This window comes from Rhizobium sp. FG96 (assembly GCF_057808655.1).
This window is the reverse complement of the sequence record NZ_JBMDIL010000012.1, coordinates 170,729-226,533: the sequence shown is the minus strand read 5'-3', so window position 1 is coordinate 226,533 and position 55,805 is coordinate 170,729. Positions and strand designations below refer to the sequence as shown.

At 58.8% G+C, this 55,805-nt stretch carries 53 protein-coding genes and 6 pseudogenes (2 of these 59 running past the window's edge); 30 read left to right on the top strand and 29 right to left on the bottom strand.

Annotated elements, in window-relative coordinates; genetic code table 11:
* From ACODR6_RS23350 to ACODR6_RS23325, 6 genes are all read left to right on the top strand, one after another.
* Positions 1–477 carry the final stretch of a FecR family protein gene (locus tag ACODR6_RS23350; protein ID WP_449100011.1) on the top strand. 540 nt of this gene lie to the left of the window's left edge, so 477 of the gene's 1,017 nt are visible here — the last part of the coding sequence; its start codon lies beyond the left edge, outside the window; the stop codon is at positions 475–477.
* Between the two features lie 1,126 nt (positions 478–1,603).
* Positions 1,604–2,431 carry a transporter substrate-binding domain-containing protein gene (locus tag ACODR6_RS23345; RefSeq protein WP_203431299.1) on the top strand — a complete coding sequence of 276 codons (828 nt, stop codon included), beginning with the start codon at positions 1,604–1,606 and terminating at the stop codon, positions 2,429–2,431.
* Between the two features lie 69 nt (positions 2,432–2,500).
* A complete protein-coding gene (locus ACODR6_RS23340) occupies positions 2,501–3,781 on the top strand; it encodes an NAD(P)/FAD-dependent oxidoreductase (protein ID WP_112720126.1) in 1,281 nt (426 codons plus the stop codon).
* A gap of 26 nt (positions 3,782–3,807) precedes the next feature.
* Entirely contained in the window at positions 3,808–4,779 is a 972-nt protein-coding gene (locus ACODR6_RS23335) for an amino acid ABC transporter permease (protein WP_112720125.1), read from the top strand.
* Complete coding sequence (locus tag ACODR6_RS23330; RefSeq protein WP_203431298.1) at positions 4,769–5,653, top strand: DMT family transporter; 885 nt, start codon at positions 4,769–4,771, stop codon at positions 5,651–5,653. The genes ACODR6_RS23335 and ACODR6_RS23330 overlap by 11 nt, the downstream gene beginning before the upstream one ends.
* Positions 5,654–5,670: 17 nt before the next feature.
* Entirely contained in the window at positions 5,671–6,417 is a 747-nt protein-coding gene (locus ACODR6_RS23325; protein ID WP_130279657.1) for an amino acid ABC transporter ATP-binding protein, read from the top strand.
* A 66-nt stretch (positions 6,418–6,483) separates the two neighbouring features.
* Here ACODR6_RS23325 and ACODR6_RS23320 read toward each other — a convergent pair whose 3' ends face one another.
* Positions 6,484–7,296, bottom strand: a complete 813-nt coding sequence (locus ACODR6_RS23320; protein ID WP_203431297.1) for a PfkB family carbohydrate kinase — start codon at positions 7,294–7,296, stop codon at positions 6,484–6,486.
* 84 nt (positions 7,297–7,380) lie between these two features.
* The gene (locus ACODR6_RS23315) at positions 7,381–8,394 is read right to left on the bottom strand and encodes an SIS domain-containing protein (protein WP_203431296.1); all 1,014 of its coding nucleotides are present in this window, start codon (positions 8,392–8,394) and stop codon (positions 7,381–7,383) included.
* A 225-nt stretch (positions 8,395–8,619) separates the two neighbouring features.
* Between ACODR6_RS23315 and ACODR6_RS23310 the strand changes: the two genes are divergently transcribed.
* Positions 8,620–9,351: a GntR family transcriptional regulator gene (locus ACODR6_RS23310; RefSeq protein ID WP_112720120.1), complete on the top strand. Its 732-nt coding sequence runs from the start codon at positions 8,620–8,622 to the stop codon at positions 9,349–9,351.
* A 102-nt stretch (positions 9,352–9,453) separates the two neighbouring features.
* On the opposite strand, the gene ACODR6_RS23305 is transcribed toward ACODR6_RS23310, so the two are convergent.
* Positions 9,454–9,789 (bottom strand): hypothetical protein, encoded by a 336-nt coding sequence (locus ACODR6_RS23305; protein ID WP_112720119.1) that lies wholly within the window; start codon positions 9,787–9,789, stop codon positions 9,454–9,456.
* Positions 9,786–10,145, bottom strand: coding sequence for a hypothetical protein (locus ACODR6_RS23300; protein ID WP_203431295.1), 360 nt, complete (start codon positions 10,143–10,145; stop codon positions 9,786–9,788). The genes ACODR6_RS23305 and ACODR6_RS23300 overlap by 4 nt, the downstream gene beginning before the upstream one ends.
* Positions 10,146–10,645: 500 nt before the next feature.
* Between ACODR6_RS23300 and ACODR6_RS23295 the strand changes: the two genes are divergently transcribed.
* The 3 genes and pseudogenes from ACODR6_RS23295 to ACODR6_RS23285 all read left to right on the top strand — a co-directional run bounded on the left by ACODR6_RS23295 (position 10,646) and on the right by ACODR6_RS23285 (position 12,639).
* Positions 10,646–11,437, top strand: a complete 792-nt coding sequence (locus ACODR6_RS23295; protein WP_449100008.1) for a type IV toxin-antitoxin system AbiEi family antitoxin domain-containing protein — start codon at positions 10,646–10,648, stop codon at positions 11,435–11,437.
* A pseudogene (locus ACODR6_RS23290) lies at positions 11,424–12,290 on the top strand (nucleotidyl transferase AbiEii/AbiGii toxin family protein). The gene ACODR6_RS23295 and the pseudogene ACODR6_RS23290 overlap by 14 nt, the downstream one beginning before the upstream one ends.
* Before the next feature lie 157 nt (positions 12,291–12,447).
* The gene (locus ACODR6_RS23285; protein WP_199629809.1) at positions 12,448–12,639 is read left to right on the top strand and encodes a hypothetical protein; all 192 of its coding nucleotides are present in this window, start codon (positions 12,448–12,450) and stop codon (positions 12,637–12,639) included.
* Between the two features lie 416 nt (positions 12,640–13,055).
* Here ACODR6_RS23285 and ACODR6_RS23280 read toward each other — a convergent pair whose 3' ends face one another.
* The 4 genes from ACODR6_RS23280 to ACODR6_RS23265 form a co-directional block, all read right to left on the bottom strand.
* Entirely contained in the window at positions 13,056–14,579 is a 1,524-nt protein-coding gene (locus tag ACODR6_RS23280) for an aldehyde dehydrogenase (NADP(+)) (RefSeq protein ID WP_203431294.1), read from the bottom strand.
* Positions 14,580–14,709: 130 nt separating this feature from the next.
* Complete coding sequence (locus tag ACODR6_RS23275) at positions 14,710–15,261, bottom strand: 3'-5' exonuclease (RefSeq protein ID WP_413708720.1); 552 nt, start codon at positions 15,259–15,261, stop codon at positions 14,710–14,712.
* A 251-nt stretch (positions 15,262–15,512) separates the two neighbouring features.
* Entirely contained in the window at positions 15,513–15,725 is a 213-nt protein-coding gene (locus ACODR6_RS23270) for a hypothetical protein (RefSeq protein ID WP_203431293.1), read from the bottom strand.
* A gap of 158 nt (positions 15,726–15,883) precedes the next feature.
* Positions 15,884–16,114: a hypothetical protein gene (locus ACODR6_RS23265; protein WP_203431292.1), complete on the bottom strand. Its 231-nt coding sequence runs from the start codon at positions 16,112–16,114 to the stop codon at positions 15,884–15,886.
* A 267-nt stretch (positions 16,115–16,381) separates the two neighbouring features.
* Between ACODR6_RS23265 and ACODR6_RS23260 the strand changes: the two genes are divergently transcribed.
* The gene (locus tag ACODR6_RS23260; RefSeq protein ID WP_348652533.1) at positions 16,382–16,576 is read left to right on the top strand and encodes a type IV toxin-antitoxin system AbiEi family antitoxin domain-containing protein; all 195 of its coding nucleotides are present in this window, start codon (positions 16,382–16,384) and stop codon (positions 16,574–16,576) included.
* A 726-nt stretch (positions 16,577–17,302) separates the two neighbouring features.
* Positions 17,303–17,578 carry a hypothetical protein gene (locus ACODR6_RS23255; protein ID WP_130279647.1) on the top strand — a complete coding sequence of 92 codons (276 nt, stop codon included), beginning with the start codon at positions 17,303–17,305 and terminating at the stop codon, positions 17,576–17,578.
* A 455-nt stretch (positions 17,579–18,033) separates the two neighbouring features.
* On the opposite strand, the gene ACODR6_RS23250 is transcribed toward ACODR6_RS23255, so the two are convergent.
* On the bottom strand, positions 18,034–18,960 hold the full coding sequence (locus ACODR6_RS23250) for a LysR family transcriptional regulator (RefSeq protein WP_203431291.1): 927 nt from the start codon (positions 18,958–18,960) through the stop codon (positions 18,034–18,036).
* A gap of 114 nt (positions 18,961–19,074) precedes the next feature.
* On the opposite strand from ACODR6_RS23250, the gene ACODR6_RS23245 reads away from it, so the two are divergent.
* The 4 genes and pseudogenes from ACODR6_RS23245 to ACODR6_RS23230 all read left to right on the top strand — a co-directional run.
* Positions 19,075–19,896 carry an alpha/beta fold hydrolase gene (locus ACODR6_RS23245; protein WP_130279645.1) on the top strand — a complete coding sequence of 274 codons (822 nt, stop codon included), beginning with the start codon at positions 19,075–19,077 and terminating at the stop codon, positions 19,894–19,896.
* Positions 19,897–19,939: 43 nt separating this feature from the next.
* Positions 19,940–20,065 (top strand): annotated as a pseudogene (locus ACODR6_RS23240) (AraC family transcriptional regulator); the annotation flags it as partial.
* 185 nt (positions 20,066–20,250) lie between these two features.
* On the top strand, positions 20,251–20,391 hold the full coding sequence (locus ACODR6_RS23235) for a hypothetical protein (RefSeq protein ID WP_489024683.1): 141 nt from the start codon (positions 20,251–20,253) through the stop codon (positions 20,389–20,391).
* Positions 20,381–20,659: pseudogene (locus ACODR6_RS23230) on the top strand (type II toxin-antitoxin system TacA family antitoxin); the annotation flags it as partial. The gene ACODR6_RS23235 and the pseudogene ACODR6_RS23230, both read left to right, overlap by 11 nt.
* Before the next feature lie 647 nt (positions 20,660–21,306).
* Here the strand turns inward: ACODR6_RS23230 and ACODR6_RS23225 are convergent.
* From ACODR6_RS23225 to ACODR6_RS23210, 4 genes are all read right to left on the bottom strand, one after another.
* On the bottom strand, positions 21,307–22,875 hold the full coding sequence (locus ACODR6_RS23225; RefSeq protein ID WP_203431639.1) for a DHA2 family efflux MFS transporter permease subunit: 1,569 nt from the start codon (positions 22,873–22,875) through the stop codon (positions 21,307–21,309).
* Positions 22,865–23,371 carry an isoprenylcysteine carboxyl methyltransferase family protein gene (locus tag ACODR6_RS23220; RefSeq protein ID WP_489024653.1) on the bottom strand — a complete coding sequence of 169 codons (507 nt, stop codon included), beginning with the start codon at positions 23,369–23,371 and terminating at the stop codon, positions 22,865–22,867. Before ACODR6_RS23220 ends, ACODR6_RS23225 begins: the two co-directional genes overlap by 11 nt.
* Positions 23,368–24,420, bottom strand: a complete 1,053-nt coding sequence (locus ACODR6_RS23215) for a type III polyketide synthase (protein WP_203431289.1) — start codon at positions 24,418–24,420, stop codon at positions 23,368–23,370. The genes ACODR6_RS23220 and ACODR6_RS23215 overlap by 4 nt, the downstream gene beginning before the upstream one ends.
* A 187-nt stretch (positions 24,421–24,607) precedes the next feature.
* Complete coding sequence (locus tag ACODR6_RS23210; protein ID WP_148195277.1) at positions 24,608–24,952, bottom strand: DUF2147 domain-containing protein; 345 nt, start codon at positions 24,950–24,952, stop codon at positions 24,608–24,610.
* 596 nt (positions 24,953–25,548) lie between these two features.
* Here ACODR6_RS23210 and ACODR6_RS23205 point away from each other — a divergent pair.
* Together ACODR6_RS23205 and ACODR6_RS23200 are read left to right on the top strand one after the other, a co-directional pair.
* Positions 25,549–27,723, top strand: a complete 2,175-nt coding sequence (locus ACODR6_RS23205; RefSeq protein ID WP_203431288.1) for a putative bifunctional diguanylate cyclase/phosphodiesterase — start codon at positions 25,549–25,551, stop codon at positions 27,721–27,723.
* 216 nt (positions 27,724–27,939) lie between these two features.
* Positions 27,940–28,359 (top strand): annotated as a pseudogene (locus ACODR6_RS23200) (type II toxin-antitoxin system HipA family toxin); the annotation flags it as partial.
* Here ACODR6_RS23200 and ACODR6_RS23195 read toward each other — a convergent pair.
* The 6 genes from ACODR6_RS23195 to ACODR6_RS23170 all read right to left on the bottom strand — a co-directional run bounded on the left by ACODR6_RS23195 (position 28,330) and on the right by ACODR6_RS23170 (position 33,694).
* Positions 28,330–28,515 (bottom strand): DUF3008 family protein, encoded by a 186-nt coding sequence (locus ACODR6_RS23195; protein WP_203431287.1) that lies wholly within the window; start codon positions 28,513–28,515, stop codon positions 28,330–28,332. The pseudogene ACODR6_RS23200 and the gene ACODR6_RS23195 overlap by 30 nt on opposite strands.
* A gap of 324 nt (positions 28,516–28,839) precedes the next feature.
* Positions 28,840–30,300 (bottom strand): aldo/keto reductase, encoded by a 1,461-nt coding sequence (locus ACODR6_RS23190; protein ID WP_203431286.1) that lies wholly within the window; start codon positions 30,298–30,300, stop codon positions 28,840–28,842.
* A 4-nt stretch (positions 30,301–30,304) separates the two neighbouring features.
* Entirely contained in the window at positions 30,305–31,276 is a 972-nt protein-coding gene (locus ACODR6_RS23185; protein WP_199629780.1) for a branched-chain amino acid ABC transporter permease, read from the bottom strand.
* Positions 31,273–32,184 carry a branched-chain amino acid ABC transporter permease gene (locus ACODR6_RS23180; protein ID WP_199629779.1) on the bottom strand — a complete coding sequence of 304 codons (912 nt, stop codon included), beginning with the start codon at positions 32,182–32,184 and terminating at the stop codon, positions 31,273–31,275. Before ACODR6_RS23180 ends, ACODR6_RS23185 begins: the two co-directional genes overlap by 4 nt.
* Positions 32,181–32,921 carry an ABC transporter ATP-binding protein gene (locus ACODR6_RS23175; protein WP_148195235.1) on the bottom strand — a complete coding sequence of 247 codons (741 nt, stop codon included), beginning with the start codon at positions 32,919–32,921 and terminating at the stop codon, positions 32,181–32,183. Before ACODR6_RS23175 ends, ACODR6_RS23180 begins: the two co-directional genes overlap by 4 nt.
* The gene (locus tag ACODR6_RS23170; protein ID WP_246777687.1) at positions 32,918–33,694 is read right to left on the bottom strand and encodes an ABC transporter ATP-binding protein; all 777 of its coding nucleotides are present in this window, start codon (positions 33,692–33,694) and stop codon (positions 32,918–32,920) included. Before ACODR6_RS23170 ends, ACODR6_RS23175 begins: the two co-directional genes overlap by 4 nt.
* A 133-nt stretch (positions 33,695–33,827) precedes the next feature.
* Here ACODR6_RS23170 and ACODR6_RS23165 point away from each other — a divergent pair, with 133 nt between their 5' ends.
* From ACODR6_RS23165 to ACODR6_RS23150, 4 genes are read left to right on the top strand one after another with little or no spacing between them, the layout of a single operon-like run.
* Entirely contained in the window at positions 33,828–34,598 is a 771-nt protein-coding gene (locus tag ACODR6_RS23165) for a GntR family transcriptional regulator (RefSeq protein ID WP_449100015.1), read from the top strand.
* On the top strand, positions 34,591–34,941 hold the full coding sequence (locus ACODR6_RS23160; protein WP_130279634.1) for a TIGR04076 family protein: 351 nt from the start codon (positions 34,591–34,593) through the stop codon (positions 34,939–34,941). The genes ACODR6_RS23165 and ACODR6_RS23160 overlap by 8 nt, the downstream gene beginning before the upstream one ends.
* A gap of 10 nt (positions 34,942–34,951) precedes the next feature.
* Positions 34,952–36,004 carry an aldo/keto reductase gene (locus tag ACODR6_RS23155; RefSeq protein WP_203431284.1) on the top strand — a complete coding sequence of 351 codons (1,053 nt, stop codon included), beginning with the start codon at positions 34,952–34,954 and terminating at the stop codon, positions 36,002–36,004.
* A 23-nt stretch (positions 36,005–36,027) separates the two neighbouring features.
* Complete coding sequence (locus ACODR6_RS23150; RefSeq protein ID WP_449100014.1) at positions 36,028–37,260, top strand: ABC transporter substrate-binding protein; 1,233 nt, start codon at positions 36,028–36,030, stop codon at positions 37,258–37,260.
* 303 nt (positions 37,261–37,563) lie between these two features.
* On the opposite strand, the gene serA is transcribed toward ACODR6_RS23150, so the two are convergent.
* Positions 37,564–38,802 carry a phosphoglycerate dehydrogenase gene (serA, locus tag ACODR6_RS23145; protein WP_203431282.1) on the bottom strand — a complete coding sequence of 413 codons (1,239 nt, stop codon included), beginning with the start codon at positions 38,800–38,802 and terminating at the stop codon, positions 37,564–37,566.
* A 2,102-nt stretch (positions 38,803–40,904) separates the two neighbouring features.
* On the opposite strand from serA, the gene ACODR6_RS23140 reads away from it, so the two are divergent.
* The 4 genes from ACODR6_RS23140 to ACODR6_RS23125 all read left to right on the top strand — a co-directional run bounded on the left by ACODR6_RS23140 (position 40,905) and on the right by ACODR6_RS23125 (position 44,087).
* Positions 40,905–41,252: a hypothetical protein gene (locus ACODR6_RS23140; RefSeq protein ID WP_246777685.1), complete on the top strand. Its 348-nt coding sequence runs from the start codon at positions 40,905–40,907 to the stop codon at positions 41,250–41,252.
* A gap of 294 nt (positions 41,253–41,546) precedes the next feature.
* The gene (locus ACODR6_RS23135) at positions 41,547–41,834 is read left to right on the top strand and encodes a hypothetical protein (protein ID WP_199629773.1); all 288 of its coding nucleotides are present in this window, start codon (positions 41,547–41,549) and stop codon (positions 41,832–41,834) included.
* A 741-nt stretch (positions 41,835–42,575) separates the two neighbouring features.
* Complete coding sequence (locus ACODR6_RS23130) at positions 42,576–43,514, top strand: CDP-diacylglycerol diphosphatase (RefSeq protein WP_203431281.1); 939 nt, start codon at positions 42,576–42,578, stop codon at positions 43,512–43,514.
* Between the two features lie 438 nt (positions 43,515–43,952).
* Positions 43,953–44,087, top strand: coding sequence for a hypothetical protein (locus ACODR6_RS23125; protein WP_489024646.1), 135 nt, complete (start codon positions 43,953–43,955; stop codon positions 44,085–44,087).
* 1,291 nt (positions 44,088–45,378) lie between these two features.
* Here ACODR6_RS23125 and ACODR6_RS23120 read toward each other — a convergent pair.
* The 7 genes from ACODR6_RS23120 to ACODR6_RS23090 all read right to left on the bottom strand — a co-directional run bounded on the left by ACODR6_RS23120 (position 45,379) and on the right by ACODR6_RS23090 (position 52,391).
* Entirely contained in the window at positions 45,379–46,713 is a 1,335-nt protein-coding gene (locus ACODR6_RS23120) for a PQQ-dependent sugar dehydrogenase (RefSeq protein ID WP_199629802.1), read from the bottom strand.
* A 7-nt stretch (positions 46,714–46,720) separates the two neighbouring features.
* Positions 46,721–47,164, bottom strand: a complete 444-nt coding sequence (locus ACODR6_RS23115; RefSeq protein WP_199629772.1) for a DUF2231 domain-containing protein — start codon at positions 47,162–47,164, stop codon at positions 46,721–46,723.
* A gap of 450 nt (positions 47,165–47,614) precedes the next feature.
* Entirely contained in the window at positions 47,615–47,767 is a 153-nt protein-coding gene (locus ACODR6_RS23110) for a hypothetical protein (protein ID WP_199629771.1), read from the bottom strand.
* Positions 47,768–48,044: 277 nt separating this feature from the next.
* Positions 48,045–49,532, bottom strand: a complete 1,488-nt coding sequence (gene amyA, locus ACODR6_RS23105) for an alpha-amylase (RefSeq protein WP_199629770.1) — start codon at positions 49,530–49,532, stop codon at positions 48,045–48,047.
* A gap of 691 nt (positions 49,533–50,223) precedes the next feature.
* Positions 50,224–50,652, bottom strand: coding sequence for a hypothetical protein (locus ACODR6_RS23100; protein ID WP_203431280.1), 429 nt, complete (start codon positions 50,650–50,652; stop codon positions 50,224–50,226).
* A gap of 142 nt (positions 50,653–50,794) precedes the next feature.
* Positions 50,795–52,117 carry a type II toxin-antitoxin system HipA family toxin gene (locus ACODR6_RS23095; protein ID WP_199629801.1) on the bottom strand — a complete coding sequence of 441 codons (1,323 nt, stop codon included), beginning with the start codon at positions 52,115–52,117 and terminating at the stop codon, positions 50,795–50,797.
* Positions 52,107–52,391, bottom strand: coding sequence for a helix-turn-helix transcriptional regulator (locus ACODR6_RS23090; protein WP_199629768.1), 285 nt, complete (start codon positions 52,389–52,391; stop codon positions 52,107–52,109). Before ACODR6_RS23090 ends, ACODR6_RS23095 begins: the two co-directional genes overlap by 11 nt.
* Before the next feature lie 488 nt (positions 52,392–52,879).
* Here ACODR6_RS23090 and ACODR6_RS23085 point away from each other — a divergent pair.
* A pseudogene (locus tag ACODR6_RS23085) lies at positions 52,880–53,736 on the top strand (glycosyltransferase family 2 protein).
* A 6-nt stretch (positions 53,737–53,742) separates the two neighbouring features.
* The gene (locus ACODR6_RS23080; RefSeq protein WP_246777683.1) at positions 53,743–54,228 is read left to right on the top strand and encodes a hypothetical protein; all 486 of its coding nucleotides are present in this window, start codon (positions 53,743–53,745) and stop codon (positions 54,226–54,228) included.
* Between the two features lie 187 nt (positions 54,229–54,415).
* On the opposite strand, the pseudogene ACODR6_RS23075 reads toward ACODR6_RS23080, so the two are convergent.
* Positions 54,416–54,533 (bottom strand): annotated as a pseudogene (locus ACODR6_RS23075) (conjugal transfer protein TraH); the annotation flags it as partial.
* Positions 54,534–54,560: 27 nt separating this feature from the next.
* On the opposite strand from ACODR6_RS23075, the gene ACODR6_RS23070 reads away from it, so the two are divergent.
* Positions 54,561–54,995 (top strand): chemotaxis protein CheW, encoded by a 435-nt coding sequence (locus ACODR6_RS23070; protein WP_203431279.1) that lies wholly within the window; start codon positions 54,561–54,563, stop codon positions 54,993–54,995.
* A gap of 258 nt (positions 54,996–55,253) precedes the next feature.
* A complete protein-coding gene (locus tag ACODR6_RS23065) occupies positions 55,254–55,463 on the top strand; it encodes a hypothetical protein (RefSeq protein WP_199629766.1) in 210 nt (69 codons plus the stop codon).
* A gap of 303 nt (positions 55,464–55,766) precedes the next feature.
* Here ACODR6_RS23065 and ACODR6_RS23060 read toward each other — a convergent pair whose 3' ends face one another.
* A protein-coding gene (locus ACODR6_RS23060; RefSeq protein WP_203431278.1) for a hypothetical protein crosses the window boundary here: on the bottom strand, positions 55,767–55,805 show its 3' end. 564 nt of this gene lie beyond the right edge of the window; 39 of the gene's 603 nt are visible here — the last part of the coding sequence; its start codon lies beyond the right edge, outside the window — the gene reads right to left on this strand; it ends in the stop codon at positions 55,767–55,769.

The following is a 55,805-nucleotide window of genomic DNA, read 5'->3' as shown; positions in this document are numbered from 1 at the left end:
ATGGACGTCGCGGGAGCGGTATCGAAGCCATCCATAACGTCCGTCGCGCCATCCGTTGCGGTTGTCCCAGCTATCGGGGCCACGAAGCTGTCCGGCCAACCGGATGCCGCGCCTGACGACAAGGGCAAATCGAAAAAGGGCGCTGACGACACCAGTGCAAACACTGCCGATGACAGCAAGGGCAAGGGCAATTCTGGCAAGGGTGGCAACTCCAACGGGAATGGAGATGGCGGCGGAAACGGCAACGGCGGTGGAAAAGGAAACGGCGGTGGAAACGGGAATGGTGGTGGCAAGGGCAATGGCGGTGGAAACGGCAATGGCGGTGGAAACGGCAACGGCGGCGGAAATGGGAATGGCGGCGGAAATGGCAATGGTGGTGGCAAGGGCAATGGCGGTGGAAATGGCAACGGTGGTGGCAATGGTAACGGCGGCAATGGCGGTGGTAACGGGAACGGGGGAAAGGGTGGCGGTAAGTAACGCCCAGGCAGGCTACGCTGCTATTGCCGCATGAAGACCGCGAACTCTAACACGGCTCCGATAGACGTTGCTTTCTGGCTCCACTGTCGCGCGGCGAATTTGGCTTCCGGAGACGGTCGATGCCTTGTGACGGCACAATGTGGCGCTGGCGTCGCGACAGTATCCGAGGACCTGGCCGAGAAGCAGCGCCTGAGGACGGCGAGGTTCAGGTTGCTGAGAATGTCGATAAGAACGAGACTGTAATCGGGTTCGTTTTATCGTCGCCCCGATGAAATGACGGCATCGCAGTTGTTCGCCGGTCAAGCGCATACGAAGGCCGCGTTTCTTGGGTGGTAGCCGTATTTCGGGTGGTGATCGCTGCCTCGTTATCAAGCCTGCGCAGTTAGCCGGCGGGTTCTCAAAAAATGCGGCGCAGTTCTATGGCTCAAAAAAACCCCACGTGAGGGTCAAGCGTACGCGCCAACCTGCAGCAGAACCGGCTCAGACCTTCTCGAATGGGCCCACCTCATATCGACGATTTGCCGGGCATCGTCATAAACGGCTGGCCCCCTGAAAGGCGCCAAGCACACCGACCGCGTCACCGTACACGGACACACTCTCGGAGGACAACATCCCCGAGCGCCGACTGGCTCAGGTTACGCCTTTTTGCTGCAAGAAGTGTATGCCCGAAATATGGAAGACACTCAAGGTCATGCAAAAAATCCGCGTCAGACGCCGGCACATGTGGACCTTCTCTCGAGGGTGTTTTGCGCTTTTGAGCTACAAGCTCCTACCTCGCTACAATCTTACGGTTGCTCGAATTGTCGAGGAACCCGTTAATCGTCGCCGGCGAGCAACATCCGATCGAATGCATTACGATGCGGCCTGGGCCAGGCGGACTACGGCCGCATATCGACATTAGCCGTCGAGGTAATCTGCAGAAGGCGGCGGTTGTCCGATGACCGGACATATGGCCTCGGTGACCAACATCGGGGTGTGCATTCTCATTCGTAAGCGACATGGGGTAGTGCTCAAGATTCATCAACTCGGGGAAGGGGAGGTCTTGACACCCCATAACCGATGCCATCTAGTGGTGTTGTCAGACATCTTACATAAACGGAACGAGGGCTGACGTCTTGGAGGAAATATGAAAAAATCGTTGAAGAGAATGGCGATCGGCGCGGCCGCGCTCGCCATTGCTTCCGTTGCTCATGCCGGTGCGACGCTCGACCGCGTTATGTCGAAGAAGGCAATGGTCGTTGCCACTAACAGCGGCTGGCCCCCGCAAAGCTATCTTGATGATAACAATCAGATGGTTGGCTTCGACATCGACGTGTCGCACGAAATTGCCAAGCGCCTTGGCGTCGAGGTCAGTTTTGACACGCCCGATTGGGCGACGCTTACCGGTGGACATTGGCAGGGGAGGTATGACGTCGGCGTTGGCTCCGTTACCCCGACCAAGGCGCGCGCCCAGGTCATCGACTTTGCCGGCATCTACTACTACAGCCCCTATGTCTACGTTGTCCACAAGGACAGTCCGGTCAAGACCGTGTCTGACCTCAATGGCAAGGTGATCGGTGTCGAAACCGCCACCACTTCCGAAGACTTCATGCGTCACCAGTTGCAGATCGATGCCCCCGGCTTGCCGCCGATCGAGTACAAGGTCACTGCTGGCGAGATCCGCACGTTCGCCGATTCCATGCTGCCCTTCGATGACCTGCGCCTTGGACCTGGCGTACGTATCGACGCCGTGGTAGCGCCGGAGCAGACGGCGAAGAACGCCATCAAGAACGGCTACCCACTGCGCGTCATTGAAGGCGAGTACGCGTTCCGCGAGCCGCTCGTCGTGATTGCCGAAAAGGGCGACGCCGAATGGACCGCCAAAATAGGCGAAATCATCAAGGCGATGAAGGCCGACGGCACGCTCGGCACCTTGACCAAGAAGTGGTACGGCGCCGACTACAGTGCTGACTAAGCGAGACTGGGCCCGGGCGATCTTGCTGCCCGGGCCCCTCCATTTGCCGTTCGTCCTGAAAGAGCCACCATGTCCTACCCTGACACCTACTACCGCCGCACCATGACAGACACCACCGTTCGCCCTGCGCTGAGCGGCCCGACAGAGTGCGACACGGTGATCGTAGGCGCGGGCCTTGCCGGCCTCACCACGGCGCTGCAGCTTGCGCGCGCTGGCGTTTCTGTCCTGGTGCTCGAAGCTGAATCCGTGGGCTTCGGTGCTTCCGGTCGCAACGGTGGTTTCGTCAGCGCTGGGTTTGCCACAGACAATTCAGCGATTGCGCGCGTCGTCGGCGACGAGGCCGCCAAGAATATCCATCGTCTATCTGTCGAAGGCGTCGAGTTCGTTCGTGACACCATCTGCGATCTCGACATCATCGATGCCAACCCGCAGCGCGGCATCATCAGCGCACTGCGCTACGACGGCGGCGAAAGCCTCAAGCTGTATGCCGAGGAAATGAACCGCGACTACGGCAGCGAACTGGAATTCATGGATCGCGATCAGGTTCGCACCATGCTGAAGTCTGAGCGTTACTTCCAGGCATTGCGCAGCGAGAAATCCTTCCACATGCATCCGCTCAATTATCTGAGGGCCGTGGCGGCGGAAATCGAGCGGCTGGGCGGGCGCATTTATGAGAACTCGGCCGCAATTGACTGTCAGCTTGCCAGCGCCGAAAAGATTGTAACGACGGCCGGCGGGCGGGTCAGGGCGCGTCGGACCGTTCTGACCACCGGCGGCTATACGGGTCGCCTCGTGGGCAGGCTCAAGCGCTCATTCCTGCCGATTGCAACCTACGTGATGATCTCCGAGGAAAACCCGGAACTGATCTCCACGGCAATCGCCACGTCCTGCGCAGTGGGCGACAATCGCCGCGCTGGAGACTACTACCGGCTCGTGGACGGAGGCAAGCGTCTGCTGTGGGGCGGTCGCATCACAACGCGCGCCGCATCGCCTGGCGCCCTCGCGCGTCAATTGCGCCACGAGATGGTCGGCACCTATCCGCAGCTGAGCGGACTGAAGACAGAGCTCGCCTGGTCGGGCCTGATGTCCTATGCCCGCCACCTGATGCCCCAGATCGGCGAGATGATGCCAGGGGTCTGGCATTGTACCGCGTTTGGGGGCCATGGCCTCAACACCACGGCAATCGGCGGCAAGGTGGTCGCCGAGGGCATTCTCGGGCAATCCGACCGGTACCGCCTCTTCCAGCCCTTCGGACTCGTCTGGGCCGGCGGCGTTGCGGGGCTGGCGGCGGCACAGCTTACCTATTGGAAATTGCAGGCGCAGGACTGGTGGCGAGAGAGAGCCGCCTGAAGAAAACGCCGCGGGAGAAAATCCGAATGTTTGGAAGATTGATACTGAACTATCCGGATGCCACGAGACGCACGGGCATCCTTCTCATGCTGGCGCTGCTGTCAGCACTTTTCTATGCGCTCGGCGTCAGCTCGGCCTGGATCGGCAAGCTCCTTCCGGTCGCCATCGGCTGGGTCTCTGACAGCCCTCAGACAAGCCGCGTCGTTTCGGCAGTCCTGCTCTCGCTCATTATCGCCGTCAACGTCAGGCTTCTGCGGCTTCTTTCTCGGCGCCACCAGATCGTCGGTGTCTGGGTAGAGCTTTTCGCTCTGCTGATGATGTTCTTTTACTCCTTCGATCTGTCCTTTGCTTTCATCGCCAAGAAGATTGGCTTCCTGATCACCCAGGGCGTCACGACAACACTCTACATCTCGGCGATCTCGATCGTTATCGCTACGGTCATTGCGCTTGCCGGTGCGATCGCAAAACTCTCGAAGAACGGCGTTGTCTATGGTCTTGCGACCTTCTACACCTCACTCTTTCGCGGCCTGCCGCTCCTGATGCAGATCTATATCATCTATCTCGGCCTGCCGCAGGTCGGATATGTCATCGGCGCCGTTCCAGCCGGCATTCTGGCGCTCTCGCTTTGCTACGGCGCCTATATGACGGAGATCTTCCGCGCCGGCATCGAGAGCATTCCGCGCGGCCAGTCGGAAGGTGCTACCGCCCTTGGCCTAAGTCCCAACCAGACGATGTTTCTCGTTATCCTGCCGCAGGCGATGCGCGTCATCATTCCGCCGACGGGCAACCAGTTCATCGCCATGCTGAAGGACTCGTCGCTGGTTTCCGTCGTCGGTGTGTGGGAAATCATGTATCTCGCCCGCACCCAAGGCCAAACGGAATTCCGCCACATCGAAATGCTGATCACCGCCTCGATGATCTACTGGCTCCTGTCGATTAGCCTTGAGTTCCTCCAGGCCAGGATCGAAGAACGTTTTGGCCGCTTCAATGTCCGATAGCATCCGGTCGGCGTCGGCAGTTGGGACCGGCGCCAACGCCAACCTGCGGGCCGCAGCCATTGTCATCACCGCCTTTGCAGCCTTTTCCGGCACCGACGCGCTCGTCAAACTCCTGAGCGCCGAGTTCCGGGTTCCGCAAGTCACCTTCCTCATCACCCTGGCGGCGCTCCTCCTCGTCAGCGGCCGCGCAGTATTCACCCGCCGGCTGGGCGAACTCGTACCCCGGCAGCCGGGACTGGCGCTGATACGCGCGCTGTTGCTTGCCGGTGATACGCTGCTGATCCACTACGCGTTTGCAGCGCTGCCTCTAGCTGAAGCTTATGTCCTTGCTTTCCTCTCTCCGGTTCTTGTTGCCATTCTGGCCGTCGTCTTTCTTGGCGAACGGCTGTCGCTGATCGGATGGCTTGGTGTGGGGCTCGGCTTTGCAGGCGTCGCGGTGGCGCTGCGACCGGGTGCCGTTGCGCTCAATTTTGGCCACATGGCGGCAATCGGCTCCGCTCTTCTCTTTGCGCTCTCGCTCGCGTTGTTGCGGAAGACGAGATCCGAGGAATCCGACGATGCGCTCGTTGCAACAATGCTGGTGATGCTGACCGTCACGGCCTTCATTGTTGCGATGGCGACCGGCGGGTTCGATGCCATCGGACCGGGCGCGCTGCTGGTCGCTGTTCTCGCTGGAACCCTGCTTTACGTCGGCCATGCTCTTTTGGTGCGGGCCTTCCGTATCGGCGACGCGTCGGTCGTTGCAGCCTTCCAATACAGCCAGATTGTCTGGGGCTGCCTCTACGGAGCAGTGCTGTTTGGTGCTCCGATTGAAACTTACACCATCGTCGGAGGTGTCATCATCATCTTCTCCGGCTGGCTTGTGCTCAAATAGTCTAGGGAGAATATGACTTGACGTTCAATCCGCGGCCTGAAATCGAGCTTACCGGTGTCAACAAATGGTACGGCGAATACCACGCTCTGAACGAGATCAACCTGACGATCCGCAAGGGTGAGCGCGTTGTTATCTGTGGCCCCTCGGGGTCGGGCAAGTCGACGCTGATCCGCTGCATCAATCGTCTTGAGGTGCATCAGCGAGGTCGTATCGTCGTCGCAGGTACCGAGCTTTCGGAAAACGAGAGGAATATCGGCGACATCCGCCGCGAAGTCGGGATGGTATTCCAACACTTCAACCTCTTCCCGCACCTCACGATACTTGAGAACTGCATTCTGGCTCCCGTCTGGGTTCGGAAGATGGACAAGAAGAAGGCGACGGAAATCGCCATGCACTATCTCGAGCGTGTGCGCATTCCCGAGCAGGCGGGCAAATATCCGGGCCAGCTTTCCGGCGGTCAACAGCAGCGCGTCGCCATTGCCCGGGCTCTCTGCATGCAGCCGAAGGTCATGTTGTTCGACGAGCCGACCTCGGCGCTTGATCCGGAGATGGTCAAGGAAGTGCTTGAGACCATGGTGTCACTCGCCGAAACGGGAATGACCATGGTCTGCGTCACCCACGAGATGGGTTTTGCCCGTCAGGTCGCCGACAGAGTGATCTTCATGGACCGCGGTGCGATCGTGGAGGAGGCAGCGCCTGCCGAGTTCTTCGACAACCCGCAAAACGACCGCAGCAAGCTCTTCCTCAGCCAGATCCTGCACTGAACCTGAAAGGTGCGGCAGATCGAATGACCTGCCGCCTTCTTGTTGTTGTCGCTGTTTGCGGAGAAGCTATAGCGGCAGCGGTTGCTGGGGAAATCCACCAACATGGGTGCAAGTGATGGCCGCGCAGTCGCGGCCTTGTTCCAGGCAGGCGACGAGCGGCTGCTGTGCCACGAAGGCCGCCAGAAATCCGGCGATGAAGCTGTCGCCCGCGCCGGTCGTATCCACGACCGTGACCGGCGCGATTGAGGATTCCCCGAATTCCTCTCCGCGACGCGCCAGCGCACCGTCGCTCCCGCAGGTTACGACCGCACAAGCGGCGCCATTCGCAAGCAGATAGGAGAGCAAGCTTTCGGCCGGCGCGCCGCGCGCGCCAGCCGAGGCAAAGGCCACGGTCAGGCCAGCGACGCCGAGGTTCTCCGGGTTAGCGTTGACGGAAATATCTTGGGACAGGCTCACACCTTCGCTCGAAAGTCTGCGCCGTAATTCACCGGCGTCATCCAGCCAGCCGAGATGCACGTGGTCCATGGTCTTGAGGACAGCGATGTCCTCCTCGCTCGGCCTGTAACCGGCGCATGTGCCGAAATCTTCATAGGCAATGATCCGGTCGCCAGAGGCGGTTTGCTCGATGTTGGTATAGGCAGTGTTGCCTGGACGCAGCTGCAAACACGACGTTTCGACACCATTATCTTTCAATGCCCTCGTCGTGCGCTCACCATCAACGTCTTTGCCAACCGCTCCAAAATAAAAGGAACTGTGTCCAAGACGAGCAAGCTGTAGTGCGACGTTCACGGCATTGCCGCCGATCAGCGACTGGTTGATCGGCGCCTGGAAACGGTCCACGCAATTGTCGCCAACGGCTGCGAAACGAAAATGCCCCATTCTAGGTCTACCTTTGATGCTTGGCTTTACACGGACGCAAGCCGCGAACACGATCGTGTCGCGGCTTGCGCTGAGCTTAGCAGATCAATATGCGACGCGCTTGTAGTAGCGGCGCGTCGTCAACGGGTGATTGCGCATGACTTCGAGATGCGCGCTTATCCGTTCCAAAACGGTTGCAAGCAGGATCGGCGATACGAGCGCCCTGACGTCCGCCGATATGCCCGGGAGCTCGAATTCGGCGGTATCCAGAACAGTCAGTTTATCCGTGTAGTTGGGCACGAAATTTTCGACGCGTTCTGCCAACGCACGATAGGCATCCTCGCCCTTGAAGAGGATGACGCTGACATCCTTCTCGACCAGCTCCAGCGTGCCGTGGAAGAAATCGGAGGCGTGGACCGGGCGGGTACGGATCCACTGCATTTCTTCCAGAATGCACATGCCGTAATAGAAGGCTTCAGGCCAGACATTTCCTGCGCCGGTGACGATGTGGTAGTCCGAGCCGGCGAAGGCTTTGGCGTAAGCCTCCGCCTTGCTCTCGAAGGTCCGCTTCACTTCCAGAAGCAAGGCTGGCAGCTGCGTCAGTTCTGCTTTGAGCTGATCATAATTGGCGATCTCGCCACGGTGTTTCATGATTGATAGCGCGATGAAGAGCGACTGCAGATAAAAGGATTCGCAGGAAGTATCGTCCTCGGCGAAGTTCACGAAAACATGGTCCCCACCCTTGCCGAGAGGCGTCTCCTCGTGGCCGACCATCGTCAGCACCGTCGCACCCACCTCCTTCAGCTTGGCCAGCAGCGCGACACTTTCCTTCGTCGTACCCGAAAGCGAAGGCATGACGACGATAGATTGTTTGGTGAGATTTGCCGACCCGCCGACGAAGAGTTCGGCGGTGAGATCAAGGAATGCTGGGAAGCGCGACCTGCGCTGTAGCAGCTGGGCAGCCGGTTGCATCAGGATGCCCGCGCCCCCAGTGCCTAGGAAGAAGATGTTGTCGGCTCCAGCCTCAAGGCAGGAGGAGATCACATCGTCGATGCGGGGGGCCAGGCCTACAGCGCCAGACTGGATACGCAGGAACCGCTGCTCGTCGAAATTTAACATGTAACTCTCATCGGTTGATGACGCCGTATGGCGTCGTTTCGGAAGCACGCTTTCAATGTTGTAAGACAACTGACATCTTCCGTTGCGGGTGTCAAGCGAGCTCCAGGGTCAGGTCAGCCGCATTAAAGTGATTGGCAGCCCGCGCGGCTCGACAGGAACGCCTTGACCTGGCAAAATTCGTCAGACAAGAAAAAGGACCATAATGGAACCAAGTGAGGCATTGGATTGGACGATTCCATTCGCGATACGCGCACCATTGTCATCCAGCTGCGCGACCGCATCGCCGAGCTTATCCGTGACAAGGGCTTGAAGCCCGGTGACAGATTGCCGACCGAAGCCCAGCTGACGGCGCGTTTCAATGTCTCACGGCCAGCCCTTCGGGAAGCTTTAAAGCTGCTCGAACAGGAAGGGGAGATATACGTCGAGCATGGCCGCGGCCGCTTCGTTTCAGCGATCTCCGCAGTTCAGGTTGACCGTCCGATCACGGTCTTTGAAAGCGTCACCGACATGACGCGAGCCTATGGCTATAAGACGATCAATAAGGTCCTGTCGATTTCGGAGGAGGAGCCGCAAGCGACAACCGCAAAGCACCTGCAAATTGGCGACAAGGATCGCGTCATCCGTATCGAACGCCTGCGCCTCGAAAATGATGAGCCCATCATGTACTGCGTCGACTACGTGCCTCGCAGCATCATTCCGATGCGTCTCTATGACATCGACTGGAGCGGCTCGTTGCTGTCGCTGCTCGATCAATACAAGCAGCGTCCCCGCATGTCCTCGGCTTCGGTTAGTGCCGTCATGCTTCCCGAACATGTCATCGAACGCCACGATCTGAGGGATTTCGGGCCTGCGCTGCTGATCACCGAGACATGCTTCAACGCTTCCGGCGTGCCGGTGATCTACGCGATTGACTATCACCGGGGCAGCCACTTTTCCTTTAGCCTCGTGCGAAAGTAGACAAGCTCTTTCGAAGATCACCCGGGCATGTCGACATCGTCCAGCCGGTTTTTTGCTTTGTCTCCTGCAAGGGTTTCCCAGACCTTGCGCGCGGCAAATGTTTCAGCCTCTCGCGCCTTCGAACCAGTCGGCGTAAGGGGTGTTCTTGACCAAATGTCGATTTAAGTCCGGCGCTCCATCTGTCCACCAGACGGGTCCGCGCTCCCCTAGCGCAATCTTTGCGGCGTTAACTGCTGTCCTTGCGGTGTGAAGCTCATCGGCTCGTCCGACTGCTTCCTTAACGGCCCTCCTTGCCGACATCAGTTTTGACACGAGGAGCTTTCGCTCTTCTTCAGGCAGACGGGGATTTGTCTTTCTCCAGAGGCGTCCGCGAACGATGATGTAACGGCCGTCGGGCGTCTCAAGGAACGCCTTCTCATGAACCTGTTTTGCCGTCATCCGTCTTGTCCGCGAAGATCGACGCAGCGCAGCCGGTAGCCTCCAGTGACCATCGTTCCGAAGACTTCGGTTTCGTCGGCGCGCCTGAAACGGTCGACGCTAGACTGCGTTCGCAGACCATCGCGCCAGTTTCTATGTGCGGTGAAAGCATTGGCGTCATCCCACGTGCGCGGTATGCCGTCTGAACGGACAAGAACCACTTCCTGGCAGCAGAACTCAACGGGCCCGACGTGTAGACGATCGTCGATCATGTGAACTCCGGCAAGAAGAGGTGAGGCGATGCCGGACAGGTGGGGCGCTCGTCTGCCATTTCGTTGGCCATCACGGGAAATCGGAAAAACCGTGATGTTCACCATCCCTGTCACGTCCGATTGACACGGCCCGCGCTCGGAAAGGGGAATGTCGATGAGCCGACATGGTTCCGATGAAAACAATTTCCACGGGCAAGAAACAAGGAAGGGCCCTCAGGGTCACCCATGACCGTGAGCGCTCATATGTTTCATTCGGACGCCCCGAGTGGTCCACGTCTTCGGCACCAAGCGGCTACGACCGAAATGGTTACACGACTTCATCCCGTGCCTCAGAACCCGCTAACAGCAATCGCAGTTGGCTCGTGACAGCGGGCACTCGGTCGGTAAGATGCAGAGTTTAACGGGTCTTGAGAGAACCTTTAGTTGACTTTGCTCTCCTCGCGTATAACGGCTTGTAAGCGGCCCGGCTCGGTCGGCTCGCTTGTTTCTCGTCGGCCGTGCATTGCTAGTTTGAATGTTAGGTTTTTTTGCCTACCGTTGATGGGTCGAAAATGCGAAACTTCGAACTTGCTCGCAGTTTGGACTCATGCTAATTTTACCTACTAATGGTAGGTCAAAAAAACGAAAAGATAAACCAACTTCGCCGCCTGGTCCCCGAGGGGCTGCTGGTTGACACCGCGTGGCTGGAAAAACACGGATACCGTCGGCAGTGGCGCGAAAAATACGTGGCGCAGGGCTGGCTGGAAGGTGTCGTTCGTGGCGTCTATCAGCGACCGACCGGCAACGTTGATCAGGCGATAGCCTGGCAGCGCGTGATCATCTCGCTCCAGCGACTTCTGGGCAAATCCGTGCACGTAGGCGGCCGCAGTGCCCTCGAGCTACAAGGCCTGACGCACTACCTCCGCTTTTCAGGCAAGCCAGAAATCCACCTCTATGCCTATGGCAGTCTGCCTGGCTGGGTAGAGCGGATACCGACCGACGCTCAGTTCGTCGAACATAAGGCAGACAAGCTCTTTGATGCCGACGCACCTGGAAGGACGCGCCTGGCATGGGGACACTGGGGGTGGGAGCTTCATGTCTCCGCGCCGGAGCGAGCATTTTGCGAGCTTCTCGACCTGCTCCCATCCCGGGAGACGTTCCATCAAGCGGACGTTCTAATGGAGTCGGTTCGCACTCTAAGCCCGAAGCGGGTTCAGGCCGTGCTGGAAGCGTGCCGCAGCGTAAAGGTGAAGCGGCTGTTCCTCTGGTTTGCCGAGCGGCACGCCCATCCATGGCTCGGCCGGCTCGATCTCAAACGTATCGACCTCGGTCGTGGCAAGCGCCAGATCGTGGTCGGCGGGCGGCTGGACAGCAAGTATCAGATCACTGTGCCGGAGACACTCGATGCCGGCGTCTGAAGCCTATCGCGCGCAAGTCAGCCTCCTTGTTCGAGTTCTTCCGCTCGTTGCAGAGGAAAACGTCTTTGCATTGAAGGGTGGCACGGCCATCAATCTTTTCGTTAGAGACCTTCCACGTCTATCGGTCGATATCGATCTGACCTATCTGCCGGTCGAAGATCGCGCGACTTCTCTCGCCAATATCGATGCCGCCATACGGCGGATTGCTGCCAGAATATCCGATGCAACAAAGGTGCTGGTTACCTCCGACGGCGTACAGATCAAAATCGAGGTGACGTCTGTCATTCGTGGCTGCGTCTACTCTCCCGAGACACGGGCGGTTTGCGACCGGGTCGAAGAGCTCTTCGGATATGCCGAGGTGCCTGTTGTGTCCTTCCCGGACCTCTACGCCGGCAAGATCGTCGCAGCCTTGGATCGGCAGCATCCACGAGATCTGTTCGATATCAGGCGTCTGCTCGCGAATGAGGGAATATCCGATGAGCTGCGGCGTGCCTTCATTGTCTACATCCTGAGCCACAACAGGCCGATGGGCGAGGTCTTGGCGCCGACGCGCAAGGATTTGCGCCACGAGTTTGACGCGGGGTTTGCCGGCATGACGGAAGAGCCCGTGACCCTGGAGGCGCTATACGATGCTCGTTAAGCTCTAATCGCAGAGGTCGTTGGCAAGATGGCTGCCGAGCACCGGCGCTTTCTTCTCTCCTTCAAGGCCCGCGAGCCAGAGTGGGACTTGCTAGGCGTGCCTGGAGCCGCGGACTTGCCGGCGGTGCGCTGGAAAGTCGACAACTTGGCCAAACTTTCGGAGGGCCGACGCGAAAAGCTGTTGTCTGATCTCGGGCGGGTGCTTGCGACATGAGATACGGAGGAGGGATGGGGACGCCGAAGTGAAAAGGAACAAGACCACGATCTGCAAGCTATGCTCTGCAGTAGCTGGCTCTCGGGCTGCAGCACTGACGATGTGGATTGCCAGAACGTCATAGCTTGCAAACACAGCCGAGATGAGAGGATAATCCTTGGTCCGTCTCTTCGTCGGCGTTACGGACAAGGCCTGGTTCGATCAGTTGAGCGCCTCTGTTCCGCATGACGAAGTCGGACAAGCGGTTGAAGATCCGTTGATTGCCTCCCTCAATCTCGCTGACAACGTTTCAAAGCTTTCGTTCAGCGAAATACTTAGTGCGGCGGCTAGAGTCCTAGCCCGGAAATGACAGATGGTTTGCGCGATCTGATATTTGCGAATAGGTAGCGAACTCCTCGCCCGAGCAAGAACTCCGCTATGTGCTGCACGATCACTCCGCGGCCTTGCGGTCGTTCATTGGCAAACTCGACCGAGCTTAATCACCTTCGGGCCATACCTCTGCATGGTGGGCAATTGCAATTAACCGCGGATCTCGACCTGTCGAGCGCAGCCTCGTCCTTCTACGCTTTTCGATCCCGTCCTCTCTCAAAGCAGATCTTCCCCAGGGCAAGCAGAATGGTACCGCGCCGACCTTGGTGAAGTCTCCACGACGATGGACTGCGCATTCTTAACCATGGGTCACGATAATTTGTCTGCGCGTCCCGCGCCACAGCAGAGCGCTTCAGAAGGTTGGCGCGCGGTCCCACGGGGACCGCGCGCAGATCGTTACCGCAAGGCGATCGGGCGGATCGCTTCTGGAAAGTCTTGATAGGACACCGGTCGCAGAAACCGATAAATTGCGAGTGTTCCGACCGAGGTAGAACGGCCATCGGCCGTCGCCGGATAGGGGCCGCCGTGCACCATGGCAGGCGACACCTCAACCCCGGTGCCGAAGCCATTGACGAGCAGCCGCCCCGCCAGCATCTCAAGCTTCGGAACAAGACGTCGAGCGTCGTCGATATCGCTATCGTCGACATGCAACGCGACGGTGAGCTGGCCCTCGAGAGCGTCAATCACCTTCTCCAGCTCATCGAAATCCTTGCAGCGCACGACTAGCCCGGCCGCGCCGAAGACTTCGTCCTGCAGTTCGTGATGTGCGAGGAGCGAGGCGGCCGACGTTTCAAAGAGCGCGGCCACTCCGTCGTACTTGCCGCCGGACTTTCCCTTGGCGAGCATGGAAACCTCGGCATGTCGTTCGAGGCGGCCGACGCCCTCTCGAAACGCCTTGGCGATGGCCGGTGTCAGCATCGTCTGCGCCCCGGTCTCCGGCAGCAGTTCCCTGGCCCTCGCGATAAAGGCGTCGAGCCCCTTACCGTGTACGGCCAGGATGAGACCGGGGTTCGTGCAGAATTGGCCGGCGCCGAGCGCCAGTGACGAGACAAAAGATGTCGCGATCTCCTCGGCGCGATTAGCAAGCGCTCCCGGAAACAGGATGACCGGGTTGATGCTGCTCATCTCGGCGTAGACGGGGATCGGCTGCTTGCGTTCGGATGCGATCTTCATAAGTGCGGTCCCACCTTTGCGGGAGCCGGTAAAGCCGACCGCGCGGATCCTCGGGTCGGCGACCAGCTGCTGCCCCACGTCGAAGCCCGTGTCGAACAGAAGAGCGAACGTACCAACGGGCAGGTTGGCTTTCTGGACGGCACGCTGTACTGCGCGCCCCACGAGTTCGGACGTTGCTGGATGCGCCGAGTGGGCCTTTACGACGACCGGGCAGCCGGCGGCCAAGGCTGAGGCTGTGTCGCCGCCCGCAACCGAAAAGGCCAAAGGGAAGTTCGAGGCGCCGAAGACGGCGACAGGCCCGATGGGAATGTTGCGCAGGCGAAGGTCCGGCTTGGGCACCGGCTTTCGCGAGGCATCGCCCGCGTCGAAGCGGAGCTCCTGAAACCGGCCTTCGCGGACCTCCTTTGCGAACAGCCGAAGCTGGGCGGTCGTACGGGCTCGCTCCCCCTCCAGCCTCCCGCGCGGAAGGCCAGTCTCGGCCATAGCGCGCTCGACCAGCTCATCGCCGACGCCTTCGATCTCGGTCGCTATCGTCTCGAGGAATGAGGCTCGCGCTTCGAGGTCCGTTTCGCGATAGATGCTGAAGGCCTCCCACGCCAGACGGGTAGCATCCTCGACGTCGGCAGGCGCGGCGCCCCCGAAAGAAACGGCCAGGGACCTTCCGGTCGCAGCTTCGATCCCCGAAAACTCGCCGCTCGAGCCGCGCTTTTCTGATCCTGCGATCAAAAGGTTCCCTTTAATTGCCATTGTAAACACCTCCGATGAAAAGTATGACTTTTCATATAGTCTCGCTCATTGGACATTTCGACCCGCTTCGATCATTGGAGGGTGTTTTCCGGGAATTTGCGGTATCCGGTTTTTTCCATGTCAAGGCGTTTCAGGTGCGCGCCTGCGCGATAGCCAAGCTCTCGATAGCCTCCCGCATCAGACGCAATCTTTCAAGTTCTAGGGCGGCGTCCTGAAGCGCGCGGTGGGCCGGTCTAGCAGGCTCGCTCCGCGCAATGACTTTTGCGACGAGCGCAGCGGCGTCAACGCCACGCACATTTCTGTCTTCAATCAGCATCAAGGCAACCTCCACGAAGAGATCGTCGGACTTTCGCACCCGCAGACTGTGTCTCGGAACCCCCCCGGCGCGAAGCAGGACGCTGAGCCATTTTCCGTCCCATGACGGCGAACTCGCGTAGAGATCATGATCGGACAGCGTTGCCATCATCTCTTGGACCACCAACGAAACCGGGACGCCTTGATCAGCAAGCTTTTCTCGGGAAATGCCATGAATGCCTTCTGCGGTTTCCGACCAGTCCGTCCAGTTCGGCTCCGGAGCGATGAGCAGAGACCGCGACCGGCCGTCCTCGAACACCCAAGCAATTTCGATCGGATAGCTATGCTTGCTGAGCGAGGAAGCTTCGAAATCCAGGAATACGATCATGGTCGATCTCTAGTCGAAGTCGCCAGTTCTCCCAGCCCGGAAGACGACCACGGGGTCGCCCTCTTCTCCGACTGCGGGACGGCCGTCTCGCCGCACGACTAACACTCCAGCGTGGCGGCTCGCAGCTTCTTTTGCCTCGGCAATGGCCTCTTCTTCTGTGCCGCTGACGACGGTCTCCCATGCTTGTATGGGCTCGCCTCGGTCATCGAGATCGTAGGCGAATATGCTCAATGCAGAAAACGTCCCCGGCATCATGCGGTGCCGTGTTTCGGTCTGGCAAGCTGCGCCGCAGTTTCGCGGACGTCATCCTTGCGTTCTTCGTCGTCTGAGGTGCCAAGCTTAGCCCTTATTCGGAGCGCCTCCTCCTCTGTGGCTCCGATAGGCTGGCCGGGATCATCAGGAAGACCTGCGCCGCTCTGTTTGATTCTATCCTTCGGGGCGTCGTTGGTATCGATCTTGGACATCTCCTTTTCCTAATCGTAGGTGGCGGGACGATCCGTCAGAGGATACGTCTCCCCATGCCGGTGGACGAACGTCATTTCCCTAAGGACGGCCTCGGGTAGATCTGATGGTCCGCCTGCAGTCGTTGGTGTTCGTGTAACGCTTACGCAACTACACGAGACTATTCCCGGTTGGCGGTCTGCGGGGCAGGGATGCGGTCCTTCGCATCAGCACGGCCTGTGGTGGGATCGGCGTCCGTCACGCCGTCACCGGCCTCGCGGCTGCTGCCCATATTTACCGGCGGCGCGCGGCGGTCGTCGGCGTTTGTCTCCGGCAGTTCGTTGTCATGGGTGTCTTCGCTCAAAGCCTTCGGCGGAAGCTTTGCAGAGCTTGGGATTGAATTGTTGGTCATGCTCTTACTCCTTATGGAACGGAACTCGCAGGCGCGGAGCAAGTTCCCGGTAATGGCGTCGTTGTGCTTCATTCTTGTTTACGATCACAACACGCCCGTTCAATGCAGATGACGGTTCTTCACTCTCGCTGCTGGCGGCGAATGAATCGAAAAGACATTCCAGCAGAGGATCCGAGCTCGCTGGAGGCGTTTTCTATCGTTCGCCAATGCGGGATGATGAGTGACAAAACCTCTGATAAGATTGCGAACCGTTAGAGGATTTGTAACATGCCATCAGTGCAAGAGTCTCAAAGAGCAAAACTCAGAAGCCTGCTCGCTGCGCGCAGCATGATGCATGCACATGAACTGCGCGAGGCCGGCATCAGCGGACAAACGATCGCGCGCGCCGTCGAGGGCGGTGAAATCGACTGTATCTCGCGCGGCGTTTATCAGAAGCGTGACGTGGAAATCGAAGAGAACTAGATCCTCGCTGAAGCGATCATGCTTGCGCCAAAAGGCGTGATCGCTCGGGTGTCGGCGCTCGCCTTCCACGGACTGACCCATCAGATGCCGCGGCGGGTCTGGATAGCGATCGGGACCAGCGATTGGGCGCCCGTGCAGTCCTATCCACCGCTGCGTACGGCCCGCTTCAGACACCGTATCTGCAACAGGGCATTGAACATCAGGTAATCGCCGGGGTGACGTTCCGGTGTATTCGATCCCGAAAACCCTTGCTGATCTGTTCCGAAACCCAAACTGTTGGACCGATCGGTTGCTGTCGAAGGCCTGCGTGCTGCTCTCCAGCAACGCAAGGCAACTCCAAGCGCGATCGCCCAAGCCGCGAAGGCCGGCGGCGCCTGGAAGGTCATCCAACCCTGTCTCGAGGCGCTAACCTCCAATGGCTAACGCACTAGCGAACACGGCGAAGTCGGTCAAAGATCGGCTGCCCGCTGTATGAGCCCTGCGTCCTCAGCGCGAATGACTGTCTTCAGTCCCACATTCGTTGGAATGGAGCGATAGGGACGGTCACTCATCGAGTTGAAGGGCATTATAAGTCGGAGAGATTTCGTAGCCATTTTCGCAAAACGACCGGTTTGCCTCACGGTTCCCTATGTGGTGGCTCGCGGCTTGATATCGGGGGCGACCGCCTAGTTACCGAAGAAGAGGTCTTTTCCAAGCTCCTCGGCCCAATGCTTCCGAGGAGCCATCATGGCGGACCTGAAACGACTCGACGACATGAGCACGGAGGAACGCGTCGCTTTCCTAGAGACCCTGGCTGAAAGCCTCCTGATGTCGGCCTCAATCGCGAAACATGAAGATGATCCTCTCTGGGAAGATCTGGCTAAACTCGGCAATCGCCTTCAGATGGATGCCGAGACCATCGCGACAGACGACCCGGAGAGAGCCGAGTCTGTGGTTCGAGATGCTATCCATCTTCTTGCCAAGTTCGAGCATGGGAGCGGAGGGAGCCACACTATTCACTGATCACAAGCGGTGTCTTCCACAGCGGTCTCGGGCAGCCGGTCGTCCTGGGTGTCCTCGCCCAAAGACTTCGTGTGGTGGGGAAGCCCAGCGCCGCCGGCCGAAAACGTCACAAAGCTACATAAATGATCCTTATTTTTTCCGGCAAAGGTTCTCGAGCGCATGGATGCAGATGTCAGCTTGATGACACCGATCCTCTGTACATGCGAAAACTAAGTGCCCGGTGATCAAAGGCTGTACGAGACTCGGGCCCATGCACGGTTACTGATCTCCCTGGTCTAAAGCGCGGTCACCATGGTGGGTGATCGAGCATGGGATTCGGGGTTTTCATTCACCGCACGGATTCGATCTATGACGACATCTGGCGAGCAATATCGTTTCAAGAGCAATTGGGAACTCAACAAAACCAGAACCCTAACGCATCAGATAGACGCAAGTATCCGACTCACGCCGCATGCCTATTGCGAGGTGTCTGCGTATTGAATGACGCTCTGATTACGAACACTTTCGGTCAATTCATCGACACGAGACAGAAGCCCCTGTAGCAACGGTGACGAATTCGCCTCATTGTATCCGAGCGTGAGCTCGACCGTAGGAGGCACACCATCGAGCGCCCTCGCGACGACATTTGGGCTCAAGATATTCTGCGCATATAGCGGGACCAGTGTCACTCCGCCCGTCGAGGCGACAAGCGACATTGCCGACGAAATGTTTTCACCTTCATATCTTGCCTTGAGAGCGATCCCCGCTTTCGACGCATAGTCGAGTATTACGTCCTGAAGGACTGGTGAGGTCCGCGCTGAGCTGACATAGACCTCGGATGCAAGATCCTTGGGCGAGATCTTCTTGCGTGACGCCAGCCGGTGACCTGCTGGCAGCACTGCGATCAATGGTTCTTCGGTAAGCAGCTTAAACTTGAGGCCCATGCTATGTTGTTCGCGGCGAAGAAATGCGACATCCAATTTCCCTCGCACCAGCGCAACAGCGAGCTCCGGAGACGACAGGCTGCACAAGGTGACTTCGATGTCCGGTGTGTCCTCTCGCAGGATGCGCAATAAATGAGGAAGCCATGTAACCTCCAAACCTACGAGGAAACCTATTGAGAGCGAGGGTCTCTGCGGCTCAGCCGCGCGACGGGCTCCATCGACAGCTGCCTCTACCTGTAGGAGCGCGAAGCGTACGTGATCAAGGAAAACACGTCCCGCCGGCGTGAGCGAGACACCCCGGGCTTGCCGGTCAAACAGCTGTGCACCAACCTCGAGTTCCAGGTCTCGGATTTGCCGACTTAACGAGGGCTGGGACGTATTGAGCCGACGTTGGGCTGCTGTCAACAAACTGCCCTCTTCAGCCACTGCAACGAAATAACGCAAATGCCGAAGCTCCATCGTGCCCTCGCTATACCTTTCAAGCATAGGCGGAGCCTACAAGGTCTTTGTCACGCCGCAAAGAAGAACCTACGGTCCAGCTGCAAATAGCGGGCAGCCCGAAGGAGCGGATCGATGCCAACGATTACAACGAAGGATGGCGTAAACATTTTCTACAAGGATTGGGGATCAGGTCAGCCGATCGTTTTCAGCCACGGCTGGCCGCTGACAGCGGACGACTGGGATGTCCAGATGATGTTTTTCCTTCATCATGGATATAGGGTGATCGCACATGACCGCCGCGGCCACGGCCGGTCCGATCAGCCGAGCACCGGAAACGATATGGACACATGGGTTGCAGACCTTGCGGCGCTAACGGAACATCTCGACTTGCATGAAGCGATCCATATCGGTCACTCGACAGGCGGGGGCGAGGTTGCTCGTTATGTAGCTCGTCACCAGGAACGTGTCGCCAAAGCGGTACTGGTCGCATCATTGACGCCAAACATGTACCGGAGCGAGGAAAACCCGACGGGCCAGGCGCCGGAATGGTTCGAAGCGATCAGGGCAGGCGTATTGGGCAACCGGTCGCAATTCTACCGTTTCGTCGCTGAGAATCCGTTCTACGGCTATAAACTCGATGGTACCAAACCCTCGGAAGCCGTCATTGCGAACTGGTGGCGCCAGAGCATGGCTGGCGGCGCTCTTGCCCATTACGCGACAGTCGACTCCTGGCTCGAAGACTATTCCGAGGATCTTAAAAAGATCACCGTGCCGGTGCTGGTGATGCATGGCGAGGCTGATGAGGTCGTCCCGTTCGCGAGTTCAGTGCCGCGCGCCGTCAACCTGCTCAAGAACGGCTCGCTAAAAACCTATCCAGGCTACCCCCACGGCATGCTAACCACGCATGCGGATGTTCTCAACCCCGACCTGCTCTCGTTCATCAGGTCCCAATAATGGCCCGAGGCCAGAAGGGCTTATGTCGAGCTTCAGCCGTTGACGACGCCACCTCCATCTCGTCATCGGGCTCCGGCGTGCGACGGTTCATCGGGTGGCAGGCGACCTGGGGTATGAATCGACGACGGCCTTCATCGTCGTGTTCAAGAAGGCGCTAGGTATCACGCCTGCCGCGACCATGCCAGTCGATTTTTGGGTGCCGACAGCGTCTAAGGCCCTTGGCCTATTCGAAGATCAAGTGCAAAAATGCAAGGAGCTGGGCAGGTTCTACGCAACTCAGGAAGTATTCCTTGATTGGGGGGCCTGTTCTTGCCCAGCGAATGCCGTTCGACCTTGCTTGGTCGAATCCAACGCTTGGACTATCTGCAGACTTCACGCCCTGAGGTAAGCCAAGAAGATATAGAAATGCGCGTGGGTGACCTGTACGCCTTGAAGGCGCACAGCATTGGCGACGAGAAGATTTTCGCCTATATTCCGTCGAAAGATGGAGGCTGACGTGCCTAGCATAGCAAACGAGAACAGTGAGCGTATGAGTTTGAGGGTGGCTGCCACGGCCAAGGCTAAACTCGTGCGTGCTGCGGCGCTTCGTAATACCGATCTGAGGGATTTCGTGACGCAATCCGCCCTGCGAGAAGCAGAGGCTGTGATCGAGGAAGCCGAGACGATAAAAGTGTCGAAGCGCGATCATGTTTGCATCCTTGAGCTTCTGGAAAATCCGCCTAAACCTAACGCCAAGCTGCGCGCGGCGATTGCCGGTTTGCCTGGCAACCGATGGCTTTACCTCATGGCATGGGAACCGATCGCTAAGTCACAGGGTCGGGCAGTCTTCGATTGCGGCGACCGTCAGATGAACGAGTTTCTGCTCCGTTTTGCCCGACAGAGCCACGGACAGAATGCCTCAAAAACCTTCTGTGCTACCGACGATTCGGTGCCGACAATATTCTTACATTCTATACGATCGCGCCTTCGGCAGTCGAGCATGCGGCTGTGCCTGATGCACTGACACGCGGTCTTGCGAGCCATGGTGTGCTGGCTTCAGACTTGCTCGAGTTGGCTACCGATCGCGCGGTTGCTGGACAGGGACTGAGAGGCCGGGTTCTTCCCCCCGCAGCGCTTTGCTGCCCGTGTCTTACAGGAGAGGGCGGGGGCTTCCATTGATCATCTTGAGGATGAGCTATACCACCAGGGAACATATAAGGAGCCGGCGCCCGCGGAGGCCCGGCTAGAGAGGAAAAGGCCGAAGCGGCCTTCATCAGCCATTCCGGCGAAATGAACGACCCGATTGCCGAGTTCAGGACTGCTCAGCCGTCATTCTGTTCAAAACGAAATGCCACCTCACAAGCCGCGAACCGAGGTGGATGAGCCGGCGACCTCGGAGTAATGCTCGCAATCTGGCTCTGACCACCATGATCAAACCCTCTCAAGGTGGTTCGAGCTTGCATTAGGAGGTGATGCAACGCTTCTCGCGAAGGGTATAATCAAAATAGCTACGACAGTAATCAGGGCAATCATTGCCCAAGCTTCGTTGAGCGCTTCGACCGTCGCGGCGGTTTGAACGAGCGGATCGAGCGTTGATGTCGCCTGTTCGTCAAAGGACCCGTTATGGCCCGCTATCATGGCGGTCGGTACGCCGACGAATTGCGCAACTGAGAGATTTCCTTTCTCCAGACCGTTCCAGATCTTCTGACCGAGCAGTTCCGATCGGGTGTAAATTACGGTGTCTATCAGCGCGATACCGATCGCGCCGCCAAGGTTGCGCATGAGGTTGAATAGTCCGCTGGCGTCTGGGACGTGGTCCGCTGAAAGGTTGCCGAGTGCTAGCCTGGTGGGGGGTAAAAGGCAGAACATGATGGAGACTCCTCTCACCACCTGAGGCCAGAACATCGCATCGAAGTCCGATGTCGGATCCTGAAATGCGCTCGCACCTATTCCGACGGCAAAGAGGGTGAAGCCTGCAGCGGAAAGCAGCCTCGGATCCATTCGTTTTTCCAGGGCGACTGCGATTGGGGCGGTGAAAAGCTGCGCAATACCGGTTACCAGCATCGTCATACCGATTTCCAGAGAATTGTGTCCCCTGACAAAGGCAAGAAAGACAGGCATCAGATACACGGACCCAAACAGTCCGATGCCGAGCACGAAGCTCAGCGCCGAACCGATTAAAAAGTTTCGATCCTCAAAATTCCGTAGCTCTACCAAGGGAGAGGCAATGCGGAGCGACCGCCAGATAAAAAACGCGGCAGAAATCGAAGCGACAACAAACAGCCCGCCGCTGGTTAATGAGAGCCATCCACTGGTAGGCGCTTCCTTCAATCCGATTTCCAGACAGATCAGCGCTGTAGCCATGGAAGCCAGTCCCGGAGCGTCAAACCCTTTTATTGGCGCAACGGAGGTGCGCTCGCGGGGAAGCGATCTGGCAGCTACACCGGCAGCGAGGATGCCGGGGATGACGTTGATCAAGAAAAGCCAGTGCCAGGAATAGCTTTCAGTCAGCCAGCCCCCGACGATCGGCCCGACCGTTGGTGCAAGCACCGCCAGCACGCCGGCGATTGTCGTCGCCAGCGCCTGCCGATTGTCCGGGAAGAGCAGGAACACCGCGGAGAACACGGACGGGATCAGCGTGCCGCCTGCAAAGCCCTGGAGGACCCGCCACGCGACGAGTTGGCCAAAGCTGATGCTCGCCGCACATCCTGCCGAGGCGATCACGAAAACCGCCAGCGAGACCACAAACAACCAGCGCATGGTCAGAACCCGTGTCAGAAAGCCGGTCAGAGGGATCGCGATGACCTCCGCAATGAGATAGGCCGTCTGGATCCAGCTCATCTGATCCGGATCAATATCGAGCGCAGACTGGATGGACGGCAAAGAGGTCGCCACGACCTGCACGTCCAGGATAGCCATGAACATGCCCACGCACATGGCGATAAAACCTGCCCAGACCAAGCGCGGACGAGCTTTGATGGGATCAGCGTTAGACTGCATCGGCACGCGGCAACCCTCTGAGGGCGGCATTTTCCGCCTTGATACGGATGGTCAGAACGATGACATTGGCGACCGAAAATACCAATGCGTAAAGTGGCATGCCGAAACATAAAGGCAGGACCGCGATTTCCCCGATCACGACGACGTAGTTAGGGTGTCGCAGGAAGCGATAGGGGCCCGCGGATACGAGTTGTTCTCCGGGTACGACGATGATGCGTGTCGTCCACCGCCGGCCAAGCGTCGCAAGTGTCCAGCACCGGAGGATTTGGAGAAAAGCAAAGACGCTCAACCAAGCGTGGGATACTTGCTCATCCCACGCAAGCATCCACAATCCGACAAGCCAGAGCCCATGCAGAAGGACGATCATTGGGTAATGCTCGCCTGCGACCTCGCTGGCGCCCTTCGCCAACAGCCGCCTCGTATTGCGCTTCGCCAACCATAGTTCACCAAGCCGCTCAAACGTGACCGCCGCTAGCAGAAGGATGGAAACGATCATGCGGCCGCCTTTAAAGATACGCAGCTTGCCGTAAAGCCGGGTCCCATAGCTGTCAGTATAGTGCGAGCGGGAAGTCCCGCGGCAATCAAGCGTTCGAGGACAAATAGGGCCGTCGGTGCGGACATGTTGCCGTAGTCAGACAACACTTCTCGTTCGTGATTGAGTGTTCCCTGACGCAGTTCAAGGGCGGATTCGAAAGCGTCGATCACCTTGGCGCCGCCGGGATGGCAGGCGAACCGATCGATGTCCGACAGTGATAGACCTGATTGAGCTAGGATAGCGCTGATTGCCGGTTTAATGTTAGCCTCGGCGAAGGGCGGGATGGCCCGGTCGAAGATGACGCCCAGGCCCTCAGGGTCGACGCTCCATCCCATGATGTCGAGCGTGTCGGGCCAGCTATGCTGGCCACTCATCTCGACCTCGGCGATACCGTCACGGGCAGCGCTGATGACGCAGGCTGCGGCGCCATCACCGAATAGTGCGGTCGCCACGATATTGGCCTTGGTCAACTTATCCATCCGAAAAGCGAGTGTGCAGGTCTCTACGGCCACCATCAGCACGACGCAGCCCGGCTTTGAAGACGCCAGCTGCGACGCAATAGCTAAACCGGACACCCCGCCCGCACAGCCCAACCCAAATACCGGCACCCTCACTACATTGTTACGAAAACCGAGCCTGGTGCTGACGCGAGCATCGAGACTGGGTGTGGCAATACCGGTCGATGAGACTGTTACGACAAAATCGACCTGCGATGCGGCCAGGTTCGCGGCCTCCAAGGCCTTGCCGGCCGAGTCGAAGAAGAGCTCGCTGGCACCCTCGATGTAGGCGGCGTTTCTGTCCTGCCAGCCGGACGTTTTCAGATACCAATCTATCGGCCGAACTCCGTAGCGGCGTTTGATCCCGGCGCTCTCGAACACTTTCGAAAGCCGATCGAAGTCGCCGAAGCGTGAGGCAAAAGCTCCATGTGAGGCGACAGCGGCGTCGTGCTGGTCGATGACATATGGAGGAACGGCTGTTCCGATGGATATCAGCTTGACGGTTTCAGACATGAAGGCTTTCAAAAATTTGAGTACGAAAGCCCACGCCAACACGGGTCGAGCCACGATTTAGAACGTATCTGAGGAAGACTTAGTTTCGTGGCGGTCCCATCATTTCAAAATTCAGATGTCAGAAACATCGGACCTACACGCGAAAAGAAGCAGGGCGTAGCGCGGAGGAGGACTAACCCTCGGAGCACTATTGGGAAGCGCGCGTCCAAGTCTCAGTCTTGCACAGGACACTCGTTGCACAGCCTTGAAGTTTCAACCTGTCGCCCGAGACTGCCAGTTTGCCGCTGTAGGTTGCGTTGTTTCGCGGGTCAGTAAGTCGACCCTTGTACGAATCGCCATCGGGCTGAAACGACCCCAGCTTTTGACCGGCATATTTGCCCGATTTGGCGACGATGCAGTATTGAGAGCCGCAACGATCGATGACGGAGAGTTCGCCATTCTGCGTTTTCCAGCTGCCCACTATTGGATCGGCGCCCATTGCCGCACCGGAAAGAGCTAAAGATACGGCTGCGACCGTAAACGCGCGAAACATAATACGCTCCTTGTTGTCGACCAACCAAGTATGTAGCAGCAACGAGCCAAGGCAAGGCCGGAGTGTCAGGCCTGGTAACAGGTCGACAGAAGATATGAGGGTTGCGCTGATCGGGATAGCGCACGGCTTCGCGAACTGGTCAGCGAAACCGTTCGGTGCTGGTTGGAAAATTGATGACTTTGCAACGGCTGAACTTGGCCCGGTTGGCGCTTGGCGATCACGATTAGGATTTACTCCTCCTCGATCACGGCCTTCCAGGAGCCCCCTGGCGAAAGGTATTGCCTGAACATCGCCGCCTCGAAGGCAACCAGCATCAGGATCAGAGGTAGCAGATCACGAGAATGGGGACGCCAGCTTGTTGGACACCCAGCAGTCCAGGGGATAAGCGGCCCCCACTGAGAATGGTCCGTTCTTCGATTGGTCGATCAATTCCGGTTCGAAAGTCGACAGGAGAGCAATTGTTTTGAGGCTATGCGCGACGGCAATCGGGTTCCCGGGTGCGGTACTTGGGTACGGTATCATACATGCGGCTTTTTTCATGTTTTAACCCGCGTCGGCTATCATTCTGGGTCGTACCCATCGTGCTGGAACATTAAATGCCCCACCTGAAGCCTTCTCTCCCGTTCAAGATCATCTTCGCTACCCTGTTCGCAGCGATCATTATCGGCACCGTATACGGGACCATGATGTACGCCGTGGTGCAGTCGGATCGGTCGACCGTTGAGCGGCAAGACAGCCTGCTTGCGCTTGTCGTCGGCAAGATGCAGGAGTCGATCGCGCATGACCAAGAGAGCGCCACCGTCTGGGACGACGCTGTCACGCATGTTGCTGCGGGTGATCGAGATTGGATGGCTGCCAATCTCGGGCGGTGGATGAACAGCTACTTCGGTCACGACGCCGCATTCGTGTTGGGTCCGACAGACCAGCTGGCGTATGGGTACTCGGCAACGGAGGCGAACGACCAAGTTGCTTTCGCCTTCGTCGCCGCCGATGCGCTTAAACTGGTGAAGAAGCTGCGAAAGCGGCTGGCGGACGGGGATACTGCCGGAGTGTCAGACAAAAGTCTGACCATTGGCGAAAGCGACATTGTCAAGATCCGCGACCGGCCTGCGATATTGAGCGTCAAGCCTATAGTTTCGGACAGTGGGGAGATTGCTGTCGATGAACAGCATCAGTTTGTTCATATCGCTTTGCGCTATCTTGACGGTGATTTCGCCCATACGCTGGCGTCCGAATACCTCTTCAACGATCTCCGATTTGAATGGAAGAAAGACGGGCAGGCGGGGCGAAGTGTATTTCCTTTAGCCTCACGATCGGGTCAGGTCTTTGGCTACTTCAGCTGGGTGCCTTTCCGGCCTGGCACTGAAGTGCTGCGGGCAACAGAGCCCGTCCTCGCCGTAGGCGGGCTTCTCGTGCTGGCTGCCATGTCGGCTTTTGTATTGCTTCTTCAAGGGAGGTCCAGTCGGCTGCGAGAAAGCCAAAGCCGTCTGCAGCATCTCGCTCATCACGATGTGCTGAGTGGCTTGCCGAACCGAGCTGCCTTCAATGCCGCCGTGGAAGAAACCTTGGCGAAGTCTCAGGCGGCGGTCCTTTTTGTTGATCTCGACCGCTTCAAGAATGTCAACGATACGCTCGGTCATCCCGTCGGCGATAAATTAATCGCTGAGGTGGGCAGCCGATTGCGTTCTGCTGCAGGCACTGGCGTCTTGGTGGCCCGTATCGGGGGTGACGAATTTACGATCATAATCCCCGACCCCAAGATGAACCTCGTCGAGAAGTTGGCCGAGAACATCGTCGCTGCGATACGCAGTCCGTTCGAAATCGATGGGCAACCGATCCTTATCGGTGCAAGTATCGGCATTGCCGTGTCATCAAGCGGCTCAGATGCTCAGGACCTCGTCCGACGGGCTGATATCGCGCTCTATCACGCCAAGGAAGCAGGCAGAAACCAGTTTGCGATTTTCGGGCAACACATGGACGACCTGATACGAACACGTCGAGACCTTGAGCGCGATCTTAGAACTGCCTTGCAGACCGGTGATGAAATCGCCGTACACTATCAGCCAATTTACGCTTCCAACGCCCGATTGATCGGCGTGGAAGCTTTAACAAGGTGGCGTCATCCTACCAGAGGTCTTGTCCAACCCGAAACATTCATTTCCATTGCGGAAGAGGCGGGTCTGATCGACAGGTTGGGCGAAATTGTCATGAGCACCGCGCTAACCGATGCAAAAAAATGGCCAGAGCTGATCGTGGCCGTCAATGCCTCTCCGGTAGAGCTTCGATCAGAAACCTACGCCCTGAGGGTGATCGGCTTGCTGGACAAGTTCGATTTCGACCCGCGCCAACTGGAAATCGAAATCACCGAGAGTGCCGTTCTGGAAAATGAAGAGGCGTGTCGCCGAAACATTCGGGCTCTTCGAGAGATTGGGGTCCAGTTCGCGCTTGATGATTTCGGCACAGGCTTCTCGTCGTTCGGACGCTTGCAAAAGCTGGATGTCGATCGGATCAAGATAGATCGCTGCTTCGTGGGCGAATACGGCAAGCCGGGCAGCAATGCTGGCATTGTCCAGGCCATGATTGAGCTAGCTCATGCCGGTGGAATGAGAGCAACGGCCGAGGGCGTCGAGACCCCTGAACAGCAGGCTTGGCTCATCGACGCCGGGTGCGACGAACTCCAAGGATTTTTCCTTTCACGGCCCGTCGTGGCATCCGAAATCGAACGTTTGAGATCGGGCGCTTTTCGTGAGGGCGGAGCAGCAGCAAGTTGATAGACGATAATCCAGCTCCGGTGAAGAATAGCTTCCCGCAGTGGCTTCAAGTGAGTTCAGACAATCTCCAGCGGAGGACCTACGGTTGGCCCTTGGCCGGCTTTCCTACGGCGGGGCAGCCGCGATCTACAGTTTTCCGCCAATCTGGCGGTTGCGCCGCGATGGATAGAACTGATCAAAAGAGGTCCGCCCGCTGCGCACCGCGCTCTCTTGCATTTTGCAAGATTGTCTGCCAGCTATCGCCGCCGTAAGAGCGCGATCCCCATCTATGAGCCGGATCTCCCCCTCATGAAGTCGTTATCACGCCTATCGACCTCCTGACCTGGCCAGCTGCATTAACCACGGCCCGCCGGATGCCTGGGCCGCCGGGTCATAATCAACAGGCTGACGGGCAAAAAGCGCGACGCCAGCGGCGTGCCCGGGATCATCGAGCTGACCTTCCTGCTCCAGTCTGGTTCCGACCGCATCGGCACCCTGGATTTCCAGGCGTCCACCCAATACGTCCCCCGCTTTGCTGCTCCTTGGGCGATCATGGACGCGGCCGCTCTTATCGAACAGGGCGTGCCCCTGACCGCGGCACTTGATCAGGCTCTTGATCACAGTAGATTAGTTGGCGGCGTGCTGGGGCTTGCCCTTTCGCTTGGTCGACGCGAACTCCTCTAGTTGCTTCTCGGACATGGATTCGACCATGTTCTTCGATGCGCCCTTAAGCTTGCTCTTTGGCGTGTCGCCGCGTTTTGCAGACAAGGCAGCTCCGGCGGCCTTTTGTTGTGCCTTTGACTTTGCTGGCATGACAGTTCTCCTTTCCAACAAAACTCCACGGCGCTCCCGGTAGTTCCATGGTCCTTTGTCTCTCCCACCACAGAGAGGAGGTGACTGGCCATCTCGCAAGGTCAGGTTGGGTGATCACTGGCCCAGAAGCAGGTGGATCCGGACCGATCACTTCCGATCGCCGCGCCAAGGAGAGTTCTCGGCCGCGCCCGGAACTTCACCACGCCGCCGTGGGGATCATTCCGGGTTTCTAAATGGATCATCCAGCAGTTTGATCACGACACCCTGCACTGCAGCGGCATCCGCGGCAGGCGCAAAGGCTTGCCCAGCCTGCTGTTGCTGCGGTCAATCGCAGACCGCTTCCGCCTCGATTTCGACCTCATAGTCTCCGATGAGGCCTCCGGCCTCGATAAGCGTATTGGCGGGCAGAATGGCTGCAAAGGCGCGGCCGTGGGCCCGGGAAACCGGTTCCCACTTATCTGCGTCACGCAGATAGATGCGCGTGCGGATCACGTCTTCCATGCGGCCGCCAAGCGCGGAGATCGATGCCGCGATCTTGTCAAGAATGTAAGTGGCTTGCGCACCTGCATTGCCCGGCGCGACGCAGCGGTTTGCACCATGAGTCGCGGTGGTGCCGGAGACGACAATACGGTTGCCGATCCGCACGGCGCGGCTATAGCCGGCGATCGGCTCCCAAACGCTGCCGGACGAGACACGCAGCCGGCCCGGACGACCAGGAACGGGCTGAGCACTGTAGACAGAGGCAATGGCACCGAGATGGTGGCTGAGATCGCCGGAGGCGGTAAGGAAAGGCGGCTTGCGATATTCATCTCCGCAGTCGCCAGGAATGGGCTGCGTCCTGGCGAAGGCGGCACTCAATGCAGCGTGATCCTCGGCGTCGAGCGCGAAGGAGAAGACGTTCAGGTTGTCGCCGCGATGCTCGTTTTCGCCGATGCGCGCGCCGACGATTGTGGCCGCAACCGACTGATGTTCCAGAACCCAGCGGCTCGCGACGTTGGAGATCGAAACACCATGTTTGGCCGCAATGGTTGAAGCAGCGCTCAGGATGCCCTGAAAGGGGCCCCATCCGCCGGCGGTATCGATGAAGCGCTTATATTTCGAGCGGCTCCAGTCCGCGACCGATACCGGCTCGGGCTTGCCCAGCCACTTTTCAGAGAGAAAGCCGCCGCACAGCGTCCCATAGGCGAGAAGCTTGACGCCGCTTTCGGCACACAGCGTCGAGAGCGCACCCGCAGCCCGGCGGTCGACCAGCGAAAACGAAACCTGGTTGCTGGCGATCTCGATGCCATCGGCAATCGCCAGCGCCAGATGTCCGGCGTCGAAGTTGGTGACGCCGAGCGCGCCGATCAACCCTTCCTCGCGCAGTCTCTGCATCTCGTGCAGGGCATCGAGCCATGCCGGATGCTCGAAGCTCCACCAATGAAATTGCAGGAGATCGACCTTGGCGACACCAAGCCGCGTCAGCCGCTCCTCGACGCCGCGACGCACGACCTCAGCCGACATCGGTCCCGGCTCCGGGCACCATTTGGTAAAGGCGGCCGGCCGCTGACCAATCTGATAGCGCGACAGCAGTCGCCCGGCGATGAGCTCGGCCGAACCGTAGTGGTCTGCCATGTCGAACGTGTCAAAGCCGTCGCGCGCATAGGCCTGCAATATGTCGGCGCCGCTGTCCGGGTCTATCACTGTGCCGTTCTTTTCGATGTCGGCCACCTGCCAGAGACCGCAGACGATGCGGCTGATGGAAAGGTCCTTGGTGAGGGCAACGCGTGGGGGCTTGGTGGACATGATGTTATTTCCCAAAGATCTGGTGGCGCTTGCCTCGAAGCGAGGCCAGCGCGTTGGAAGCGCCGAGAATGCCGCGGGGGCGCAGGAGAAGGATGAGGCAAAGCCCGACGCCGATCATGACGATCTGCAGCGACGACGCACGCGCCTGCTGTTCGGGCGGCACGAAGGCTGAGACGCCGGCTGCCGACAACGCCCATAAACCCCAGACCACCACCGCACCAAGGATGGCGCCGCGATTGTTGCCGGAGCCACCGACGATCAGCATGGCCCAGACCTGGAAGGTCAGGATCGGGAGATAGTTGTCGGGCGCGATGAAGCCGATGAAATGTCCCTGCGCGGCACCCGCCAACCCCATAATGGCCCCGCCGATGGTAAAGGCCTGCAGGCGAAAGTGGGTCGGTCGCTTGCCGAGCGCTTGTGCTGCGCTTTCATCTTCGCGGATGGCGCGTAAAACACGGCCCCAGGGGCTGTTGGCAAGATGCTGAAGGCCAATATAGAGCCCGAGCACCACGGCCGCCATCAGAGCAAGATTGGAAAGCGAAAATGCTAGCGGACTGCCGGCGAGGCCTGCGAAGGGACGCGGAATGAAGCCGATGCCGAAAGCGCCGCCGGTCAGCGGCTCCAGGTTGAGAACGCAAAGCTGCACGGTGACCGCAACGCCGAAGGTGGCAATGGCGAGATAATCGGATCGCAACCGTATGGTCAAAGCGCCGACCAGCCAAGCGGCCATTCCCGCAAACAGAGCGCCGCCAAGCCAGCCGATGGCGATAGGGAGGCCGAAGCCGCCGAAGCGGCCGGGTGCATCCGGGGTTGTCAAAAGTGCCGAAACGTAGGCGCCGATCGCGACGAAAGCGGCGACACCGACGTTGAAGAGGCCGGTCTGGCCCCACTGCACGTTGAGCCCAAGGCACATGATGGCATAGGTCAGTGCCATGGTGAGGAAGAAGGCGGCGTAGGAGATCAGATCAAGGCTCATGCCGCCCTCCCGAATAGGCCCCGCGGGCGAAGAAGCAGAACCGCCACCAGAATGACGAAAGAGACGGCGGCTCGCCACTCTGCGCCGACGATCTGCACGGCCGCTGCCTCTGATAGGCCGACGATCATCCCAGCGATCATCGCGCCGGGGACGCTGCCGATGCCGCCAAGGATCGCCGCAGCAAAGAGCGGCAGCAGCAGGTCGTGGCCGAGATAGGGGCGGATTTGCACCAAGAGGCCGGTCATGATGCCGGCAATGCAGGCAAGGGCGGCACCGACGAACCAGACGACGCGGATCACGCGCCTGACGTCGACGCCGGCGATGCCCGCCAAGGCCGGGTTTTCGCTGACGGCGCGCATCGAGCGGCCGATATCGGTCCGTGTCATCAGCAGGTGGACGGCGACAACCGCCACCGCCGAAAGGGCGAGCGACAAGAGCTGATCAGGTGTCGCCCGCAGCCCGGCGCCGATTTTCACGGCGATCTGCAGCGTTTTGGTGTAATAGGCGGGTTTGGACGTGAAGATGAATTCGAGGAGGCTTCGCAGCGCAAGTGAGGCGCCGAAACTCGCCATCACCAGGATGATGATTGCACCGCCGCGCGCGCGCAGGCGCCCGAACAGCGCTCTATCCACTCCGAGCGCCAGCAACCCGGTCAGCAGGATCGCGACGGCGGCTGCGATCGGCAGCGACCAGCCGAAGGAGAAGGGTCCGATTGGCTTCGTCAATGACGTCGACACGAGCCCGAGGCCGCCGCTGACGGCGAGGGCCAGGTAGGCGCCCCAGGACAGCATTTCGCCATGCGCAAAGTTGGCAAAGCGCAGGATTGAATAGGTCAGCGTCACGCCAATGGCGCCAAGGCCGATCATGGCGCCGGCAATCAGGCCATCCATCAGAAATTGCGGGTTCATGATGCTTTCGGCGCCTCATTGGTGGTGCCGAGATAGAGCTTTGCGATCAGCGGGTCGCCGAGCAGCATAGAGGCCTCGCCCTCGTGCCTGATCCTGCCTTCGACAAGAATGACGGCGCGGCCGGCTATCGCCAGCGCCGCCTTGACGTTCTGCTCAACGAGGATGACGGTAACGCCGCTGGCGTTGATCTTCTTCAGCATCGAGAACACCTCGCCGACAATCTTCGGCGAAAGACCGGCGGACGGTTCATCGAGGATGAGCACGGAGGGATCGACGATCAGCGCGCGGGCAACCGCCAGCATCTGCCGCTGTCCGCCAGACAACGTCCCGGCGAGGCGCGACGGCTTGCTGGCGAGATCGGGAAAGCGACCATAGAGTGCTGCTATCCTGTCGGCTCGCTCCTTTTTTGGCAGGACGGCTGCGGCAAGCTGCAGGTTCTCGTGAATGGTCATCGTCGCGAAAATGTTTTCTGTCTGCGGCACGAAGGCCAGGCCTTCGCCGATCTTGCGGTGGGGCGCGACGTTGGTGATGTCCCGCTCTCCGAGTGTGACGCTTCCCGAGTGGATGGGAACCACGCCAGCGACCGCCTTGACGAAGGTCGACTTGCCGGCTCCGTTTGGCCCGAGCAGCACCAGCAGTTCTCCCGGCGCCACCGAGAGATCGACGCCGCGCACGATCGGCAGGTCAGGCTCGTACCCGGCGATGAGGGCACGGGTTTGAAGTGCTGGTGCGGTCATGCCGCCGCTCCGAGATAGGCTTCGATGACATCGGGGTTGGAGGCGACGGCGGCAGGTGTGCCCTCGGCAAGCGGCTTTCCGAGCGCCATGGCGACGACACGCGAACACAGCCGCGATACCATATCCATATTGTGCTCGATCAGCAGGATCGACTTGCCTTGCGCATTGAGCTCCAGCACGCGTTCGATGATCGTTTCCAGGAGTGCCGGGTTGACGCCGGCGGCCGGTTCATCGAGCAGGATCGCCTGCGGATCGGCCATCAGGATGCGCGCGAGTTCGAGCAGCTTGCGCTGTCCGCCCGACAGCACCTTGGCCGGCTGTTTTTCGAGACCCGACAAGGTGACGAACTCCAAGAGCGCGCGCGCCTTGTCGACCGCCAGACGTTCCTGCCGCCTGACATGACCAAAGCGCAGGAAGTTGGCAAACAGCCGTTCGCCGTCCTGCGCCTGTGCGCCGACGAGCACATTCTCCAGCACGGTCATCTCGGGAAAGGGTTTCGGAATCTGGAAGGTGCGGCCGACGCCGCGGCCGATCCTCTGTTCCGGGTTTTCCTTCGAAACCTCACGGCCGCCGATCCAGATTTCGCCCGATGTCGGCCTCAGGCTGCCGGCGATCAGATTGAAGAGCGTGGTCTTGCCGGCTCCATTCGGGCCGATAAGCCCGAGCATCTCGCCTTCAGCCAGCCTAAGCGACATGCCGGAGACGGCGACGTTGCCCTGGAACGACTTGATCAGAGCGCGCGCGTCAATCACCGCTTCAGCGGATTTTGCCATTTTCGATCGGGCGTCTGGCACTGGCAAAGGCATGGAAGTAAGAAGTCTCTTGATTTGATTGGTGATGTTTGATCAAACTTTACTGCATGATGAAAAGCAACCCAAAAAAACGCAGTCGTCTGGGGCCGGCGGGATGGTAGTCTCATCTGCGCGGGTCCAAGCCGGCCGGTCAACCGATGGTGGCCACGATCGCGACGATCAGTTGTCGCCGGTTGGGCGCGAAACGCTGCACGACAGGGTCTACGCACAATTGCGCAATTCGCTGATCAACGGCATGTTCGATGCAGGCGATGTTCTGCGCATCGTCGATCTGGCCGAACGCCTGCAGACCAGCACAATGCCGGTGCGCGAGGCGCTTGGCCGGCTGGTGTCCGAGCAGGCGCTGGAACCGCTTCCGAACCGATCGGTACGGGTGCCGCTGATCACGCGCGAGCGTCTTGATGATCTTGCCCGCGCCCGGATCCTGATCGAGGGCCAGATGGTTGCGCTGGCACTGCCCAGGTTGACGGATAACGATTTTGCCGTCCTGAGGCAGATCAATGTCGATTGCGATCTGGCTTTCGAGGAGCACGGCAAGGATATCGGCCATGTGACCTCGGCGCTGAACCAGCGGTTTCATTTCCATATCTATCATGCGGCGCGCTCGCAGGTGCTGATCCCAATCGTTGAAAGCCTTTGGCTGCAATCGGGTGCGATCATCCGCAAGGCCGCCCATATTCACGACGAACAGGGCGGACTTGCCGCTACCAATCATCATTGGGCGCTGATCGAGGCGCTTGAAAAACGCGACACCGAGGGGGCGATGCGGTCGCTGTCGAACGACATCGGCCGTTCCTTCGATCTCATTCGCGGGCGCCTGGATGGCGGCACTGAAGCCACCGCGTCGGGAGACATCGATGGCTGAGCTCAAAGACGACGGCTTCGACCTCTTTGATCTCAGGGTCGACGTGATCATTCCGGAGGGCGGCGCCGTCTATTGCGGCGCCAAGCCCGGCGATCATTTCGAGCTCAGGGGCGAGATGCTGCACCTGCCGGACGGGCAGGGGATATCGATCTACTCGCTCTCTTCGGTGCTGCCGCTGCTCGCGGCCAAGCAGCGTGCGACGGATCGCAACGACTGGATGACGACGGACGCCGACATCGCTTGCCCTGATCCCAACTGCTCGACACGGCTCAGGATCACCCGCACGGGTTTGCGCCGTTTCAGCCATGCCGCCACCACGGCGGTTCCCTTGACCGACGAATAGGCACAACGACATGCAGCGCATCGCCATCGCCCCCGATTATGAAATCTCCCGCGTCATTCGCGGCGGCTGGCAGCTGGCGGGCGGGCATGGCGCAATCGATGGCGACAGTGCCGTCGAGGACATGATCGCCTTTGCCGATGCCGGCATCACCACGTTCGACTGCGCCGACATCTATACCGGCGTCGAAGAGCTGATCGGCCGCTTCCGCGTTAGCTATGGGAACCTGCGCGGGCAAGAGGCGCTGTCGCGTATTCGCGTCCACACCAAGTTCGTGCCGGATCTTGCCATGCTGCCAAGGATCAGCAAGGCTTATGTCGAGGGCGTCATCGACACCTCGCGCAAACGGCTCAACCTCGATTGCCTCGACCTCGTTCAGTTCCACTGGTGGGCCTGTGATATCGAGGGCTGGTTGCAAACAGCAGGCTGGCTGAAGGAACTGCACGAGGCCGGCAAGATCGGCAAGATCAGTGGCACGAACTTCGACACCGAACACGTTCATGAGATTATTGGCTCTGGCGTGCCCTTCACCTCGCTTCAGTTGCAATACTCGCTGCTCGACCGGCGTCCGGAAAAGCGCATGGTGGCTCTTTCTCAGGAGAAGAGTTTCGCCTTGCTTTGCTATGGCACGGTGGCCGGCGGCTTCCTCGGTGATCGATGGCTCGGCCAAAGCGAGCCGGAGCACCCGCTCGAAAACCGATCGCTCACGAAATACAAGCTTATCATCGATGATTTCGGGGGATGGGATTTGTTCCAGGCCCTGCTTTCAACGTTGCGCCGCATTGCCGACCGGCACGGCACCGATATCGCGACCATCGCGAGCGCCGCCATGCTGACCAAGCCCGGGGTCGCGGCCGTGATCGTCGGCGCTCGCAACAGGGATCACTTGCGTTCAAATCTCGCCATAGCCGATACCGCGCTCAGCCAAGGCGATATGGCCGAAATCGATGCGATCCTCGCGCAATCAAAACCGATCGAGGGCGACGTCTATGCGTTGGAGCGGGACAGGGAAGGCCGCCACGGCAGCATCATGAAGTACAATCTCAACAAAGGGGAACAAAAATGAGAACGACAGTCCTGCTTTCCGCCATGGTCGCGGCGCTTGCTGCGTCCACGGTGCCGACATTTGCCGCCGACTGCGACATTACCGTCGGCCTGGTCATGGAGCTGACCGGTCCGGCCGGTGAATATGGCCAGGCGGGTGCAAAATCCGTCGAGATGGCTTTCCGTGACTTCAACGATGCCGGTGGCATCAATGGTTGTAAGATTGTAGCGGACACCCGCGACAGCCAGAGCCAGGGCAACGTTGCCGTTGATCAAGCCACACAGCTCGTCAATATCAAGAAGGTTCCCGTCATCATCGGTGGCATCATCTCCTCGGTCTCGATTCCAATCCTGACATCGGTGACGGCGCCGGCCGGCGTCGTGCAGGTATCGCCCGCATCCTCGTCACCGACGCTGACCGAGCTCGGCCGTAGCGGCAAGACGAACGGCGTGTTTTTCCGCACCATCACCTCGGATGCTCTGCAAGGTACGGCGGCCGCAAAGTTTGCCATGGATCAGGGCTTGAAGAGGATCGCCATCATCAACGTCAACAACGATTTCGGCGTAAACATGGTCAAGGAGTTTGCCACGGCCTATCAAAAGCTCGGTGGCACGATAACCTCGACTACGCCCTATAACGAGAAGCAATCGAGCTACACCTCGGAAGCCAGCGCTGCTATGGCCGGCGACCCCGACGCACTCTATCTCGTCAGTACGCCTGTGGATGGAGCCACCATTGCTCGCGCCTGGGTTTCCGGCGGCGGCAAGCAGACATTCCTGCTAAACGACGGCATGAACTCCAAGGACTTCATCGAGAGCGTCGGCGCTCAGTATCTGGAGAACGCCTATGGCACCTCCTCCGGCACCAGTCCGACGGCGTCCACGGAATATTTCAACGGCAACTATGAAGCCTTCTCCGGCGGCATCTCGCCTTCTGCTCCGGCTGCCGACCGCTCCTACGATGCCGGTGCGATCGTCGCACTCGCCATTGCCAAGGCGGGCAAAGCGGATGCCGCCGCCATCAAGGCTGCGATGCCGGAAGTGGTGGCCGATGGCGGTACGCCGATCCATGCGGGAAAGGAAGAATTTGCCAAGGCCCTGCAGCTCATCAAGGAGGGCAAACCTGTGAAGTATGAGGGGGTCATCGGTCCAGTCAGCTTCGACCCGTACGGTGATATTACCGGTCCTTTTCGTCTCTGGAAGATCAGCAATGGTGAAGTGACGACCGTCGGCGAGCTGAGCGCCGAAGAGGTCAACAAGATCAAGACTGCGAAATAGGCGAAAGGGCTCGGGACCCAAACCCGAGCCTTGCTACCTGTTGCTGGGTTCGCAGCCTTTCGCTTGACGCCCGGATACTCGTGAGCCTGGAAGGTCAAAGCTGCGTTGCAAAACAGCGTCCTACTCTAGGACTGGATCGTTCCGCCATCCATCGTCCAGGCAGGCCGGCAGCTTCCACGATCGCTCCAGGCGGACCGAATGACGGGCTTCACAGGACCTAGACGCCCGGCTCTCCATAACGAATATTGTGACGGAGGGCGCTGGCGCTGCCATCGGGGTAGCCGGCCGCAATCGCTTGCGCTGTTAGTAGACCAGTCTCGTCCGTATTGTTCCTGGTATCGCGCGCAGCGCATGGAGGATCTCGTCCGCCGTCTTGGAAGCGCCTTCGGCTTCGATGACGACATAGCCGGTATCACCGTGGGTTTGCAGAAACTCGGCGACGATGTTCAACCCGCGCGAGGCAAAGATCTCATTCAGCTGGATAAGGATCCCGGGGCGATTTTCGTGAACGTGCATGAAGCGGGTGCCATTTGGGCGCTCGGGTAACTGAACCTGCGGGAAGTTTACAGCACCCATGGTCGAACCGATATCGGAATACTCGACCAGCTTCCTCGACACTTCGCCGCCGATGCGCTCCTGGGCCTCCTCGGTCGAGCCGCCGATATGCGGCGTGAGAATGACATTACTGAGACCCTGCAGGGGTGTTTCGAAACGCTCACTGTTGGATGCCGGCTCCCTGGGAAAAACGTCGATGGCGGCACCCGCAAGATGACCGTCCTTGAGAACCCTTGCGAGTGCCTCGAGATCGACCACGGTTCCCCGCGAGTTATTGATGAAGATTGCGCCTTTCTTCATGCGACGCAGTTCCGGTTCGGAAATCATGTTGTTGGTCGATGCGGTCTCAGGGACATGCATCGTCACATAGTCAGAGATCTCAAGCAGTTCGCCGAGTGAAGCCATCGATTCCGAGTTTCCGCGACGCAGCCGGTCTGAAAGGTCGAAATAGCGTACGACCATTCCCATGCTCTCGGCCAGGGCGCTCAGTTGCGAACCAATGTTGCCGTAGCCGACGATGCCGAGGGTCTTTCCACGGACCTCGCGGCTGCCGACAGCCGATTTCTCCCAGCCGCCCTGATGCGCGGACGCTGAACGCGGGAAGATCTGCCGGGTCAACATGATGATTTCGCCAATGACGAGCTCTGCGACCGAGCGGGTATTTGAATAGGGCGCGTTGAATACCGGGATCCCGCGCCGGCGAGCAGCTTCAAGATCGACCTGGTTCGTACCGACAGAAAAGCAGCCAACGGCGATGAGTTTCTTGGCGGCGTCAAAAATCTTTTCGGTCAGCTGCGTGCGAGACCGGATGCCGATGATGTGGGCCTCGGCGATATGTCTTTTGAGCTCGGCATCGTCGAGTGCCTTGGGCAAATGAACAAGGTTCGTGTAGCCGCTGGTCGAAAAATAATCCACGGCGCTCTGGCTGATGCCCTCAAGGAGAAGGACGGAGATTCGGTCGCGCGGAAGGGAAAGGTGTGGTGTCATGTGGGTTTCACTTTGTTAGCCAGGCCGGGTCGAAATCCAGTCCCATCATGGGCTTTCCAGCACAGACGTTATCTGTATCACCTGAACGGGTTTTCTGCATCCGCCCGGTGTTTGCTGGTATCGAGCTGTCATCGGGCTTCGCTCAAACATTGACAGCTGTCAAGGTTTGCCCAGGCCTTCGTCGTCCTGGTTCTCACGGCCCTCGTTGGGATCATAAAGTCATGCGCTGGGCGAACGGCTGGTCCCTACTCGACCTAAGGTCGAACCCTGACGAAGCACAAGCCACCATGGGAAGCGTTCGATCAGCTCTTATCCTTGAAGGGGGACCAACCAATAACCGGAGCCGTCCTGGGGCTTCGACATGCCCGGCCATATGCCCAGGGCGCTGTCGCCGCATTCGAAACGTTGATCGATAAGGTCGTGAACAGGCAACCGCTGGAGCTCGAACATTTCAGGAGCCGCTTCGGCGGGGCAGGCCGTTGCTATCCGCCGAGCTGGGCGCAGCTCGACCATTGGGAAACGTGTAGGCGCCAGGAAGCATCCTGAGTTTGACGATGAGAATTTTTGGCTGTCCCTTGATATTGGCGATCTGCCTGTCGCTCCTCATGTGGGGCGGCATTATTTCCGGCGCGGTCTGGATGTTGAGCGACGGAACCGACTACGGATTCACTGCCGGCACAAAGTGATATGACCGTTGTCCACTGCACTTGCGGTGCCCGTGGGAGCGAGGTCGTCCTCCTGATGGAAGCGGTACCCGGTGCATTTCATCAGGAAGCCACCCAATCAGCCGACGGCAAGTGCCTGGACAGCATTGACACCGTCAAATTGGTCTAAGATCGCTCCGATTTCGAACTCCAGCGCCGCCAACTGGAGGCTTGTCGTGGTGGATAACATGCAAAGGTGCATAAGTTCCCGTGAAGATGTTCGCCACCCCGCCAGCCCTGCATGCTATTCGTAAAACGACGGGAGCCGGAGAGTTTGATTACTCCCCGGCTCCGTGAGGCCAACTTGGCTTCGGTTAGCGGCAAACCTTGGTCGTCCGCGAAACTCGCTCGCCATCCCGATAGGTTACAACTCGTTTCGTGAAGCAACCCGCCGGGTGTCGACGATAATCTTCCCGTACCAGCCGTGCTCTCCGATTATTATCCCAGCCACGGTGGTGGCCACGTTCCCAGCCGCGATGCAGTCGAGGACCGTCATCAGTGCGAATGACGACGGTGTCAGCATAAGAAGCTGCCGGGACCGCAATAATGGACGAGAAAGCGACAGCGACAGCAAGAATAATTTTCTTCATGGGGCCTTACCTCAAGTGTTCAGACCGCAATAAAATGATTGTCAGGTTTTTAGGTTCCACAAGAAATCTCATATAAGACTTCAGTCTGAGCAGGCGTCAGACCATTGGCGGACCTTCGATTGAGCGAATGGCGCTCCTGTTTCCTTTTGCTGATTTGCAATGTTTCGAACCACTTGCGGCGATCCCAGTTCCCGCGTGATGATGAGCGTCAACGGAACTGCGATATGGGCTTTTTGTAGCAGGCGTTTGCAAAGCCGGCTGACACGGCCATGCCCATAAGTTTGCATCCGACCGTGCCATCATCATCTGTGCGCGGTTTCTTCAGCCAATGAAACCCGATGCATCAGTGCAGCGGGCCCCGCAAGAACTCGCGGCGTTCGCGCGCTGCTCCTGTGATTTCCGCAGCTTTGGCTCGAGCATCGGCCAACGGCTTAGGGACCCAGTAAGCTGCCACCTTTGCTGCGGGCCAGCTTCGCACAGACTTCAAGATGATGAACAAAGGGGCGCCTCATTCAATCCTCTAATGTGACTTCCCAGCACATGGCTAATATATCAGGAATGAAGCCTTTGGCGTGATGCGTCCGTGACAGTCATTCACCGGACTAGCCCACCGCCGCAGCCCTTTGTCCCTTCCGACCGTGAAGGTGACGTACACTTCGCGATCCTCGATAAGTCATATGCCGATTGATCAGGAGATAGAGATGCTGGAAATGCTCGCAGGAAAACGCGGGCCCGAGTCAAACTTCTGTTCGCGGCTCTGCTTTCGGCGGGGTAGATCGACGCCGACCATGGGCTTACGGAGCGTGGCTTGGCCGCATTGGAGGATGACGAACCGACGGGCAAGGAGACTAAAGGCCGTAACGAAGGGCGCTTCGCCGCCATCATTCGGCGTATCAGATGTGATCCGCGAGAAGTGGGTTTTGACACGGTAAACAATCAAGAATATTTCACGAGCATGACGCATCGTGGCAGACCAAAAATGGATCTGGAACAGCTTATGGTCCGGCTTTTCGCCGGTCAGAAGGAGCGCATCGACGCCGCCGTCGGAACGAACAGGCGCTCGGAATTCATCAGAAAGACCATCGAGGCAGAATTGCAGCGGCTCGAAGCTCGCCGGCAGGATGCGAAACCTCGTCAGCGTACAACCATCAAATAACGTGATAGAAAATGGCCCCCAGCTTTACCAATTTGCCGATCGAACAGCTCACGGAGTATTGCCAGTTCATCTCTGCGATTAGGTCGCACAAAATTCGAAGCATCAGGTGAAAGTTCGATCGAGAGAACATGAGCAATGACACCAAAATTACCCTGCTCCGGCATAAGATGAAGCTTTCGCAGATCTGGATAGAGCAAATTGATCTCGGCGTTTTGTCCGGTGATAGCGACCTTCGCAGCCTATACAAACATCATTTCGTCCATCTCAAGAAACCTCAGTTGTAGGAGGCGTTCCATGACCGACGTCGTTAAGGTCCCATCCATTTATGATCGCGATCACAACGATTGCTGCGTTGTAAAGCACCCGTATCCGGATCTGCACGCTGAATGGCTTGCGGTTTACAATGAGAGAACCGGCAAGTTCAAGTTGGACGACAAGGGCAAGGTCCGGCGGTATTCGCAACAATTATTGTCCTCCGCTGGCTTTGACGCTGCGGATGATAGCGCCTGGTTCCGCGAGATGCCGCACCTGGCTCATATTAAAAAATACGCGCCGTTGTCAGCAAATGGGGATGAGGCATGATCGGCACCATCATTCTTCTCGAAAGCTGCAGCCACGCTGCATAAGGCCGATTCAGCGGCGCTGAAGTCGGAAAGCCAGATTGATTCCTTGTAGACCAATCCAACGGTAACGAGGCAAACGGCGGTCTCGCATGAAAAAGCTGACATGGCCGGGGAACGCCGCCGATGCGTTGGACTACCCCATCCTTTTGGCGCTCCCGTCCAGGATGATGATGATAAGGGCGCTCTTTTCAGCCGCTCGGCTCTAGACCGGCTTCCACCGCCCCAATCAGCGAACCAAAAGACCCGCTGGCGTGTGCCAGCGGGTCTCAAGCTGATGGGTATCAGGGGAGGCGGTTGGTCTGAAAGCCGCCATCCAGATTCAACCACGATGCCGAGATATCGTCCAGCCTGGGGGCGGCTCGATCATCCGAGTGGTTACCAATTTCTACCGACGCCACCGCCTGATCGTCCCCTTTTGGCCGTATGTGAATAATAGGCAACGTTGGGATCAAGGGCGGGTTATGAGCCTCGGTTGGGAAGTGCCGTCTTGCCGACGACGCCACCTGCGGTGAAACTCAACGTTGCTGACCTCATGGCCTGAATATCTTCTCTCGATGGCAAACGCGCTGACGCAGCGTGTCCCGGATAGCGCTATCAACGCTGCCTTGTCCTTCCATGCCTCGCAGCGATGAAAGATGATCGTGAACACGCGCCGATCGCTCGGAAGCTTTGCCTCCTGCGGCTCAATAGGAACGTGCGCTTGCGTTCCCAATCTCCTTATGAAGAGGCAAGTTATAATATTACCAGGCTGTCAACCGCGGAAGAGACTACCGAAACCGGTATCCGGATCGACGTCACGAATTTGAGATTGGACATTGGCCGTTCCCACGATAAGAGCTTCAGGCGACCAGCTCTTTGGATCGGTGGTGGTCATTTCACAAACTTACTCGGCAACCTCATGACGTTCCGACTTCTGCCTCTTACAATTGCGCTGACGCTCGTCGCGGTCGGGAGTATGTCGTTCTCGAGCCGGGCGGCACTCGGGATCGTGCTCAAGACTTGCGAGGTCAGCTACGAGCTGTCGGGAGGAGCGTTTCCCTGTCTTAAGGTAGTGGAGGGGAAGGTGCCGCTGTCCTCATACGCCGTCCTGCGTGAGCCGACGGCTGGCGAGCGCACAATCTTCACACCGCTTTCGGCGCTAAGCGCTATAGAGGACCCGCGGCTTTTGGATCCTGCCACTCCCAATTACTTCGCTATGGCGTGGCAAGAGAGATCGCTTGGCATTCCCGCAACGCGGCAGGCTTGGGACGACGCGGCACTGGCGATCAATGCCGCAATCTTCCGCACACAAGACCATCTGCACATTCATATCGGATGTGTGAAGCCACGCGTAAAAAACGCTCTCGCCAGGTCGACCATTAGCGCCGTGCGGTTCGAGCGCCTGAAGCTGAAGCTGGAAGGACAGCTCTACTGGGCACTTTTCGTTCCCGGCGACGGACTAGCTAGCGTCAATCCGGTTCAGGTCGTCGCAAGCGAGATCCCGGGGGCGGCGCGCAACATGAAGGGTGTGACAATCGGAGTTATCGGCGGTGAACACCCCGATGGCACAAGGGGCATCTACATCCTAGCCAATGTCATGACTTCGTTGCCTCGCCATCCTGCGGCGGCGGAAGATCTCGTCGACCCAAAGTGCAGTTAAGTGGGCTACTCGCGCTGGTGAACACGGCCGAGTGCCGATTTCGATGAAGCCGCAGCTTTGTTCCGAGATGATCGCGCCCTTTGATTCCGTGAGGACCGCGCTCCTTTTCCAGGAGGTCTGCAGGTAGGTATCGCCGTGAATACGCTGAGGCGAAGCGTCAAGCGCTCGGGGAAAATCTCTTAATAATCTGATTGACGACCACCGGTGGGGCCACACAAAAGCCGCATCATTATAAGCATTTGGCTCTCGGCAGGGCGACTCGAGACCGGCCTGCCATCTGGATCGACCCATCCGCTTTAAAGCCCGCAACCGTGACAGGACGCGGGCTTTATCGCGTTGAGCCGCGATGATATGGCGGGCCAGAAAATCTCATCTAGCCATAGGATGTAGTCCATATAGCAAATTGCGGTTCACCGGGTTCACCGGCATGTTCGCGCCATGGAAGCAATGCCTCTTTACATGCGCCTGTCGTGGGCGGCCGCCATCGTTCTTTTCACACTGATCGGCATGTGGGTGCTCGATGATTTTTTCATCAACGTCGAGCAAGAGGTCGAGTATCTTCAAGATGGCTAGCCGAATGGATGCTCACACCAATGAGGAAGGCACTGATCATCACCTCTACCGGCATGGGGCTCGCGGTATCGATACTTCGAATTCGGACCGACCTCGCTTATATTCTGATCAGCCGAAAGGCCTGAGGCTGGCGGTCTTTACGCTCTTCCTCACGGTACTGGCCCTGGGCGCCGTCGCCTTATCGTTCAGTGTCAGCGTTTTTAATTAAGCAGCCTTCTGGCTGCACTGCAGCTGGATTATCTGGTGCCGGCCGTGAAGGTGTGATCCACGCCGTCTGACAGAAGCAAGATGCCTCCTCCGATGATCCCGCCCCACATCAGGAGCGAAATCGCGGTTGCCAGAAGCAGGAACTTGGCGCGATTCGTCATGCCGTATAGGTTACCCTTAGGGCGAAGGCCAGCAACCGATGGTTCGCTATGGTACATATTGGCCGGTATGCCGCACCTGATCCCGCCAGCTTCAGAACCGCTCACCCACCATTGTCGCCAATAGGCATGGATTAGAGGTGTAGCGTTTGCGATTTAAATCGGACCTAAGTCCGATAGGCGCACGGAATAGCTATCCCATCTCCCTTAGCGTCAACGGAGTGCAAAGCATGCTTTGGTGGGTTCTGACGGTATATCTTGTTCTTCAAGCGGCCATCTTCGCGGTCGTGGGCGCGATGGTGATTAAACACGTCCTGAGCAAGCGGCGAGAAGAAAGTAGGGTAACTGCAAATAACAACGTTGCCGAAGAGCAGGGAGCCAGGACCGCCGCGACGTCTTGAACCGTGGAAAATTTACTTTTACGCAACGGCAGTTCCATTGCATCAAACTGATTGTGTACTAAGCTTTTTCCATGGCGTTGGAGGACGCTGCGGAGGGATCGACATGAGCATAAGCGACGCTGCTGCAGCCATCATTGTTTCATTCGAGCTTTCAGCGCTGATGTGGCTTTCCGCGTGGCATTTGGTGATCGGATAGCGGCGCAGTTCATGGGCGCTTTCGGTGGCATCTGAGATGGCTCGAACCGCACTGATTGTGTAGTTGTCTGTTCAGCCGGCAGCGTCCAAATCTCCAACTCTGTCCGCCCCATCGCCGCTCCTTCCCGGACCGCATCGATAAATGCTCGAAGAGCCGGTGCCACCTGCCGTTGTTGCCGATAGCAGATGAACCAGCCAGGAAATGGCGCGGGCCGCGCATCGAGACAACTTACCAGTCACCCATCCGGCCCTGGCCTGATTGCCGATCTCGATGCCATAAACACCAATTGAAGCTGATGCAGCCGGGCGGCAAAGCCCGGCTGAAGACTGCTATTGCGCGGAAACGCGCCAGACGGTATTGCCGACATCATCGGCAACCAGCAGCGCCCCCGATTTATCGAGTGCCACGCCAACCGGGCGGCCGCGGGCCTGCTCTTGGTCATCGAGGAAACCAGTCACCACATCCTTGGGCGAACCGTCAGGCTTGCCGCCATTGAAGGGCACGAAGACCACCTTGTAGCCGTTGAAGGCGTTGCGGTTCCAGCTTCCATGCTCACCGACGAAGGCGCCGCTGGCATAGTCCTGCGGCAGGCTGGTACCCTTGCTGAAAGCCATACCGAGCGGCGCCACATGCGAGCTCAGCGCATAATCGGGCGCGATCGCCTTGGCAACCATATCCGGCCGCTGCGGCATGACGCGCGGATCGACATTCTGGCCGTAGTAGCTGTAGGGCCATCCGTAGAACGCGCCGTCCTTCACCGAGGTCATATAGTCCGGCACCAGATTCGGCCCGAGTTCGTCTCGCTCGTTGACCACCGTCCACAAGGCCTTGGTCTGCGGCTCGATGCTCAGCCCGTTCGGATTACGCAGGCCACTTGCATAGATGCGATGGCGGCCGGTCTGCCGGTCCACTTCCCAGATCGCAGCGCGATCCTTTTCGGCCTGAATGCCATTCTCGGTGATATTGCTGTTCGAGCCGACCCCGACATAGAGCAGAGAACCGTCCTCGTTGGCCGTCAGGCTCTTCGTCCAGTGATGGTCGATCGGCCCGCCGGGCAGTTCGGTCAGAACTATGCCGGGATCGTTGATCTTGGTTTCGCCGGGTACATAGGGATAGCGCACGATCGCATCCGTGTTGGCGACGTAGAGATCATTGCCGACAAGGACGACGCCGAAAGGCGAGTTGAGGTGATCGAGGAAAACGTCATGAACCTCGGCGACACCGTCGCCATCGGCGTCCCTCAGGAGCGTGATGCGGTTGCTCGCCTCGTTTCCACCACCGCTTCCCCCCGTCGCGAATGACTGGACGAAGCCCATAATGAGGTCTTTGGGGCGCTTGGCGGATGCCTCCGGCGGTGCGACAGATTCGACGGCTAGGATATCGCCGTTCGGGAGCGTATAGACCGAGCGGGGATGCTTGAGGCCGGAAGCGAGCGCCTGGATCTTCAGCCCGCTTGCGACCTTCGGCGTCTCGCCATCCTTCCAGCCGACGACCTTTGCCACATGCATCGGCGGGATGAGATATTGCGATTGCTCCGGCAACTTCGGATTGGGGCCAATTTCGCTGCCAGGATCAGGCTCGTCGCCGCTGCATCCGGCAAGGAGCAGTGCGGTGGAGGCAAGCAGGACCGCAGCGGGAATCGCGTGGCGCGCAACGGAGTGCATGGTCATCTCAATATCCTCCCGCTATGCGCCGTTCTGTGATCGATCCACAGACGGCGACGACGATCATCAGCACGAAGGCGATCACCGACAGCGCCAGGCCTGTCGGAACAACGGAGGTCCAGGCGTCGCGGCTATGGACGAAGGCGTTGAAGAGCGAGACGACGAATACGGCAATGTTGCCGAGCACGTAAAGCAACGCCGCCCCACCCGCAAGGCGGAAACGGCCGCGTGCGAGATCGACAAGGCCCGCAAGCAGAGCTAGCCCGCCAAGCAGCAAACCGGCCGTCAGCAGCCAGGCCGAGAAATTCGCCCAAGTCATCTCCGCTGTCTGCGAATAGGCGATGTCTGTGATCAAAGCGCCGGTGAAACACGCGGCGGCGAAATGCAGTGGGATGGCGCGCAGCGACGCGCTGTAGCGCTGAATTGGAATTCCTGAAGTTGAATATGTCATGGTCCTCACCTGAGCGGGGCCTTGCCCGCCGCGGATAAACCTTGCGGAATCCAGTTTGTTCCGGCGTTCACGCGATTGAGACGAGAGCGCAGACACCCGGGCCGGATGCCGGCGCCGCCAGTCTTCTGCCGCCTGCAGCGCGGTGGTGTTCCGCTTGTCGCTGAACGGCTTTCCGACAATGGCAAGCCGCTATAAAACCTTGCGGTACGGCGCGCGGGCGCGCCAGCAGCGCTTCCGCCGCCGAGCACCCCGTCGAAACGAAGCAGGTCGCGGCCTCTGCCCTGCGCCGCTGCTTTGTCGAAGGCTCCATTGTCGGCATCTGTTTCTCCTTCTTCTTCAGGGTAAGGAGCTTACCGAGCTCTTCCCATTGCGCCTTGTGCGTGTCAAGGTTTCGGAACCGAGCTTCTTCAGGTTCAGCAGCTTCCAGCGCACAGCGGGACGTTCTGCCGCCTATCGCAAGGCGATGGCTTCAATGTCCGGATCGCCGTCATGTAACGTCGTCAGGAATCGTTGGGCAGTCGCGACGAGGCGGGCGCCGACATCAGCGATCAGGCAATCCTTCGTTTCGATGAGATCGTCGGGAGTGAAGGGTATGGTTTTCATGCCGACGAATTCGCGGGCGCAGGTCTTATCGAGACTGCTGAGTGACGGCCGGAGCAGTTCGTGCGCCGGGCGGAGAGAGCTGGCAACAGGACAAAGAATGTGCGGAAGAGCTCGTCGGTGAGCCCTCCGTTCTCATAGAGGAGCTTAACGTCGAACAGGGACACGCCTCGCCGGCTCCACCGCCGCCCCCCAGTGGCGGATGATTCCGTCGCATCCGCCATTTCCTGGAGGGCGTGTAAACAGACGTTTGCAAGGGTGAGGGGGCTGATCTTGTGTCCTAAAGGCCGTCCCGGCACACCCAGACACTAACGCTTCCACCGTTTGTGGGGAAATCGCCGCGACCGTGTCGATCCGTAGTCACCTCAGCATCGTGATGACCGAGAAAGTCGACGAACGCCATATTTGCCTGGTCCGGACCAAGCTCAAGAGACAGATTTCCGGCGTCACCGTTAGACATGATCACCGCGCAACCGGGATCGGTATCAGTTCCCTGGCGGACGAAACCGATAACGTTGGGGCTTTCGAAGCGATCGATCTGAACGCCGTTGGCAAACCGCCTTCGGGCCTCAATTAGTCTCGGCAAGCAGCCGATCAGGGGCATCTGCACCTCCTGGTGGCTGCCGTCGTCTCCCGCATCGCTGTAATTGGCACCGTATAAGTCGGGATAGAAGACGCAGGGCGTTCCTTGTTCGCGCAGGAGGATCAAGGCATAGGCCAGGGGCTTGAACCACGGTTCAACCGCCGCTTCGAGCGACTGGAGAGGCTGCGTGTCGTGATTGTCGACCAGTGTCACCGCGTGCTCGGGAATGGAGGAAACGAGTGAACCGTCGAAGATCGTTCGCATGTCGAACTCTGCGCCCGCTTTGGAGGCCTCATGGAAGCGGTGGTGAAGCGCGACGTCAAAAAGCATCAGCTGACTGTCCACGAGGTCAAGATAGTTTGCGAGCGTCGCCATCTCGGGGTGCCAGTATTCAGCGACCACGAACAAGTCTGATCCGACGGTATCGCGCATATGGCCGACCCAGTCTTTGAAGAACCATGCCGGGATATGTTTCGCGGCATCCAACCGGAACCCCGATACAGGAACCTGTTCGGAGAACCAACGGCCCCAGTATTTCAGCTCCTCGTAGACAGCCCTGTTGCGGAATTCGACATCAGCGCCCATCAGATAGTCGAAATTGCCCAGCTCGTCATCGACTTCAACGTTCCATTGACCCTCGCCATACGCGTTCATAAGCCGGAACACTCCGGTCTCATCGGGCTCTTCGATGACGTCGACGCCGCTAAAACACTGCTTGTCCCATATGAACTCGGAGTGTTTGCCGGATCGTCCCGGAAACGTGAACCGGGTATGGGCGAGGGCCTCAATATCGTCTTCTTCGATCCGTGTCCGGTCGTCGGAATTCACGCGTCGGACGACGACGCGCTCCTTCTCGTCCGCTCCCATCTTGTGGTTCAGCACGACGTCATGGATCGGACGCAGGCCGTGGTCATTCAAGGCTTTGCAAGCTTTCTCAAGTGCATTTCTGTCGCCGTATTTTGTCGCGACGCTTCCCTTCTGGTCGAATTCGCCGAGGTCGAAGAGATCGTAGGTGTCGTATCCGACCGATTTTGCGCCGGAGGCGCCTTTGTAAGCTGGCGGCAACCAGACGTCGGTAATGCCCAACGCCGAAAGTTCGCCAGCTTTCTCGGCTACCTCATTCCAAAGAATGCCTTCGCCTGGCAAGTACCAGTGGAAAAATTGAAACAGCGTACGTTTGCTCATGTTGTTTCCGAGGTAAGAGCGCTTTGTTCGTGGAGCATCACAGGCGCGATGACAAAATAGGATCGGCCGCCAGTGGGGCTATCGGATTCGATGGGGAAGACGGCAGTTGGTCAGTAGTTCATGCAGTGTCGCAAATTGTCCAAACAATGCGAGAAGATCGCGCTCTTGCTTTTCGTCCAGTCCGTGTCGAGCAGCAAAGTCGAGTACTCGGAAAACCCGCCGATCTCGATCTGTCGCAATTGATTTTGTTTGGAAATGACTACTCATCAAATGGCCCCCGCTGAATGCGCCGTAAAAACGCCCACCCTGGCGATTGGTTCCGAACGACGTGATAAGGAGGATATTACCGAGCCGTCACGGCAGGGTAGCGTCCAGTCTGTGACTATCCGCAGCGCAGTGGCGCTTGCAAACAAGCTTGCCCGTATCGCTTGGGCAGTACAGCGGAAAAATCGCCCGTTCAATCGAACTCCTGGCATAGCGCAAGCATGGCAGGACCGGCTGCGCTTCACGCACAGCCCACGGGAAGGATTATAGATGGCCTGACAGTTGATCGGCGCGCGGAAAGGCGTTGGCGACGATGTCTTGCCTGAGCCGGGGCCGGCGAGGACGAGTGTTGCCTCCTCATCGGTCACGACGACAAGGCGCTGCTCCGGCGTCAGCTGGTTTTTCTCGATCGTGTCGAAGACGCCTTTCATGCCGGCGAGGTCTGAATCGATGATGCGCTCGATGGCAGCGCGGAGTACGTCGTCGGGATGTCTTGGAACGCCCGGACGGCGATGAGCTGTTGCGGCTCTTCTGAAAGGACGCCGTCAGGGATGGTGGCTGGCAAAGCGTTGATGATGGCTGTGGCCCGCGAGAGGAAGGGTGAGAGAAGGCAGGCGGCGGGGTAGCGGCGGGGCTGGCCAAGGCGCGCTATCACTTCGGACAGCGCAGTGAGTTCGCCTTGTGCCGCTTCGAATTGCCTGAGGAAGTGGGTGCGGAAGGCTTCTTTGGCCCGCAGAAATAAAGCCGGCGGCATTGTGCGGCGTGACGCCCGCCAATCTTGCGCTCCGGCCGCGGCCAGCGGTACGTCTATCGTGGTGAACCCCGATATGCGGTGATTTGCGCCGGGCCTGCCCATGATGAGAACGGCGCCTGGCGGCGGCTGCCGAGGAAGGTGATGCCGGAGGCGGTCTGCTCGGCAGCCCATGAGGCATGGCCGAGGGAGCGGAGGAATGCTCCCGGCCGGGCGCGTGTTTTGAGCTGCTTTGGCGCTGTCATCGTCAGGCGCCTGCGCTTGTGAGCAGCGCGTTGTGGGCGGTGCGGAAGGCGTCCTGCAGCGCCTTGTGGTTGGCGAGTCCTTCAAGGGCGTAGCTGTTGAGAAACTGGCGTCCGGCGAACAGCTTGCGGTCGACGGGGCTGAGGTCTGCTTCATCGCAGATCTCTTGCCAGAGCTTGGCGATGGTTATGATCTGTTGTTCGATGAGCGCGGCGGCTTGGGCCTCTTTCAGGTGATAGTCGGGCGCGGCAGCGAGCAGAGTGGCGAGCGTGCTGGCACGGCCCTCGCCCTTGATGAGCATGGCTTGGGTGGCTTCACTGCCGGTGCGGCCTTGCGGGCAGATGTCATAGGCCGGCGTGAGCGTGAGCATCTTGCCGTCCCAGAAGGCGGCGTGGTTGCGGGCGTGGTCGTCGGTATTGCCGCACAGCACGTTGAAGCAAATCCGCCCGTAGAGTTCCCTGAGCGTGTCTTTGGGGTTACTGAAGCGGTGGCGGATGAGTGCGGCCAAGTCTTCGTAGGAAGCGTAGCGGGCCATCATCTCATCGAGACCCAGCATGGTCAGGGCCGAGACCATGGCGCGGCGCGTCCAGCCGTCCTTTGTGTGGGTGCGGTCAAAGCGTTCGATCAGCAGCACGTCCTTATGGGCGGCGCTGGTCATCGACACGGGCGCGGCGTTAAGACCGCAGGCGGCTGCCAGCTTCATCGCGATGAATTCGGCCTTCGCAACGCTGTAGGTGTCGTTAGCGGCTGAGAATTTAGCGATGAATTTCCTTGTGCCGTCGTCGATGAGCGCCTTGGGACGCGCGCCGCCGATCGACGTGCCGTGATTGAGGGCCTGGTCGAGCGCCGGGGTCAGGGGGACGCCTTTTTCGATAAGGGCGGCTGCCTCCATGAGCTCGTCAAGCGATGCCTGTGCGGCAAGGCGGGGGACATACTCCGTGGCCGACGCCTGGAAATCGAGGGCGCCAATCCGGTCGGAGCCTGACTGGAGCAGGAAGGTCAGCTCGCTGATCTCGGGTACGCCGGCAGCATCAGGTTTCTTACCCGTCAGCCTGTTGATGATGACGCGGCGGCCCCACGCATCCGGCGAGCCGTCGCGAATGCAGCTCGCCATCGACAGGCCGTTGATGGGCGCAATGACGCCCTCCTGAAGGGGCAGTTCAGGCTCGTAGATGGGGATGGCGCTCTTACGGCGGCGGTAGCTGGCGCCGTAGGTAAAGAGCAGGCGCTCGCCATCCTGGTCGAGGCGGCCGGCGACCACTGGTTCCGTCGCCCCGGGCAGCCACATCCAGACAAAGGCTTCGGTAGCGTCCGCCTTAGAAGTCATCATCGACCTCCTTCACGGCGTGGCGGACGCTCTTGGGCAGCAGGGTCAGTTTTTCGTCAAGGCGGGCATTGTGCATCTGAAGCATGCGCTCGTCATAGTCGAACAAGCGCACGCCGACGATTGAAGCGACCTCGAAAACGATGCCGATCTCGGGGCCGGGAGCGCCTTTTTCGATGCTGGATAGGGTCGTGCGGCTGATGCCGGCGCGGTCGGCCAGTTCCTGCGCGGTCAGGCCGCGCCCGGCCCGGCCGACGCGGATCAGCTTGCCGAGCATGGCGAGCGCTTGGTGCGTGACTCTGGAGTAGCTTCTCTGACGGGGCACGGCTATACCTGCTTGTTCATTTGAGTGGACATGAGGCTTCTCCTCGCGTCCAGAATTTTGTACATTGTGCCATGAGCTCGGTGGACAGTCAAGGATTGTTCATTTGATTGGACATAAGGCTATCTCGTGAACAGGATTTTGAACAAAATTGGGTGCCGGGGGCGGTCAGGCTAATCCGCGTTCGGGTAAAGCGCCTGAGGCAGCCGTCGCCAAAGCCTGCGCTTTCTGCAGAGCAGTCTCAAATACTGGTGAAGGCCCGTGATGTAGGTGATGGCCTGTGACCTGCGCTTCACCCCATTTATCAAAAGTGTAGCGCCAGATCTTATCCTGGGCCGCGTCTGCGCGGGGATAAAAGCGGTAGTCCCCATGACCAGCGCTGCGTATTATGGTGGATCACATCCTCTGCCGTCACGGACAGAAATTCGCTGTCATCGGCATGCATGGCCGGACCAAGCTGCTTCTGCAGGCTTTCCCAGGCTTCTTCACGGCTCTTCAAGTCGCGCCGTATCAGAGCGCGAATGTATTCGGCCCGAAAGCTGCCGGACGTGGAAAGTGGTGTAAGAAGGACCCGATCCGGTGGCAAGAAGCGGTCGCCCTCAAGCACAAGACGCGACCCAGCGCGCCCAATTAGTCAACAATGCAAATGCATAGAAAAAGGTTACAAGCACGATGGCAAATCCCGGGTCCAGGAGCATATCATTGATCTCTCATGCCGAGGCCAGCGCGGCTATTTGGCCAAACATATCGTGCGCGGCGGCGCGTGCGTGACGAACGTAGCACTGGGCCCGTTCCCGATCATCGTCGGTCCAAGCAGCCAGCCGGCTGAAGGTCTATTTCGGATCGGACTCATGCAGATGGCCGAGTCCGGCAGCGTCGAGCAGACGCTTGAGAGTGTGGTCCGAAACAAAGCCGACATGGACATCATCGTCGTTGACGATGCGTCAACGGACAATACGTGCGAAGTCGTCGAGCAATACATGCATGTCCATCAAAACATCAGGCTGCTTCGAAGCGAAACCAATACCGGCCGCGGGGCGCCCGCAACAGGGCGCTCGCGCTTGTCGATAGCGAATATTGCCTGTTCCATGATGCCGACGACCTTCTTGGCGAAGATGACATCAATACAGTGCTGCCGCTGATGGACAGCTCCGGTGTGGATGTCGCTGCCTTCAGATACAGCGTCCTCAGAACGGCCGACGAAATCCCCGGAGGGATGCCGCCGGTCGACAAGAACATATGGGACGGCGTGCTTGGCGATCGTGAGAGTGCCATTGTCGAACTGGATGAGGCCGCATAGTTCCTGGTGACGATCAACTATCCCTGGAACGAGATCATTAGGACGTCATTCATCCGGTCGACGAACTGGCAATTTTCGACGGCGCGAATTAACGAGGACATCCTGCCGCATTGGGCTGCCTATATGAATGCCGGCAGGTTCCTGGCCATCAATACCAGCCTCACCACGCATCGGCTCGTTCCCGGCCGTGAGCAGCATACCAACACGTTTGACGAGCGCCGCCTCGAAATGTTCAAGGCACTTGAGGATGCCGAGAAGCTATTTGCCGAGAACCGGATTTTCAGGGCGAAATACTATCCTGTCTTTGTCATTTTCAAAGCGGGCCTGCTCGAATGGGTCAACCGGCAGATCAGGCAGGATCTGCGTAGCCTGTTTAGGGAATATGCCTCCTATTCCTACCGCAATTTTACGGACGAAGATTTCGACAGGGTCTATCGCATCAATCCGGGCATTGCACTTGGGAGCTATAGAACTAAACACTCTCACAGGTAGGTTTCGATCGGCTCGGGCCGATAGAGTACTGTGAGATTTTGTGGCGGCCTAAACTACCGAGACGGGTAGGCACTGACGGCTTACGGTTCTCCGCTCGAGAAGCTTTCAGACATCCCAATCATCGAACTCAGGAGTACCTTCCTTTGAAGGACGAGCGTCTCGTTTGTCGTCGGCAACACGGGTGTGACTCGAACTGACCTGTGTTCCAGACGTAAACCGCATCGTCGAAAATTTTGTGGAAAGACCTCTGCGCTCGTGGGGTTTCCGTACCATTTTCTCAAGATCCGAAGGATCTTGGCGAACAAGGGCGGCGACAGCTGGGAGGAATTCTGATGTCCAGCATGAGCACGAACCTGAATGAGCAGACGACGCTGGACATCATCTCATTCCAGCTTGACGCACAAACATTCTGCATCGAGACGACGTCCGTCCGCGAAATCCGCGGATGGGGAGCCTCGACACCGTTGCCACATACGTCGCCCGAGGTTCTTGGCGTCATCAACCTGCGCGGCACGGTTATTCCGACGATCGATCTTGCCCGTAAACTGGGAATGCGCCCGTGCGAAACCACGGAAAGTAGCGCGATTGTAGTCGTGGAAGTCCACGGCAGGCCATCAGCGGCGTCTCCCGTAACCGGCAGGCGCCGCTTTTTTTTGGCCACGACCAATAATCAAGGAACAATCTATGGAAGACACAGCAACGGGCAACCAGCCGACCTATTCGACGTGGCTAGACTTTCGGTCCGCAACCGGCGGGACGACGAATAATGGCTGCAACTAACCTCGAAAAGCTAGTCGTCCAGCAGCCAGCAAATCGAGGGGCTCGTTGAAACCGTACAAAGACCGCATGGAGATCCTGACGGACGGCGCGCGCTACCTGCCAGATGGCACTGTCGTCGAAATCACCAGCAAGGTTCGGGCTTCGGCTTTCGCACCGCTGGCAATCACCGGCAGCGGCTCGGTTGCCGCGATCGATCGGCTGGCGCCGCAGAGGCAACCGGCTCCGTTGATGCCACGCTGGCCGTTTTGGAGACCTCGCTTGCAACGATAGGCGGGGAGGGCATCGCCAGCGACAGCCCGGTCAATATCGCCATCGGCGCGATTTCGGACACCTATCGTCCCGTGACGCTGTATTTCGCCACTTTCGAAGAGACCGGAGCGCCGGCGCCGTTTGTGCTGCACAAGATGCCGTTGGGCTTCGGTCAGGCGAGTACCCGCTGCATGAGAAGATGCTAGCTCAAGACTGGTTATCGCTCGGGATGTGCGGGCCGTTCATGTTCGAGTATATGCGAGCTCGCAAGCGGCCGAACCCAGCCGATCCTGACGCCGAACAGATCTCTTGCGTCGGCGGTCACCTGGATCTGACAATTGCCCGCGCTGACGCGAGTATGAGCAGCGCCGCTTGGTGACTTGAGCAGATGCTGTCGGATGTAAGATCGATCCGTTGTCGGCCTAGCCATCAAAGGGCTCGCCGGTGTTTGCCGGCGGGCTCGTCCTTACACCTCGACAGGTCAAGCGGCTTTCAACAACCCAGACAGACTAGTGCGCGGCGGCTTCCGTCGGTGCGGACGAGGCGCC

What these genes read in the sequence shown, in the direction of transcription:
- ACODR6_RS23345 (WP_203431299.1), top strand. Translation starts at nt 1,604, where the DNA reads ATGAAAAAATCGTTGAAGAGAATGGCGATCGGCGCGGCCGCGCTCGCC.
- ACODR6_RS23340 (WP_112720126.1), top strand. Translation starts at nt 2,501, where the DNA reads ATGTCCTACCCTGACACCTACTACCGCCGCACCATGACAGACACCACC.
- ACODR6_RS23335 (WP_112720125.1), top strand. Translation starts at nt 3,808, where the DNA reads ATGTTTGGAAGATTGATACTGAACTATCCGGATGCCACGAGACGCACG.
- ACODR6_RS23330 (WP_203431298.1), top strand. Translation starts at nt 4,769, where the DNA reads ATGTCCGATAGCATCCGGTCGGCGTCGGCAGTTGGGACCGGCGCCAAC.
- ACODR6_RS23320 (WP_203431297.1), bottom strand. Translation starts at nt 7,296, where the DNA reads ATGGGGCATTTTCGTTTCGCAGCCGTTGGCGACAATTGCGTGGACCGT.
- ACODR6_RS23315 (WP_203431296.1), bottom strand. Translation starts at nt 8,394, where the DNA reads ATGTTAAATTTCGACGAGCAGCGGTTCCTGCGTATCCAGTCTGGCGCT.
- ACODR6_RS23305 (WP_112720119.1), bottom strand. Translation starts at nt 9,789, where the DNA reads ATGACGGCAAAACAGGTTCATGAGAAGGCGTTCCTTGAGACGCCCGAC.
- ACODR6_RS23300 (WP_203431295.1), bottom strand. Translation starts at nt 10,145, where the DNA reads ATGGTGAACATCACGGTTTTTCCGATTTCCCGTGATGGCCAACGAAAT.
- ACODR6_RS23295 (WP_449100008.1), top strand. Translation starts at nt 10,646, where the DNA reads ATGGTAGGTCAAAAAAACGAAAAGATAAACCAACTTCGCCGCCTGGTC.
- ACODR6_RS23280 (WP_203431294.1), bottom strand. Translation starts at nt 14,579, where the DNA reads ATGGCAATTAAAGGGAACCTTTTGATCGCAGGATCAGAAAAGCGCGGC.
- ACODR6_RS23275 (WP_413708720.1), bottom strand. Translation starts at nt 15,261, where the DNA reads ATGATCGTATTCCTGGATTTCGAAGCTTCCTCGCTCAGCAAGCATAGC.
- ACODR6_RS23270 (WP_203431293.1), bottom strand. Translation starts at nt 15,725, where the DNA reads ATGTCCAAGATCGATACCAACGACGCCCCGAAGGATAGAATCAAACAG.
- ACODR6_RS23265 (WP_203431292.1), bottom strand. Translation starts at nt 16,114, where the DNA reads ATGACCAACAATTCAATCCCAAGCTCTGCAAAGCTTCCGCCGAAGGCT.
- ACODR6_RS23260 (WP_348652533.1), top strand. Translation starts at nt 16,382, where the DNA reads ATGCCATCAGTGCAAGAGTCTCAAAGAGCAAAACTCAGAAGCCTGCTC.
- ACODR6_RS23255 (WP_130279647.1), top strand. Translation starts at nt 17,303, where the DNA reads ATGGCGGACCTGAAACGACTCGACGACATGAGCACGGAGGAACGCGTC.
- ACODR6_RS23250 (WP_203431291.1), bottom strand. Translation starts at nt 18,960, where the DNA reads ATGGAGCTTCGGCATTTGCGTTATTTCGTTGCAGTGGCTGAAGAGGGC.
- ACODR6_RS23245 (WP_130279645.1), top strand. Translation starts at nt 19,075, where the DNA reads ATGCCAACGATTACAACGAAGGATGGCGTAAACATTTTCTACAAGGAT.
- ACODR6_RS23225 (WP_203431639.1), bottom strand. Translation starts at nt 22,875, where the DNA reads ATGCAGTCTAACGCTGATCCCATCAAAGCTCGTCCGCGCTTGGTCTGG.
- ACODR6_RS23220 (WP_489024653.1), bottom strand. Translation starts at nt 23,371, where the DNA reads ATGATCGTTTCCATCCTTCTGCTAGCGGCGGTCACGTTTGAGCGGCTT.
- ACODR6_RS23215 (WP_203431289.1), bottom strand. Translation starts at nt 24,420, where the DNA reads ATGTCTGAAACCGTCAAGCTGATATCCATCGGAACAGCCGTTCCTCCA.
- ACODR6_RS23210 (WP_148195277.1), bottom strand. Translation starts at nt 24,952, where the DNA reads ATGTTTCGCGCGTTTACGGTCGCAGCCGTATCTTTAGCTCTTTCCGGT.
- ACODR6_RS23205 (WP_203431288.1), top strand. Translation starts at nt 25,549, where the DNA reads ATGCCCCACCTGAAGCCTTCTCTCCCGTTCAAGATCATCTTCGCTACC.
- ACODR6_RS23195 (WP_203431287.1), bottom strand. Translation starts at nt 28,515, where the DNA reads ATGCCAGCAAAGTCAAAGGCACAACAAAAGGCCGCCGGAGCTGCCTTG.
- ACODR6_RS23190 (WP_203431286.1), bottom strand. Translation starts at nt 30,300, where the DNA reads ATGTCCACCAAGCCCCCACGCGTTGCCCTCACCAAGGACCTTTCCATC.
- ACODR6_RS23185 (WP_199629780.1), bottom strand. Translation starts at nt 31,276, where the DNA reads ATGAGCCTTGATCTGATCTCCTACGCCGCCTTCTTCCTCACCATGGCA.
- ACODR6_RS23180 (WP_199629779.1), bottom strand. Translation starts at nt 32,184, where the DNA reads ATGAACCCGCAATTTCTGATGGATGGCCTGATTGCCGGCGCCATGATC.
- ACODR6_RS23175 (WP_148195235.1), bottom strand. Translation starts at nt 32,921, where the DNA reads ATGACCGCACCAGCACTTCAAACCCGTGCCCTCATCGCCGGGTACGAG.
- ACODR6_RS23170 (WP_246777687.1), bottom strand. Translation starts at nt 33,694, where the DNA reads ATGGCAAAATCCGCTGAAGCGGTGATTGACGCGCGCGCTCTGATCAAG.
- ACODR6_RS23165 (WP_449100015.1), top strand. Translation starts at nt 33,828, where the DNA reads ATGGTAGTCTCATCTGCGCGGGTCCAAGCCGGCCGGTCAACCGATGGT.
- ACODR6_RS23160 (WP_130279634.1), top strand. Translation starts at nt 34,591, where the DNA reads ATGGCTGAGCTCAAAGACGACGGCTTCGACCTCTTTGATCTCAGGGTC.
- ACODR6_RS23155 (WP_203431284.1), top strand. Translation starts at nt 34,952, where the DNA reads ATGCAGCGCATCGCCATCGCCCCCGATTATGAAATCTCCCGCGTCATT.
- ACODR6_RS23150 (WP_449100014.1), top strand. Translation starts at nt 36,028, where the DNA reads ATGGTCGCGGCGCTTGCTGCGTCCACGGTGCCGACATTTGCCGCCGAC.
- serA (WP_203431282.1), bottom strand. Translation starts at nt 38,802, where the DNA reads ATGACACCACACCTTTCCCTTCCGCGCGACCGAATCTCCGTCCTTCTC.
- ACODR6_RS23135 (WP_199629773.1), top strand. Translation starts at nt 41,547, where the DNA reads ATGACCGACGTCGTTAAGGTCCCATCCATTTATGATCGCGATCACAAC.
- ACODR6_RS23125 (WP_489024646.1), top strand. Translation starts at nt 43,953, where the DNA reads ATGGAAGCAATGCCTCTTTACATGCGCCTGTCGTGGGCGGCCGCCATC.
- ACODR6_RS23120 (WP_199629802.1), bottom strand. Translation starts at nt 46,713, where the DNA reads ATGCACTCCGTTGCGCGCCACGCGATTCCCGCTGCGGTCCTGCTTGCC.
- ACODR6_RS23115 (WP_199629772.1), bottom strand. Translation starts at nt 47,164, where the DNA reads ATGACATATTCAACTTCAGGAATTCCAATTCAGCGCTACAGCGCGTCG.
- ACODR6_RS23110 (WP_199629771.1), bottom strand. Translation starts at nt 47,767, where the DNA reads ATGAAAACCATACCCTTCACTCCCGACGATCTCATCGAAACGAAGGAT.
- amyA (WP_199629770.1), bottom strand. Translation starts at nt 49,532, where the DNA reads ATGAGCAAACGTACGCTGTTTCAATTTTTCCACTGGTACTTGCCAGGC.
- ACODR6_RS23100 (WP_203431280.1), bottom strand. Translation starts at nt 50,652, where the DNA reads ATGGGCAGGCCCGGCGCAAATCACCGCATATCGGGGTTCACCACGATA.
- ACODR6_RS23095 (WP_199629801.1), bottom strand. Translation starts at nt 52,117, where the DNA reads ATGACTTCTAAGGCGGACGCTACCGAAGCCTTTGTCTGGATGTGGCTG.
- ACODR6_RS23090 (WP_199629768.1), bottom strand. Translation starts at nt 52,391, where the DNA reads ATGCTCGGCAAGCTGATCCGCGTCGGCCGGGCCGGGCGCGGCCTGACC.
- ACODR6_RS23070 (WP_203431279.1), top strand. Translation starts at nt 54,561, where the DNA reads ATGTCCAGCATGAGCACGAACCTGAATGAGCAGACGACGCTGGACATC.